This is a genomic window from Fictibacillus phosphorivorans, from assembly GCF_007673525.1.
In the GTDB taxonomy this organism is placed as follows: Bacteria; Bacillota; Bacilli; order Bacillales; family Fictibacillaceae; genus Fictibacillus; species Fictibacillus phosphorivorans_C.
Window position 1 is genome coordinate 3,061,245 of sequence record NZ_VDZU01000001.1, and the last position, 57,671, is coordinate 3,118,915.

General features: G+C 38.1%; 61 protein-coding genes (2 of these 61 cut by a window edge). 24 read left to right on the forward strand and 37 right to left on the reverse strand.

Going from position 1 to position 57,671, the window contains the following annotated elements; all coding sequences use genetic code 11:
• On the reverse strand, nt 1–425 hold the 5' end (the start) of the coding sequence (locus FS458_RS15360) for a GGDEF domain-containing response regulator (protein ID WP_144702121.1). It extends 1,192 nt beyond the left edge of the window; only the first 425 of its 1,617 coding nucleotides appear in the window; the start codon lies at nt 423–425; its stop codon lies beyond the left edge, outside the window.
• 392 nt (nt 426–817) lie between these two features.
• Here FS458_RS15360 and FS458_RS15365 point away from each other — a divergent pair, with 392 nt between their 5' ends.
• Nucleotides 818–2,098, forward strand: a complete 1,281-nt coding sequence (locus FS458_RS15365; RefSeq protein WP_144702126.1) for a serine dehydratase subunit alpha family protein — start codon at nt 818–820, stop codon at nt 2,096–2,098.
• 57 nt (nt 2,099–2,155) lie between these two features.
• On the opposite strand, the gene FS458_RS15370 is transcribed toward FS458_RS15365, so the two are convergent.
• Nucleotides 2,156–3,757, reverse strand: a complete 1,602-nt coding sequence (locus FS458_RS15370) for an MDR family MFS transporter (protein ID WP_144702128.1) — start codon at nt 3,755–3,757, stop codon at nt 2,156–2,158.
• A gap of 336 nt (nt 3,758–4,093) precedes the next feature.
• On the opposite strand from FS458_RS15370, the gene FS458_RS15375 reads away from it, so the two are divergent.
• The 5 genes from FS458_RS15375 to FS458_RS15395 are packed head-to-tail and all read left to right on the forward strand — an operon-like array spanning nt 4,094 to nt 6,809.
• On the forward strand, nt 4,094–4,900 hold the full coding sequence (locus tag FS458_RS15375; protein ID WP_144702131.1) for a phosphotransferase family protein: 807 nt from the start codon (nt 4,094–4,096) through the stop codon (nt 4,898–4,900).
• Nucleotides 4,901–4,905: 5 nt separating this feature from the next.
• On the forward strand, nt 4,906–5,331 hold the full coding sequence (locus tag FS458_RS15380; protein ID WP_144702134.1) for a hypothetical protein: 426 nt from the start codon (nt 4,906–4,908) through the stop codon (nt 5,329–5,331).
• Between the two features lie 13 nt (nt 5,332–5,344).
• Nucleotides 5,345–5,734 (forward strand): VOC family protein, encoded by a 390-nt coding sequence (locus FS458_RS15385; RefSeq protein ID WP_144702137.1) that lies wholly within the window; start codon nt 5,345–5,347, stop codon nt 5,732–5,734.
• Nucleotides 5,735–5,736: 2 nt separating this feature from the next.
• On the forward strand, nt 5,737–6,201 hold the full coding sequence (locus tag FS458_RS15390) for a hypothetical protein (RefSeq protein WP_144702140.1): 465 nt from the start codon (nt 5,737–5,739) through the stop codon (nt 6,199–6,201).
• A 17-nt stretch (nt 6,202–6,218) separates the two neighbouring features.
• Complete coding sequence (locus FS458_RS15395) at nt 6,219–6,809, forward strand: hypothetical protein (protein ID WP_144702143.1); 591 nt, start codon at nt 6,219–6,221, stop codon at nt 6,807–6,809.
• A gap of 22 nt (nt 6,810–6,831) precedes the next feature.
• On the opposite strand, the gene FS458_RS15400 is transcribed toward FS458_RS15395, so the two are convergent.
• Nucleotides 6,832–7,404, reverse strand: coding sequence for a nucleotidyltransferase family protein (locus FS458_RS15400; RefSeq protein ID WP_144702146.1), 573 nt, complete (start codon nt 7,402–7,404; stop codon nt 6,832–6,834).
• Nucleotides 7,405–7,772: 368 nt separating this feature from the next.
• On the opposite strand from FS458_RS15400, the gene FS458_RS15405 reads away from it, so the two are divergent.
• Nucleotides 7,773–8,549, forward strand: coding sequence for a TerC family protein (locus FS458_RS15405; RefSeq protein ID WP_144702149.1), 777 nt, complete (start codon nt 7,773–7,775; stop codon nt 8,547–8,549).
• A 43-nt stretch (nt 8,550–8,592) separates the two neighbouring features.
• Here the strand turns inward: FS458_RS15405 and FS458_RS15410 are convergent, their stop codons facing one another.
• Together FS458_RS15410 and FS458_RS15415 are read right to left on the reverse strand one after the other, a co-directional pair.
• The gene (locus FS458_RS15410; RefSeq protein ID WP_144702152.1) at nt 8,593–9,561 is read right to left on the reverse strand and encodes a LacI family DNA-binding transcriptional regulator; all 969 of its coding nucleotides are present in this window, start codon (nt 9,559–9,561) and stop codon (nt 8,593–8,595) included.
• A 55-nt stretch (nt 9,562–9,616) separates the two neighbouring features.
• Nucleotides 9,617–12,961, reverse strand: a complete 3,345-nt coding sequence (locus FS458_RS15415) for a GH36-type glycosyl hydrolase domain-containing protein (RefSeq protein WP_144702155.1) — start codon at nt 12,959–12,961, stop codon at nt 9,617–9,619.
• 381 nt (nt 12,962–13,342) lie between these two features.
• On the opposite strand from FS458_RS15415, the gene FS458_RS15420 reads away from it, so the two are divergent.
• From FS458_RS15420 to FS458_RS15430, 3 genes are all read left to right on the forward strand, one after another.
• Entirely contained in the window at nt 13,343–14,593 is a 1,251-nt protein-coding gene (locus FS458_RS15420) for a sugar ABC transporter substrate-binding protein (RefSeq protein WP_144702159.1), read from the forward strand.
• An 88-nt stretch (nt 14,594–14,681) separates the two neighbouring features.
• On the forward strand, nt 14,682–15,566 hold the full coding sequence (locus FS458_RS15425) for a carbohydrate ABC transporter permease (protein WP_066392036.1): 885 nt from the start codon (nt 14,682–14,684) through the stop codon (nt 15,564–15,566).
• Nucleotides 15,567–15,582: 16 nt separating this feature from the next.
• Entirely contained in the window at nt 15,583–16,425 is an 843-nt protein-coding gene (locus FS458_RS15430; RefSeq protein ID WP_144702162.1) for a carbohydrate ABC transporter permease, read from the forward strand.
• Nucleotides 16,426–16,482: 57 nt separating this feature from the next.
• On the opposite strand, the gene FS458_RS15435 is transcribed toward FS458_RS15430, so the two are convergent.
• The 3 genes from FS458_RS15435 to FS458_RS15445 form a co-directional block, all read right to left on the reverse strand.
• Nucleotides 16,483–16,680, reverse strand: a complete 198-nt coding sequence (locus FS458_RS15435; protein WP_186320577.1) for a hypothetical protein — start codon at nt 16,678–16,680, stop codon at nt 16,483–16,485.
• Between the two features lie 208 nt (nt 16,681–16,888).
• Nucleotides 16,889–17,866: a hypothetical protein gene (locus tag FS458_RS15440; RefSeq protein ID WP_144702168.1), complete on the reverse strand. Its 978-nt coding sequence runs from the start codon at nt 17,864–17,866 to the stop codon at nt 16,889–16,891.
• 147 nt (nt 17,867–18,013) lie between these two features.
• Complete coding sequence (locus FS458_RS15445; RefSeq protein ID WP_144702171.1) at nt 18,014–19,366, reverse strand: glucoamylase family protein; 1,353 nt, start codon at nt 19,364–19,366, stop codon at nt 18,014–18,016.
• Nucleotides 19,367–19,629: 263 nt separating this feature from the next.
• On the opposite strand from FS458_RS15445, the gene FS458_RS15450 reads away from it, so the two are divergent.
• From FS458_RS15450 to FS458_RS15470, 5 genes are all read left to right on the forward strand, one after another.
• Nucleotides 19,630–20,307: an alpha/beta family hydrolase gene (locus FS458_RS15450; protein ID WP_144702174.1), complete on the forward strand. Its 678-nt coding sequence runs from the start codon at nt 19,630–19,632 to the stop codon at nt 20,305–20,307.
• A complete protein-coding gene (locus FS458_RS15455) occupies nt 20,297–20,812 on the forward strand; it encodes a DinB family protein (RefSeq protein WP_144702177.1) in 516 nt (171 codons plus the stop codon). The genes FS458_RS15450 and FS458_RS15455 overlap by 11 nt, the downstream gene beginning before the upstream one ends.
• 120 nt (nt 20,813–20,932) lie before the next feature.
• The gene (locus tag FS458_RS15460) at nt 20,933–21,886 is read left to right on the forward strand and encodes an ABC transporter permease subunit (RefSeq protein ID WP_144702180.1); all 954 of its coding nucleotides are present in this window, start codon (nt 20,933–20,935) and stop codon (nt 21,884–21,886) included.
• A 1-nt stretch (nt 21,887) separates the two neighbouring features.
• Entirely contained in the window at nt 21,888–22,916 is a 1,029-nt protein-coding gene (locus tag FS458_RS15465) for an ABC transporter permease subunit (RefSeq protein WP_186320578.1), read from the forward strand.
• A 110-nt stretch (nt 22,917–23,026) separates the two neighbouring features.
• Nucleotides 23,027–23,356 (forward strand): hypothetical protein, encoded by a 330-nt coding sequence (locus FS458_RS15470; RefSeq protein WP_144702186.1) that lies wholly within the window; start codon nt 23,027–23,029, stop codon nt 23,354–23,356.
• A 38-nt stretch (nt 23,357–23,394) separates the two neighbouring features.
• Here the strand turns inward: FS458_RS15470 and hmpA are convergent, their stop codons facing one another.
• The 3 genes from hmpA to FS458_RS15485 all read right to left on the reverse strand — a co-directional run bounded on the left by hmpA (nt 23,395) and on the right by FS458_RS15485 (nt 25,683).
• Nucleotides 23,395–24,606, reverse strand: a complete 1,212-nt coding sequence (gene hmpA / locus FS458_RS15475; RefSeq protein WP_144702189.1) for an NO-inducible flavohemoprotein — start codon at nt 24,604–24,606, stop codon at nt 23,395–23,397.
• 109 nt (nt 24,607–24,715) lie between these two features.
• The gene (locus tag FS458_RS15480; protein WP_144702192.1) at nt 24,716–25,219 is read right to left on the reverse strand and encodes a hypothetical protein; all 504 of its coding nucleotides are present in this window, start codon (nt 25,217–25,219) and stop codon (nt 24,716–24,718) included.
• Between the two features lie 17 nt (nt 25,220–25,236).
• Nucleotides 25,237–25,683 carry a hypothetical protein gene (locus FS458_RS15485; RefSeq protein WP_144702195.1) on the reverse strand — a complete coding sequence of 149 codons (447 nt, stop codon included), beginning with the start codon at nt 25,681–25,683 and terminating at the stop codon, nt 25,237–25,239.
• Nucleotides 25,684–25,861: 178 nt separating this feature from the next.
• On the opposite strand from FS458_RS15485, the gene FS458_RS15490 reads away from it, so the two are divergent.
• Both FS458_RS15490 and FS458_RS15495 read left to right on the forward strand, forming a co-directional pair.
• Nucleotides 25,862–26,713, forward strand: a complete 852-nt coding sequence (locus FS458_RS15490; protein WP_260858693.1) for an alpha/beta fold hydrolase — start codon at nt 25,862–25,864, stop codon at nt 26,711–26,713.
• Nucleotides 26,710–27,087 carry a DUF1428 family protein gene (locus tag FS458_RS15495; protein ID WP_144702201.1) on the forward strand — a complete coding sequence of 126 codons (378 nt, stop codon included), beginning with the start codon at nt 26,710–26,712 and terminating at the stop codon, nt 27,085–27,087. The genes FS458_RS15490 and FS458_RS15495 overlap by 4 nt, the downstream gene beginning before the upstream one ends.
• A gap of 72 nt (nt 27,088–27,159) precedes the next feature.
• Here FS458_RS15495 and FS458_RS15500 read toward each other — a convergent pair whose 3' ends face one another.
• Nucleotides 27,160–27,606 (reverse strand): DUF4385 domain-containing protein, encoded by a 447-nt coding sequence (locus FS458_RS15500; protein ID WP_144702204.1) that lies wholly within the window; start codon nt 27,604–27,606, stop codon nt 27,160–27,162.
• On the opposite strand from FS458_RS15500, the gene FS458_RS15505 reads away from it, so the two are divergent.
• Nucleotides 27,600–27,812, forward strand: coding sequence for a hypothetical protein (locus FS458_RS15505; RefSeq protein ID WP_144702207.1), 213 nt, complete (start codon nt 27,600–27,602; stop codon nt 27,810–27,812). The genes FS458_RS15500 and FS458_RS15505 overlap by 7 nt on opposite strands.
• A gap of 120 nt (nt 27,813–27,932) precedes the next feature.
• On the opposite strand, the gene helD is transcribed toward FS458_RS15505, so the two are convergent.
• From helD to FS458_RS15520, 3 genes are all read right to left on the reverse strand, one after another.
• Nucleotides 27,933–30,248, reverse strand: coding sequence for an RNA polymerase recycling motor HelD (helD, locus tag FS458_RS15510; RefSeq protein WP_144702210.1), 2,316 nt, complete (start codon nt 30,246–30,248; stop codon nt 27,933–27,935).
• A gap of 202 nt (nt 30,249–30,450) precedes the next feature.
• Nucleotides 30,451–30,924: a DinB family protein gene (locus FS458_RS15515; RefSeq protein WP_144702213.1), complete on the reverse strand. Its 474-nt coding sequence runs from the start codon at nt 30,922–30,924 to the stop codon at nt 30,451–30,453.
• An 87-nt stretch (nt 30,925–31,011) separates the two neighbouring features.
• On the reverse strand, nt 31,012–31,575 hold the full coding sequence (locus FS458_RS15520; protein ID WP_144702216.1) for a cysteine hydrolase family protein: 564 nt from the start codon (nt 31,573–31,575) through the stop codon (nt 31,012–31,014).
• 190 nt (nt 31,576–31,765) lie between these two features.
• Here FS458_RS15520 and FS458_RS15525 point away from each other — a divergent pair, with 190 nt between their 5' ends.
• Nucleotides 31,766–32,944: a NupC/NupG family nucleoside CNT transporter gene (locus FS458_RS15525; protein ID WP_144702219.1), complete on the forward strand. Its 1,179-nt coding sequence runs from the start codon at nt 31,766–31,768 to the stop codon at nt 32,942–32,944.
• A 97-nt stretch (nt 32,945–33,041) separates the two neighbouring features.
• Here FS458_RS15525 and FS458_RS15530 read toward each other — a convergent pair whose 3' ends face one another.
• The 5 genes from FS458_RS15530 to FS458_RS15550 all read right to left on the reverse strand — a co-directional run bounded on the left by FS458_RS15530 (nt 33,042) and on the right by FS458_RS15550 (nt 37,101).
• Nucleotides 33,042–33,578, reverse strand: coding sequence for a hypothetical protein (locus FS458_RS15530; RefSeq protein WP_144702222.1), 537 nt, complete (start codon nt 33,576–33,578; stop codon nt 33,042–33,044).
• Nucleotides 33,579–33,770: 192 nt separating this feature from the next.
• Nucleotides 33,771–34,259, reverse strand: coding sequence for a methylated-DNA--[protein]-cysteine S-methyltransferase (locus FS458_RS15535; RefSeq protein ID WP_144702225.1), 489 nt, complete (start codon nt 34,257–34,259; stop codon nt 33,771–33,773).
• Complete coding sequence (locus FS458_RS15540) at nt 34,252–35,145, reverse strand: DNA-3-methyladenine glycosylase family protein (RefSeq protein WP_144702229.1); 894 nt, start codon at nt 35,143–35,145, stop codon at nt 34,252–34,254. The genes FS458_RS15535 and FS458_RS15540 overlap by 8 nt, the downstream gene beginning before the upstream one ends.
• Complete coding sequence (locus FS458_RS15545; protein WP_144703705.1) at nt 35,142–35,687, reverse strand: bifunctional transcriptional activator/DNA repair enzyme AdaA; 546 nt, start codon at nt 35,685–35,687, stop codon at nt 35,142–35,144. The genes FS458_RS15540 and FS458_RS15545 overlap by 4 nt, the downstream gene beginning before the upstream one ends.
• 196 nt (nt 35,688–35,883) lie before the next feature.
• Nucleotides 35,884–37,101, reverse strand: a complete 1,218-nt coding sequence (locus tag FS458_RS15550; RefSeq protein ID WP_144702232.1) for an MFS transporter — start codon at nt 37,099–37,101, stop codon at nt 35,884–35,886.
• Between the two features lie 190 nt (nt 37,102–37,291).
• On the opposite strand from FS458_RS15550, the gene FS458_RS15555 reads away from it, so the two are divergent.
• Nucleotides 37,292–39,388: a DNA topoisomerase III gene (locus FS458_RS15555; protein WP_144702235.1), complete on the forward strand. Its 2,097-nt coding sequence runs from the start codon at nt 37,292–37,294 to the stop codon at nt 39,386–39,388.
• Between the two features lie 100 nt (nt 39,389–39,488).
• Here FS458_RS15555 and FS458_RS20795 read toward each other — a convergent pair whose 3' ends face one another.
• The 3 genes from FS458_RS20795 to FS458_RS15565 form a co-directional block, all read right to left on the reverse strand.
• Entirely contained in the window at nt 39,489–39,662 is a 174-nt protein-coding gene (locus FS458_RS20795) for a hypothetical protein (RefSeq protein ID WP_186320579.1), read from the reverse strand.
• Between the two features lie 21 nt (nt 39,663–39,683).
• Nucleotides 39,684–41,369, reverse strand: coding sequence for a metallophosphoesterase family protein (locus FS458_RS15560; protein ID WP_144702238.1), 1,686 nt, complete (start codon nt 41,367–41,369; stop codon nt 39,684–39,686).
• Nucleotides 41,370–41,585: 216 nt separating this feature from the next.
• Nucleotides 41,586–43,334 carry an alkaline phosphatase D family protein gene (locus tag FS458_RS15565; protein WP_144702241.1) on the reverse strand — a complete coding sequence of 583 codons (1,749 nt, stop codon included), beginning with the start codon at nt 43,332–43,334 and terminating at the stop codon, nt 41,586–41,588.
• Between the two features lie 298 nt (nt 43,335–43,632).
• On the opposite strand from FS458_RS15565, the gene FS458_RS20800 reads away from it, so the two are divergent.
• Nucleotides 43,633–43,788: a hypothetical protein gene (locus tag FS458_RS20800; protein WP_186320580.1), complete on the forward strand. Its 156-nt coding sequence runs from the start codon at nt 43,633–43,635 to the stop codon at nt 43,786–43,788.
• 59 nt (nt 43,789–43,847) lie between these two features.
• On the opposite strand, the gene FS458_RS15570 is transcribed toward FS458_RS20800, so the two are convergent.
• From FS458_RS15570 to FS458_RS15590, 5 genes are all read right to left on the reverse strand, one after another.
• On the reverse strand, nt 43,848–45,668 hold the full coding sequence (locus FS458_RS15570; protein ID WP_144702243.1) for a PAS domain S-box protein: 1,821 nt from the start codon (nt 45,666–45,668) through the stop codon (nt 43,848–43,850).
• Between the two features lie 135 nt (nt 45,669–45,803).
• Nucleotides 45,804–46,049, reverse strand: coding sequence for a hypothetical protein (locus tag FS458_RS15575; protein WP_144702246.1), 246 nt, complete (start codon nt 46,047–46,049; stop codon nt 45,804–45,806).
• 165 nt (nt 46,050–46,214) lie between these two features.
• On the reverse strand, nt 46,215–46,439 hold the full coding sequence (locus FS458_RS15580) for a hypothetical protein (RefSeq protein WP_144702249.1): 225 nt from the start codon (nt 46,437–46,439) through the stop codon (nt 46,215–46,217).
• 92 nt (nt 46,440–46,531) lie between these two features.
• Nucleotides 46,532–47,884, reverse strand: a complete 1,353-nt coding sequence (locus tag FS458_RS15585; protein ID WP_144703708.1) for a hemolysin family protein — start codon at nt 47,882–47,884, stop codon at nt 46,532–46,534.
• Between the two features lie 175 nt (nt 47,885–48,059).
• Nucleotides 48,060–48,377, reverse strand: coding sequence for a hypothetical protein (locus FS458_RS15590; RefSeq protein ID WP_144702252.1), 318 nt, complete (start codon nt 48,375–48,377; stop codon nt 48,060–48,062).
• A gap of 156 nt (nt 48,378–48,533) precedes the next feature.
• On the opposite strand from FS458_RS15590, the gene FS458_RS15595 reads away from it, so the two are divergent.
• Nucleotides 48,534–49,184, forward strand: coding sequence for a hypothetical protein (locus FS458_RS15595; RefSeq protein ID WP_144702255.1), 651 nt, complete (start codon nt 48,534–48,536; stop codon nt 49,182–49,184).
• A gap of 38 nt (nt 49,185–49,222) precedes the next feature.
• On the opposite strand, the gene FS458_RS15600 is transcribed toward FS458_RS15595, so the two are convergent.
• From FS458_RS15600 to FS458_RS15610, 3 genes are all read right to left on the reverse strand, one after another.
• A complete protein-coding gene (locus FS458_RS15600; protein WP_144702257.1) occupies nt 49,223–50,743 on the reverse strand; it encodes an MDR family MFS transporter in 1,521 nt (506 codons plus the stop codon).
• 232 nt (nt 50,744–50,975) lie between these two features.
• Complete coding sequence (locus FS458_RS15605) at nt 50,976–52,304, reverse strand: hypothetical protein (protein ID WP_144702260.1); 1,329 nt, start codon at nt 52,302–52,304, stop codon at nt 50,976–50,978.
• 51 nt (nt 52,305–52,355) lie between these two features.
• Complete coding sequence (locus tag FS458_RS15610) at nt 52,356–53,405, reverse strand: hypothetical protein (RefSeq protein WP_144702263.1); 1,050 nt, start codon at nt 53,403–53,405, stop codon at nt 52,356–52,358.
• 171 nt (nt 53,406–53,576) lie between these two features.
• On the opposite strand from FS458_RS15610, the gene FS458_RS15615 reads away from it, so the two are divergent.
• Nucleotides 53,577–54,023, forward strand: coding sequence for an OsmC family protein (locus FS458_RS15615; RefSeq protein ID WP_144702266.1), 447 nt, complete (start codon nt 53,577–53,579; stop codon nt 54,021–54,023).
• A 134-nt stretch (nt 54,024–54,157) separates the two neighbouring features.
• Nucleotides 54,158–54,385, forward strand: a complete 228-nt coding sequence (locus tag FS458_RS15620) for a DUF1797 family protein (RefSeq protein ID WP_144702269.1) — start codon at nt 54,158–54,160, stop codon at nt 54,383–54,385.
• A 65-nt stretch (nt 54,386–54,450) separates the two neighbouring features.
• Here FS458_RS15620 and FS458_RS15625 read toward each other — a convergent pair whose 3' ends face one another.
• From FS458_RS15625 to FS458_RS15650, 6 genes are all read right to left on the reverse strand, one after another.
• Nucleotides 54,451–54,837, reverse strand: coding sequence for a gamma-glutamylcyclotransferase family protein (locus FS458_RS15625; RefSeq protein ID WP_186320581.1), 387 nt, complete (start codon nt 54,835–54,837; stop codon nt 54,451–54,453).
• A 26-nt stretch (nt 54,838–54,863) separates the two neighbouring features.
• A complete protein-coding gene (locus FS458_RS15630) occupies nt 54,864–55,124 on the reverse strand; it encodes a hypothetical protein (RefSeq protein WP_144702274.1) in 261 nt (86 codons plus the stop codon).
• Between the two features lie 126 nt (nt 55,125–55,250).
• Nucleotides 55,251–55,583 (reverse strand): hypothetical protein, encoded by a 333-nt coding sequence (locus FS458_RS15635; protein WP_144702277.1) that lies wholly within the window; start codon nt 55,581–55,583, stop codon nt 55,251–55,253.
• 121 nt (nt 55,584–55,704) lie between these two features.
• Nucleotides 55,705–56,457 carry a gamma-glutamyl-gamma-aminobutyrate hydrolase family protein gene (locus FS458_RS15640; protein ID WP_144702280.1) on the reverse strand — a complete coding sequence of 251 codons (753 nt, stop codon included), beginning with the start codon at nt 56,455–56,457 and terminating at the stop codon, nt 55,705–55,707.
• Between the two features lie 188 nt (nt 56,458–56,645).
• Nucleotides 56,646–56,831 (reverse strand): hypothetical protein, encoded by a 186-nt coding sequence (locus FS458_RS15645; protein WP_144702283.1) that lies wholly within the window; start codon nt 56,829–56,831, stop codon nt 56,646–56,648.
• Between the two features lie 370 nt (nt 56,832–57,201).
• Nucleotides 57,202–57,671: the final stretch of a M3 family metallopeptidase gene (locus FS458_RS15650; RefSeq protein ID WP_144702285.1), read on the reverse strand. It continues 577 nt past the right edge of the window; only the last 470 of its 1,047 coding nucleotides appear in the window; its start codon lies off the right edge, out of view; the stop codon is at nt 57,202–57,204.

A 57,671-nucleotide genomic window follows, 5' to 3' on the forward strand; every position in this document is an offset into this window, starting at 1 on the left:
GATACGACTACAGCATAGCCGTGGTTCTCTAATTTTTCTTTACTGTATATGAGATAAGGTACATCTTGATCTACAATTAGAAGAAGGGGCTTATCACATTGATCTGTGCTTGAAGGAAATTCAGAAGATAATTTCACGGTAAGGGTCTTTTGATTAGCAGCAATTAAATTTGTCACTGGAGATAAATAATGTGCAGCTTCTATGGAACTCCAGCTTTTTTGTTCGTGATTCAACTGGTTCATTAGGTCTGTTGCGGCTTTCGAAATTTCTTGGAGCGATATCGTACCTGCTGTACCTGTGATCGTATGCAAGAATTGATAAAGCTCTTGATGAGAGATTGGAAATTCAGTATTCTTCCAATCCTGAATTTGTTTTGTTATCTTTTTTTCGAGCATGATTTGATATTTTGTCAATTTGGAATCCATTATAAAAAACTCCCTACAAAGGTGTTAGATCTTACTCATTTATAATAATTATTATTTATGACAGTGCCTAGTGATTTTGAACAGAATCTCAAAAAAGTTCCTTTTCACCCACTTTACTTTTAAATAAAAAGTGTTTTCTCTCTAAATTATGGCAGATACTTAAACGAATGCTGTTCTTTAGGCTCATATATCATTGCTTTTTGATATTATTTAGGAAATAAGCATGGTGTTCTTCCTTCACTCTTTATATCGACTTCATGCTAAAGACCTGCATATTTTTTTAACACCTTTTTAATGAACGCTTTAATAATTGATAAGACTTTCCTCTTCTTTTTGTTTAAATTAACCGTTATTGTTAAGGAAGAGAAACTTTAAGGGAAGAGGTTAAACCTATGATCAACGAAAACATTTGTAGACTTCTTGAAAAAGAACTCGTTGTGGCACTCGGGTGCACTGAACCTGTTGCGATTGCTCTCGCTTCTGCTACTGCCAAAAAATATATAAGCGAACCGGTAACGTCGATCTCTGTTAAAGCGAGCGGCAATGTTATCAAGAACGCTTTATCTGTAGGGATTCCCGGCATGAATCATACAGGTATCGATTTTACAGCCGCTCTCGGTATGATTGCAGGAGATCCTGAAAAAGGTCTTCAAGTACTAGAAGGCGTTACGGTTAATGAGGAAGAAATAGCGGTTCGTTTCGTTCAAAGCGGAATGGTTTCGGTTGCAACCGCAGATGGTCCTGAAAAGTTATTCATAGAAGTCGGAGTAAAAACTTCATCAGAGGAAGCGATCGTTGTGATCTCGGGAGACCATACGAACATAAGCTTTATCTCTCAAAACGGAAGAGTGTTAGTAGATGAATCAAGACCTGATTCATCCTCTAACTCTAATAAAACTGAAAATACTGAGTTAACCATTGAAGACCTTTATACGTTCATTACCGAAGTTCCACTTCATCGATTGAATCTTGTTAAACGAAGTGTCGAGTTGAATTCTGCGATCTGCAAAGAAGGTCTTTCGAATGATTATGGTTTACGAGTGGGTAAAACGTTGTATGACCAAACAAAAAAGGGCATTCTTTCAGATGATTTAGCTACGTATAGTATGGCGCTATCTGCTGCAGGGTCTGACGCACGAATGGCTGGTTCTACAATGCCGGTAATGGCGAATTCCGGCAGTGGGAATCAAGGAATCGCTGTAACGATGCCTGTTGTGGCTGCTGCAGAAAAATTAGGTGTAACAGACGAAAAGATGTTACGAGCTGTAACATTGAGTCACCTTCTTTCGATTCATATGAAATCAAAATTCGGCCGTTTGTCTGCACTATGTGGTGTGACTGTCGCCGGTGCTAGTGCATCTGCTGCGATCACCTACTTGCTGGATGACAACTTAGATAAGATGAAAGCTGCTATACAGAATACATTAGGCAATGTTAGTGGAATGGTTTGTGACGGAGCAAAAGCCGGATGCGCTATGAAAGTTGCAACATGTTCAAGTGCCGCTGTTCAATCGGCTGTTTTAGCATCGAACGGATTGTGTATCCCCTCTACAAACGGTTTTATTGAAGAAGATGTTGAAAAGACGATAGAGAATTTCTGCAGATTAGGTGCTGAAACATCAAGTACAACCGATTCTGTACTTTTAGATATGATGGTGAATAAGCAACGGTAAGTAGAAATGATTGGAATGATAATGAAAAGAGCTGATCTTAGATCAGCTCTTTGTTATTTATTCTGTAACTGCCTGATTTGATGAAATTTCCTTACGATCCGTGTTTTGGTCGACTGGTTCTTTCTTGATACGACTGTTCCCTACCGATAAAGCAACAAAAATTCCAATTCCGATAAAGATAAGTCCTGTTAAGAATACGCTAGAGAAGGAAGTTGACCAAACGTCTTTAATCGTTTCAATGACAGGTGTTTTTAACTCAGTCGGAAGTGGCAGCAAATCTGGATTGATCAAGATACCAAACATGGCATCTGTTTTCTTCCCTATCTCTTGTAGCGCTTTTCCAAGAACCGGGTTTGAAGCGCCACTTGCTGCTTCACTTATCTTATCTGTAAGTGAATGGTTCATGACTGCATTTAAGATCGTAATTCCAATGGTTCCTCCAATCGAACGAAAGAAAGTAGAAGCAGATGTTACTTCTCCGAGCTGAGATTTTGGGAACTCGTTTTGTACAGCAATCATCAGCGTTGGCATAACTAGACCCATACCAAAACCGAGAATAACCATGTAAGCATATGCCGTAAATTCATTGGAATCTACATCCATCGTACTCATTAAAAGGAACCCAATTGCTGTGATCACCATGCCAGATGTTAGTACTGTTCTGAATGTAAGCTTTAATAACAAACGGCCACCAATAATGCTTGCAGTGATGAGCGCAATCATCATAGGAGTCATCGTCGATCCTGCTTTTGTCGGACTCACACCTAAAATTCCTTGCATGTACATCGGAACGAACATAATGGCTCCAAACATTCCTAAACCAAGCAAAAACCCTAAAATATTCGTAGTTGCAAACACTCTATTCTTAAAGAGTGACAGATTTAAGATAGGTTCTACAGCACGTTTTTCAATCGTGATAAATAATGCTAACAGAACGATTACCCCACCAAACAGTAAATAGCTTGTGGAAGATAGCCATTCAAACTTATCTCCACCAAATGTAAGTCCTAATAAAAGCAATACAACGGCTGGTATCAGTGTGAAAATACCGAAGTAATCGATATTTACTTTACCTGTCGCTGCCCTGATCGATTCATTCTTCATACCCATCACGATCATTGCTGTAGAAATGATTCCAAATGGTACATTAATCAAGAAAATCCAGTGCCAGCTAATATGATCAACCATGACCCCCCCAATAAAAGGACCGATCACTGAACTTAATCCATAGATCGCACCAAATACACCTTGCCATTTTGCACGTTGTTCAGCTGTAAAGATATCACCGATGATCGTTTGGGATAGAGGCATGATCATTCCTCCACCGATTCCCTGTAACCCACGATAAATGATGAGTTCTTCCATAGAGTTTGCTGTTCCACATAGTGCAGAACCTACTATAAATATTAAATTCCCTAATAAATATAGTTTTCTTCGTCCGTAAAGATCAGAAAGTTTACCTACGATTGGTACTACAGTAGTTGATGTGATCAAATAGGCTGTGGTTACCCAAGCAAAGATAGAAAACCCGTTTAGATCAGCAATAATTGTTGGCATTGCAGTACCAACAATGGTTTGTTCCAAGGCACTAAAAAACATGCCAATAATCAAACCAGCCAATATCAATTTTGTATTTAATGGCTTTTGTGTTGTTTCCATGTTCATCTTTCTCCTTATAAGCTGGACGTAAGTCTTCACTCGCCCAAGCTTTTAAATTGGTCCTTTTCCTTCATCAACTAAATGCTTCACATAATTAAGTATTGCCCGTACTTCTACTCCAAAGACTCCTTTTTAAGGGAAGGCAGCGTGCTTCAGTTTCTTACAAGTTATAGATACTCTTATAACTCATATCATATGACCACATAGTCATAATTAACAATAGTTAGTATACTCGGGTTATGACCAGTCAGTCAAACAAAATATTCGTACATTTTATCTCTTTTTAATGTGTTAAAATTATCCATATAAAGATTTTCAGCAGAGGAGTTAAATAATTTGGAGCACAAGCAAATAATTGGTGAAGGAAGTACCGCGCAAGTCATGATTTTTTCTCCAACCGAAGTTGTAAAGCTTTTCCATGATCACGTATCTGGTGATTTTATTGAGCATGAGTATACGATCAATAAAATCATTCTTCAATCAGGGCTTTCAGTTCCCGAAGTAAGATGGAGTAAACCGATTTCTGGGAAAAGAGCCTTGATATATAGAAGGGTCGAGGGAACCACGCTAACGAGCCTATTAAGTTCTCAACCTAAAAAAACACTTCATCATTTAAAAAGGATGGCTGCTCTTCAAGTAAGTGTTCACGATAAGAAATTATCTACTCTTCCCTCTCAATTTGAAGTTTTAAAACAAAAGATTATGTCAGTAAAAGAATTGAATGAGAACGACAAGAAAAGAATTATCAAAGAATTAAAAGAACTCCCCTTTGGTAAATGTATATGTCATGGTGATTTTCATCCTGATAATATCTTAATTACAAAAGACGAAGCTGTAATTATAGATTGGTGTGATGCTACAAGTGGCAATCCTATGGCAGACTTAGCTCGTACCCTCCTCATCTTGCGTTACGGCGGGTTAAAAGACCGCACATCTTTTCTAAATTTTATAACTATTTTATATGTCCGAAAATTTTTAGCTATGTATTATAGAAAAAGTTATACTAGACATTACCAGTTCTCTTCTAAAGCTTTAAATCGCTGGATGATTCCGATAGCTGCAGCTCGTTTAAGTGAAAACCTTTCTGACATCGAAAAAAAGTTATTGTTATCATTTATCAGCAAAAGAAGTAAAGGATCTTAGTTTCCATGAAAGCTATATACTTACTACTATGTATGTTATTTATTTTGTTTCTTAGTGGTTGTGTTGATTCTTCGCCATTACGTTCACATGTTGAGGTTCAGATTAATCAAGCCTTTAAAACAAGATTTGGTTTAATTGACCATGTAATTGTCAAGGACCTTAAGAAAAATGAAACTTTAACGGTATTGAATCCTGAACTTTTTTCAAACTCCCTCGGTTCAATGAAAAGGGTCAAGATACATCTTCTCAATCCAGATTATTCTTTGAACATAAAAACATCAAAAGAGTCTAAAGAATACAGTAGAGAGCAAATGAAAGCAACACTTCTTTATGATTCTAAAAAAGAAATCATTTGTACGAAAAATAAAAAAATCTGTTATGAAACCTCTGACTCGTTAAGAACGTTTTTAATAGATAACAAAATGAAGTAAAGGAGAATTACATATGATATATGAAATGACAGTTCAAGTTCGTGTATCGAATATGGAAGATGGTCAAAGGTATTATGAAACTCTGTTGAATCGTCAGCCTGACTTCACTCCACATGAAGGATTCGCAGAATGGGAGTTACTTCCTAACTGTTGGCTGCAAGTCGCTGAGGGTGACCCAGCTGTTGGCAACGGACCTCTTCGCCTAGGTGTGGTCGATCTCGATGATGAGAAAAAACGATTGATGGACGTTTTACAAGTGGAAGACTTTGAAATTTTTGAACGTGTCGAAGTTCCTGTTAGATGGGCTACGTTTTCCGATCCTTGGGGAAACTCCTTAGGATTGTTCGAATATAAAGATTCAGAAGCCATGAACGAAAAGCTTCGACAGGTAGTTAGGAGATAGTTATGAGAGTCATCATTTCATCCGTAATATCGGTACTTTGTGGAGCAGTGTTCTTTTTTGCTATTCCAGGCGGAAATCCATTTAAGCTTGATCTACAAGGTGTGTTATTCGGTCTATTCTTTGGGATTGTTACAGCTCTACCCTTTTTTCTTTTCTGCACATTGCCAATTGCATTTATTATTGAATCTTCTAAAGATAAAATGAGGTTGAAATTTAGGTTCCATCTTCTTTTATATGTAGCATTAAGTATTGTATTTCTTTTGATATACCGCTTCACCATTTTCTACTGGGCTAAGTTTGAAGGACTGAACACGTTTGCTGTATTCGGCTATGGAATCACTTGTTCGATCGGTTTTTGTTTGAGTTATGCTTTATTCCGACCAAGAAAAAAACGCGATCCGAAAGAGCCTAAAAAGCCTTCAGGTCCATCTGACGCAAGAAGATACAGAAGTAAAAGTACTGTTTGATAGAGAGGAAAGTGGGGATGAAGAAAAAAGGTGCACTGAAGATTTTTCTTGGATTTGTCCTCTTATTCTTATTGATAAATTGGGTATTTCCTTATTCACCACTTAATATTTATAAATCAATTTCCTATGATGGGGATCAAGTACTCATTAATGATTATAGATCGGAATTAAAAGCATTCAAATTGGAGTATGAACCTCGTCTCAAACAACAAAGAGAAGAAGAATTGATTAAAGACTTGACCACGAATGATATTGAATATCTATTACAAATGTATGAACTTCCTTGGTTGGTGGACAAAGATTCTATAACCATTACACGAAAATCGTTAACTGATATGGAATTTGAAGTTAATGAAGCAAAAGATATACTCATCAACCTCGCGTTTCAAGAGGAATATTCAGAAAGTACTAAGGTTTATTTGCACAGTTTATTAACGGAAACATTAAGTCTTGAAAAAGAAATTGATGAACTGAAACACCATTCGAGTCTTCATTCACGAAGTACGATCGATCTGCAACTGCGGAATCTTCATGGTCATTTCATCTCAAATTTCAAATTGCTAGCTACTTTCTATAAGGAATATCTAAGGTCAAAACAAGAAGCTTGAGCAATAGCGCCCAAGCTTCTTGTTATTCTACCACTCTAACTTTGTACCAAACGGCTTCCCAATTCTTTTTCTTCACGCGCTCTTTATACTTGTTTTTTCTGTCTTCTGTTCTTCTGTAACTATCCGTTGGTCTTACCTCCATGCTTAGTACATCTTCTATTCCGCATGGAGCAGTAAGAATGACTTCGCCTTGTTCATTAAGCCTAACACCAAGAGCAGTTACCGTTTCAGGAAATTTAGAGATCGCATCTACCGTTGAAGTGTACGGTTCAAAATCATCGTTGACGAGATGCATTCTCGCTTCATTTTTTACAGACCACGGCAAATTTGGGATGAGTCCTAAAAGCATTTCCTCATACTTTTTTTCACTCTCTTTTTTGAGGTCTTCAGGATTGAAATAAACAACATCGATATCAGCCAGTCCCGTTCTTTCTTGAAAGCCATGAAGGGTATCCCAAACTTTAGATCGAACAAACCCTGCACATATCCACCAATCTGGTAATTCTAATATTTTGGCAGCACGTAAAACCCGCATCATCCAGTCATCATTTTTAATCAAATTTATTATGTATTGATGTTGATCCACCTTTTTCATCCACTCTTTTCCTGTATATATTTTAAAGATACTACAATAAGTCATGTCTGTTATCTCTACACTTTTCCAAACATAAAAGAATTGACAACTTTAAAGCAACCGTAATAAGATAATAGTAACTTCATAACTCCTAAAGGGGAGTAGCTTTTACAATATAGTCGTCATTTCGGAGCTTCGTGCTCTCGGCTATATTGGCAACTTCATTGTTGTTAGCAAGACCTTTACCGTTCGGTTGGTAAGGGTCTTTTTATTTGTTAGACCTTTACCTGCTATTGGTAGAGGTCTTTTTTATTTGTTATCAGGAGGTCGCTTCATGTAAATCGTTCTCGCTTCATTCATGCATCTATCATTTTAAAGGAGGAACCAAAATGGAACTATCTATCTTGTTAGAATATGGTTGGATCTTGTTAGTGCTAATCGCATTAGAAGGCTTATTAGCGGCAGACAATGCACTGGTCTTAGCCATTATGGTAAAACACTTACCAGAAGAACAAAGGAAAAAAGCGTTGTTTTACGGTTTAGTAGGTGCGTTCTTCTTCCGTTTCGCATCACTGTTTGCCATTTCATTCTTAGTCAACGTATGGCAGGTTCAAGCTATCGGAGCTGTATATCTTCTGTTCATCGCACTTAACCATATCTTCAGAAAAGTTGTGGTTAAAAAAGCAGATGATTCTACGGAAAAGTCTAAATCTGAAAAGAAGAAAGCTGGTTTTTGGACTACAGTATTAAAAGTTGAACTAGCTGATATCGCGTTTGCTGTGGATTCAATCCTAGCAGCTGTTGCATTAGCGGTGGCACTTCCCGATTCAGGTCTTCCGAACATCGGCGGTCTGGATGGTGGAAAGTTCTTAGTGATCTTTGCCGGTGGGTTGATCGGCCTCATCATCATGCGTTTTGCCGCTAACTTTTTTGTTAAGCTCTTACAATCAAAACCAGGCCTTGAAATTGCAGCCTTTCTCATCGTAGGTTGGGTTGGGGTTAAGTTGGCCGTATATACACTCGCACACCCTGACTTAGCAATCCTTTCTGAAGGTTTCGCAAAGTCACCAGAGTGGAAAATCACGTTTTATGTTGTTCTCATCTTGATCGCTGTTGGCGGTTGGTTTCTCTCTAAAGAAAAATCACCACAATCACAAGCTGAATAATTGAATACAAAAAGAGGAGCTTATCGTAGCTCCTCTTCCTTGTTTATCGTTTTCGTACGGAATCCCCTTCGATCAGGCTTACGTTGATTCTCTCATGTTCAGGACTTTGCTTCTTTTGTATTAAATTCAGCAGCAGTTCTGAAGCTAATGCGCCCCATTTATGCTTCGAATAGTTGATCGTCGCAAGTCTCGGTTGAATATATTGAGACACTTCAATATTATCAAAACCGATTATATGAACATCTTCACCAATACGAAGATTCGTTCTGCTGAAATAATTATACATACCGATCGCCATCTCATCATTCAAACAAAACACACCTACAGGCTCTGTAAAGTCTTGATGAATTTTCTTACCTGCTTCTTCACCTGAATGCTTGTTAAAATCACCATCGATTTCGATGTACTCAATATGCGAATAGCGTTGTACCGCTTTCTGTACAGCTTCTAACCGCTGCCTCGCATCAAAAGAGATATCGGGACCTTTAACAACACAGATCTTTCGATGACCTTTTTCAGCTAAATAATCGATCGCGAGTGTAGCCCCAGCTTTATTATCAAGCAGTACTTGAGAGATGTTCGGATGGTCCATTCTTCGATCCATCACGACCAGCTTATGTCCTCGTTCCGCGTGACTTAACAATTCTTTCGTTTCATATGTTGCATCTAGAATGATCGCACCATCGATCATGCGCTCAGGAAGAAAGCGATGTGATTCTTTCCCGCTGCAGACGATAAGCTCATAGCCGTTCTCGCTTAATGTCTCCATCATCCCCTGCAGAAGCTGACCATAAAAAGCACCACTATAGTTCGTTAAATAGATTCCAATGATTTTTGTTTCTCGTTTTTTCAGTGATCGAGCAGCTGCGCTTGGGATATAATTGAGTTCTTTAGCGATCGCCAATATTCGTGCTGATGTTTCCTTCGTAACTTTCGGACTTCCGTTCAAGGCATAGGAGACCGTGGAAATGGAAACACCTGCTTGTTTTGCAATGTCTTTAATACTTACCAACGAACTTCTCTCCTATCTCTCATGTTGCAAACGTTTCCTTTATTATAACGAATGGTTATGAATAAATCTCTACGGTATTCACGTCTGCTGACAATTTATTTACAAATTCAGAGCGATTCACGCTCACGCCACCATCTCGATAGATGTTCTGATACGTATTACTCTGTACTTCTTGGCCATTAACGATGAGTCGATTCGTTTCTTCACCGCGGTCTCGGAATACCATTTTGACAGGTATTCCATCGATCATATACTGCAATTCAAGGCCATTCATTTCTTCTGTTAATATTGGATCAATGATTAAGTTCTCCCCTTGTGGGCGAATACCTAAACAATTTGAGATCAACTGGTTCATGTAGATTCCAGGTCCAGAAGAATAGATTCTCCATCCACCTTTAACTTTGGCTTTTCCATCTTTTAGTTCACCAAAACGTTCTTGTGCTTCATAGCGAGTTTTAAAATCACCATCAGAACTTGAGAAATAAGCATTACTCTGACGTCGCTCTGCATTTGGAACTTTTTCTTGAATCATAACTGGATTGATCTTCTCTAATCCGCTCCACACTTCTTCTTTTTTACCTAGCTTCGCCATCGCTTCAACAAAACGAATATGAGCATGAACATATTGAAGTCCGATTTCACGTCCAAAGTTTGATGCTTGTTCAGCACGTTTGAAATGCGTACTCACACCGCCTTTGTAATGAGCAGGTTTGTCCATCAATCTTACGCCATCTGGGCAATAAAACTTATCCATGATCAGATCAAGGTGCTGTTTTGCTTGTTCAGGTGTTAACAATTCTGCAATCATACTCCGCGTCATCGGTAATAAACGATAGTTGATACCTGTCGTGTTATCACTAGGATGAAGCATCAGTTTTGGTGATTTTGGATCCTCCATGTAAACAAATCCTGGGATTACATCTGTGCCTAACATATGTTCTTGATAGTCTGCCTTAATGTTTTTAGCGAGCTCGCTCAGTTTTGCAGCTTCTTCTTCGTCCACATGCTGTAATTGCTGGGAGAACTGAGTCATGACTTGATAGGTTAACGCAACCGTCCATGAACTTACCATGTATTTCTTAAGCTGTGGATTTGCAGGTTGAAGCGTATCATCCCAATCACCGTCTCCATATGAGGAAAGGTGTGTATCATGCAAAAAGTTCTCTCTCATGTAACCGATCTGTTTTTGGATATGCTTTAATAATGTTTCCTTTTTCTCAGTAAAGTTAAAATCCCGGTTAGACGTGTAAGGAACTTCCTCACGTAAAATATCAAAATCATTCGTAGCTGCTAGGTAATCAGTCACTAACTTCAGTGGCCATACGATAATATCTCCATGTGAATCATCTTGCTGGATTTTGAAGTATTGATCAAACATGAACCATTGTGGCCAGTTACCCGTCTCGTCAAACTGATGAGAATATACAGTAAGCAAGATGTCTTTTACTGCACCATAATGCTGAGTTGCTAAGAAGTATTCAGCAGGTCCTTGGCAAACATCTCGAGTACCCCACGCTGCTCCACCATATTGCTCGAGACCATGAGGAACAGAATAGTGAATAAGCATGTTATGTGTATACCAATGTGCTAACGTGTTCATCTTCTGAAGCTCGTGTGTCTCGACTCCATCCTTCGTCAAACGGAATCCTCGGTTCGTGTTTTGTATAAATGTACGGTAACGCTCAATTTCCGTTTCAATCGTCTTACTTGTAAACGGAATCTTCTTCCCTTCGATCAATCCTTGATGAGAGATGCCCCACTCATTTGTTGGTTCAAGATCGCAAACCACAAGAGAAGCAGAACCACTATCCATATTTTCACCAAAAATTGTCTCGTCTGTTACGCTCCACTCGGTTCCCGTAATCTTCATTCTATAACTTAAATTTTCATACGTTTTCGCACTGTCTGAAGCAGCATCCGCGAAGAACGAAAGAACTCCATCTTCTTTTTCCATCTTAAATGGCACTTCATATTCTTGATTATTCAAGGATACTTGGTTCGTCACAACGAATCGGTAAGCCTTTCCGCTCATAGCCTTAACATGCAGCTCAACTTCCGGGGTATCGACTGTTGTATAGTTTGTGATGATGAACGTCTCATCTTCCGTCTTATAGAACCAGCGCGTATAGTTAAAGCCCATCTCGAACAACGAAGGCATCGTTAATAGTTTCAACTTTCCATCTGACTCAACATAGATTCGTTGACCCGATGTTTTCATAACATTCAACGCATTACGTGCATTCGTCATCATCTTATGAAAAGAAGTGTTTCCTACTACTAATTGTGAATTAAAGATTCCATACATATAAGAAGTAGTCGTGATCGTGTCCTCTTTTAATGACACGTTATCTCCCGTAACGAGAATATGTCCATGAGGTCGCTCTACGATTCTTTCTTTTTCTTTTAAAACGATATGTTCATAGGTCGGTGTAAAAAAGGATAGAAGCGTATCTCCTTCATACTCTTCTAAAATACGCTCCGGGAAAAGAGCTTCCACTTCTTCCATTTGAAGATCAACTGTTTTTAATGTTCCGTCAAACTGGTCATTACGATTAACTTTTTCAAGCGCAATCGTATCTTCAATTCTCTGAGTTTGAACTTCATTCCAAGCTAATTCAATCTCATCCTTATATTCAATAGACGTAACAGCATCCTGATGATCCTCTTTAAAACATCCATAAAAATTGATGTGATGTTTACCATTAAGTGCAAATTGCTCTGATTGAAGTGCAATATAAGCGAATTCGTATTGATACACTTCACTCGCTAAGTTCTCGTTATAAAGTGCTTGTGGTACATCTGTTTCTTTATATGAAGTACCGAAGAACTGAAAACCATCAGTTATATAACCAACAGATTTCGTTAACGATCCTTGTTGTAGGTAAGGAAAGGCTTCTCCATTAGGCTGATTTTGACGTGAACAGATCACATAACCTAGCTTCTCATCTTCAAACACACCATGGTCTACATACTGCGCGATGAATGCTTCATTTGTTCGAACAGCTCCGATATGAGCAAGTCCCACGTCTTGCCCATAAATAATATCAGCCTTCTCAGCCTTTCCTTCGAGTTCAACATCCCAAAACCATATACCACTTTCTTTTAATGAAAAAGTGACTATATAAGAGATGTCTTGAAACGTACCTTTCCAATAAACTTGATTCTCATTATACGAAACGGTGCCGTTAGATTTACTACCCAGAAGCGGAGTTACATGGATACCCTCACTGTTGAACACACGTAAATAAAGATTGTTCAAAGAACCATCGATTGGATTACTCATCCATTGATTGATCATCGTATCATGGTGGGAAGCTTTGTAGATATCACCAGTACTTAAGAACGCAAATGCAAAGTCACCAGCTTTAATCGTGATGTTCCCTTTCGTTAATGTTGTCATTGTCTATCCCTCAATTCTTTTATTATGTCTATTTTGTAATAAGGTAAATTCTGTTGATATAAACATGAAGTTTTCATCTCTTTTAACATAAATGAAAGCATTTTATCGAAACGTTTCAATTAAATTCAAGAGAGTTTCTAGGTTTTTGAGTTTCATACTGTTATCTTCTTCATTTCCTTTTGTAACAAGGAAAATAGTATATGAAACCTTATGTTTCCAACAATTTATGGAAGGAAACCTCTTTTTGAAAATTCCATGTTGTAAACGATTACAACTTGAATTATAATGTGCTTATCGAAACGTTTCAACAATAATCTCAAAGAAAATTCGGGAATAATAAAAATTGATTGCTTTCACAGGCAAATTATAGGGGGAACTCACATGAAAAAACGTTGGTTTAAAAAATCGATGGTTACGTCAATGGTTGGTGCACTTGTACTATCCGGCGTCTTAGCTGGCTGCTCTTCAGGTTCAGAAGACGGAAAAACAACAATTACGGTTTGGGGAATGGGTGAAGAAGCAAAGTCACTTCCTAAGATTGCTGAAGAATTTGAAAAAGAAAATCCAAAGATTGATGTTAAAGTACAAGCCCTTCCTTGGGATCAAGCACACGATAAGCTATTAACAGCAGTTGCATCGAAAAAAGGTCCAGATGTTGTTCAGATGGGTACAACTTGGATTCCGGAATTTGCATCAGCTGGAGCATTAAAAGATTTAACACCTCATGTTAAAGATTACCCGGAACTAGATCCAAAACATTTCTTTGAAGGTTCTGTTGAAACGACTAAGTTTGATGACAAAATGGTTGGTGTACCTTGGTACGTTGATACTCGTTTGCTCTACTATCGTACAGATTTGCTCGAGAAAGCTGGATTTAAAGAAGCTCCAAAAACGTGGGACGAGTTGAAGGAAGCCGCTGATAAGCTAGCTGACCGCGGAAAAGGCAAATATGGAATTTCGATCGATGCTAAAGAACAAAGCTTGTCATTCATGTTCGCACGCCAAAACGGCGCTGAACTATTAGGGTCAAACAATGATCCTAAATTCAATGATCCTAAATTCGTTGAAGCGGTTGAGTACTTGAACAGCTTCTATGAAAGTGGAGCAGCTCCAAAAGAAGAACTAGGAATGGACATCGTCCAAGGTTTCCGTGGAGACGGGATCCTGCCAATGTTCATCAGTGGTCCTTGGATGATTAAATTGATCAACGACCAAGCTCCTGAGCTTAAAGGTAAATGGGGTACGGCTGTTCTTCCAGCAAAAGAAAACAACATCTCTGCACTTGGTGGATCTAACCTTTCTGTATTCGAATACACGAAGCATGAAAAAGAAGCATTAAAATTCGCAGCATATATGAGTAAACCTGAAACACAATTAAAATGGATGGAGATGACAAATTCCCTTCCAGCAACACAAAAAGCATGGGAAGACGAGTCTCTTACTGGAAATGAATTTTATAAAGCGTTCGGTGAACAGATGGAAGCTTCACAACCGATGCCTGTTATTAAGCAATGGGAAGAAATCGCTCAATCTTATTTAAAGAGCTTTGAGAAGATTTACAGAGGCGGAGCAGATGTTCAGAAGGAATTGGATAACTTCGACAAAAAAGCGGAAGAGATCTTAAAGAAATAAATCCTGTTGATCCGGGGTATAACGAGCAGGTTATCCTGCTCGTTACCTTTTTATCATCAACACGGGTAACGATGAAGGATGTGAAAACATGAAAAGCTATTCAAAAACGACTCCTTACCTCTTCATTGGACCAGCACTTCTATTATTGGCTTTATTCTCTCTTTTTCCCATTGTTCTTGCATTGGTGATTAGTTTTACAGATATTGACCTAGCTGGACTTGCAGACTATTCAAATATTAGCTTTATTGGAATCGAAAACTATATCAATATCTTTAAAGACCCTATTTTTCTAAAATCGATCGGTAACACTGTCTTTTATGTCGTATTTGGTGTTCCACTCGTTATCGCATGTTCACTTGGTATCGCTCTTTTGATCAACTTTGGTACAGCGCGCATCTTCAAGGCTTTTCGTCTTGTTTTTTATATGCCTTCGATCACAAACGTTGTAGCAGTAGCTGTAGTGTGGACGTACCTATACAACCCGCAGTTCGGTCTATTCAACTATCTGCTCGGTCTTGTAGGTATTCCTGCCATACCGTGGTTACAAGACCCAACGATTGCCAAAGGGTCATTGATCGCATTAGCCGTTTGGCGCGCGATCGGTGTGAACATGATTATTTTCTTAGCAGCTTTACAAGGTATTCCGAAAACGTATTATGAGGCAGCTCAATTAGACGGTGCGAACAACTGGAAACAGCTTACGAAGATTACGATTCCTCTTCTTCGTTATGCCATTTTCTTCGTGTCGATCACAACGATGATCGGATGGATTCAGTTCTTCGAAGAACCATTCGTTATGACGAACGGTGGACCGCTTGATAGCACCACTTCTGTTGCTCTCTTCATCTATCGCAATGGATTCCAACTCAGCAACTTCGGTTATGCCGCTGCAGGTTCATTCGTCCTGTTTGTAACCATTATCATCATCACGATGATTCAGTTTCGATTGCAAAAGAAAGATACCGATATTTAAGACGTGAGGTGAGAACATGAAAACAAAAGTATCTGATGCGAAGAAAGCATACAAAATTCAGCAATGGATCGCAGGAATCGTCTTAACGCTTGGAGGCCTTTTAGTAGCCATCCCATTTATTTGGATGATTCTCTCTGCTTTCAAACCTGAAAGTGAAGTCCTTCAGCTCACACCGACTCTGTGGCCTGAAACCTTTACAACGGAGAACTTCGTCTACCTGTTTGAGAACATGAACTTTGGTGTTTATTTGCGAAATACGATCATCATCGTCCTCTGTTCTTTTGTCGGACTTTTCTTTAATGCGATGGCTGGATACGCATTTGCGAAGTACAAGTTTAAAGGAAGAGAAAAGCTTTTCTACCTTGTACTAGCAACAATGATGATTCCTGGACAAGTAACGATGATCCCTGTTTATTTAATCTTAAACCAGATGGGCTTGACGAACACGATGGCTGGTGTTGTTCTGCCAGGATTAGTTGGTGCATTCAGCATCTTCTTGTTCCGCCAGTTCATGTCTACTATCCCAGACGAATTGCTTGAAGCTGCTCGTCTAGATGGAGCAAGTGAGTTCCGCGTGTTCATGCAGCTCGTTCTACCTATTTCCAAACCAATCATGGCCGTTCAAGGAATTCTAACGTTTATCGCTGGTTGGAACAGCTTCTTATGGCCGTTGATCATCGCGAACGATGAAAGCTTGTATACATTATCTGTTGGGTTAAGTCTTCTAAAAGGACAGTATGGAGGCAACTTCGCATTGCAGATGGCCGGATCAACGTTCATGGTTGTTCCGATCGTCATCATCTTCATCATCTTCCAAAAGCACATTATCGAAGGCTATACCATTTCAGGGATGAAATAGAAGGTTGGAGTTGAAGAACCCTCGATTCGAATATGTAATCGGGGGTTCTTTTTGTTTTTATTTGTCTACTTTTTGGAGCTTGGTTTTCTTTCTATAATGAAGATGGATGAGGATTGCAAATATGAACCCTGAAGCATAAACAATACCATTTAGGATGCTGTTGAAATGATACATTTTTGAAAAGATAGAGTACAGAAACAGGATTCCAGTTAATATTAAAAAAGCGTTTAATCTTTTCTCCGATGTTTTCTTCATATGTACCTCCACTACCCTCATGTAAGAAGATGAACCTTTGTCGCAAAGCCTATAAATTATTCTGAAGACCTATAAATTATTCTGAAGACCTATAAAATTATTTGAAGGACTATAAAATTATTTGAAGGACTATAAATCAAGAACTACGGCTATAAACCAAAATGGATTGCCTACCATACTTCAAAATACCGCTCTTAATTGAGTACTCTTATAACCAACCCTCAAGCTCTGACAATAAAACTCCTTTTTTCTTTACCAAAAAACCTAGATCACGCTCAAAGCCCCTCTCTGTTGTTATCAACAGATCTGAGAAAGAAAACCTATAGATTCTATTGAAATCTCTTTTAAGAGAAAAATAGATGTTCTCTTCTTCTGGACTAAATAACATAGATAGCTGTGTAGGAAAGTCCCCTTCTCTTTGAGCGGTTTGCTTCAGGATGGATAGTCCTTGTTCAACGGAAAAGTCACCTCTTCTGTTTACCAATCCACCATATGCTAGCTGATAACGATCACTTCCTGGTCCTTGCAATGTCATATCTTCCTGTTCCATTGCATCTCGAACTGAAAAATTTGTAAGAACCATAAAGTTATCCTCCAGCTGATCTGTGTCTATATATTTTCTTCCAGGCTCCACAAGGAACGACTTCTTGTTAGGACCAACTATTAAACTTTGAACACTATAATCAGGAACATTCACGATTTCTTTTTCTTGAAGATAGGTAGGCAGCACTGATGTTTTTACTTTTTCAGACAACACTTCATCAAATAACCTCATCATATGTATACTGTTTTTGTTCCTTTTATATTTGCCCTCTTCATTCGGGTTCACCATATGAAGATTCATAAAGATTCCGTTTTTATTAAAGCCAATGGCTGGTAGGAAACGGCCGCCTTCTTTTTGCAAAATAAGGAGCTGATTATCACCTGATAGAGCCATTTTAATCGGCCGCTCAGACAGATCAAAGTTCATTCCAATATACGTCTCATCTTCATGCAAAACAAAACTCGTGCACATCTCTTCTTCACTTCCATTTTTAAATTTCCAGCTGAATAAATGATAGGTACAGCTGTCAGTAAAAATAGATTCTACATAAAAATCCTGTACCCTTTTATCGTCATTTACGGTACGTGTTTTTATTTTTCTTACACGTTCACCGCTAAATGGTATCTTTTCACCTCTAAACATCACGTTTTCACTGATAAACTCACACTCACCACCTACGAATCACTCCTGACCACCGCTAACCTCTACACTTCCACCTGAAAGCACACAAAACAAGCTTGATCAAACAAAAAACACCCTCATCCATTTAGAATCGGGTGCAGCATTCAATTATTGAATAGAGAACTTTTCTTTTCTCAACAGATCCTCAGGTTTCTTACCAATCGGATCTTGGTGGAAGTAATCGCGAATCACACCATCTTTTAGATAGTTAGCGATTGAAACCATGATCATTCCTTGATCGAGCGCGAGATATGCTTTGGCGATTTCGCCTGTTTCCACGTTTACAGAATCATAGAATCCATACTTGCTATAAGTATCCAGCTCTTTTAATGCTTTAATGTTTTTTCTAACAGCTTTTGGATCATAATCTAATGCTAAGAATGATGCATGAGCCGTTACGGTCGCACCATCTTTGTATCCTGAAGTTCCTAGTGGTGTAGCTGCGAACTCACTGTAACCATCTGGTGTTGCAGATGGAGAGAAGCCCCATGCTTTATACCCTTTTTCTTCTGCAAAAGCTTGCTGTAATTCAACATGACGCTTGTTGTTCAGCCCAAGCGCATTCTTGCCAAGTTCAACCTCATTTAATACGATTCCAGGCATAAGACTTTCAAACATGCTTCCGCCCCAGCTCGGAACGAATTTTACACCTTTGTATTCATAATGGCCTTCAAATACAGAAACGCCATCATATTCATGAGTTTCACCTTCTGGAATTTGTGCTTGCCAATCCCATTCTTTTGGCATCGTACGATACATCTTCCACCAGTGATCGCTTGGCACATCACCTTTACCGATCGAGATATAACTTGCTACACGTGGTTCTGTGTTGAATAACCCATAGTGATGATCGGTTAACTTCCCTTGTGCAACATCATATCCACCACGGAATTGTCCCACTTCCGGATCATATAGAGTCGTATAATTCATGTCTTCAACGAGCTTACTCGTTTGTGGATTCAACTCTTCATAAGCTTGTCCAACTACGATTAATCCTGCAGATAGCCAGCCGTTATCCACTTGAGAGATGAACTGTCCCCAATCCTTTTTAACCGAACCATCTTTTGTGTTGTACCAGTTGTAATATAAGCCATTCCACTTTTCTAAACCTTCAAGTGTATTCAACGTGACTTGTATACGTTTAACCGCTTCCTTTTTAGAGATGATTCCTAACTCTTGAGCAGAGATCGTGCTCATAATATACATCCCAATGTTTGTAGGAGACGTGTGTGTTGCATCTTTTTTGCCCTCTGCTGTATATCGAGTCTCATCATAGGTCAAACCTGTTTTAGGATCAGTATGATCTTGATAAAACTTGTATGTCTTCTTAGCAATTGATTTTAACTCCATTTGAAATGCATGATCTTTTCCTCTGTCAGTTGCGGACGCAGATGATGTTACAAAAACATTCGCAAACAAACTGAACATCAATACAAAGCTAATAATTTTACTTGTTTTCATAGACGCATTGCTCCTCTCCATACTTATATTAACGGTCAATCGAAACGTTTCACCAATAGTTTAGCACGTTTGATCGAATTAAATAAGGAGCACGGAAGCTTTTGCGTCAATGGTTGTATGCGTTTTCATAACAAACAGTAGAATGGTCGGAGAAAACTGATAATAACAGGAAATATTGTGATTTTATTAGGAAAATAAAGGATAACGAAATAGAGAGGAGAAAAATATATAAAATTGTATCTATTAAAGTTAGGGGTTGAAAAATGAAGAATAGATCTAACTATGTCATTGGCTATAAAAACCTGAAAATTCCTTACGTAATACAAACCAAAACAGATCAGCCAAAAGGGCTCGCCATCATGCTTCCGGGTATAGGGTATACAGTTAAATCACCATTGTTCCATTTTTCTTCTGGAGCATTTTTAAACAAAGGATATGATGTATTACATGTAAACTATCCTTATTCTTCAACAGATTACGAAGATTTCAGCTTGGAAGAAATCACATCAACCCTTATTAACGATGTTTCCAAAGTTTTAAATGAAGTGGTTGATCACACAATCTATAAATCTTATTACGTGATAGGAAAATCCTTTGGCACTATGGCTATGCCCACTGCACTAGACATGTTGCCCAGCCAAAGCACGAAGGCAATCTGGTTAACACCTCGTTTAATTGGTGAACAGGTTTTTCAAACACTAAGAACGTGTACTCAAGACAGCCTTTGTGTAATTGGTGATAAAGATCCCTTTTATGACATAGATAAAATGAATCACATCATTCGTAACCCATCTATAGAGTGTATGATGCCTCATGGTGCAAATCATGCACTTGAAGTAGACAACGATATTCTAACATCTATTGATATGGTTAAAAGTGTTATGAAAAGAATAGATGATTTTATCTCTTTAAAGAACGGAGTATTAAACCATGAACTTTAAACAAAGTGAAGCTCTCGAAATTCTAGAGCGTACACCTGCCGTTTTGACAAACTTGTTATCAAGACTCTCAAATGAGTGGTTAAAATGCAATGAGGGTGGAGATTCATGGAATTCTCTTGAAGTCGTCGCTCACTTGATCGACTGCGAAAAGAGCAACTGGATACCAAGGATTAATAGCATTCTTTCAAGTTATGAGGATGCTCCTCTTCCACCCTTTGATCGATTCTCTCATCTTGGAAAAGAAACAGGGGTGGAAGAGCTGCTGCGTGAATTTTCGCAAAGTCGGCAGCAAAGCTTATATCAATTAGGTACTTTAAAAATAAGTTCCCTTGATCTAAATAAGACTGGATTACATCCAGAGTTTGGATCTATTACCCTACAACAATTATTATCCACGTGGGCCGTTCATGACCTTACACACATCAATCAGATTAGTAGAGTTCTGGCTAAACGTTATGATTTCGATGTTGGTCCGTGGAAAACATACTTAAGCATACTCAAATAACGTTCCCCCCGTGGGAGCTTTTTTTATATTTACCATGGAGGAAAATAATGGATTATGTCGAATGATTATAGTTAACTTTATTAGATAAAAAGAGAGAGAGAGATTTAGGGGGAAAATTTTATGTATTTACTTGTCCTTCGGCGCATTGTTTATTTTTTGATGCCGATCGTAGGTGTTTTTTTCATTGGTGCACTTCCTTACCTTTTCTTCAGCAATGTTCAAGGTATCGAAGCTGTTGCTCGTTTACTGGATTCTGGCGCACTCGAGAATGCACTCTTTTTAAACCAGGATTTGGGATTATTTTTCGAGCCTTATCTTGATAAGATATGGGATTTGTTCATAAACCTCATAACGTTTTCAAATGTGACTTTTTATGAATATCAACAGGAGAAGTTACTGTTCCCAACCATTTTAAAACCTTATTTTTATTCTATAAAACTAGTATTGGGTGCATTCTTTCTAGCTATAGCTTCATCAATCATACTGGCTTTGATTATCAAGATATTACCTGACCGCATTCAAAAAGGAATTCGCTTCTTATTTTTTTCACTCGAGTCCTTACCCGATATCTTTATCGTTGTTATCATTCAATATAGCATGATTCTGTATGTTAGAAATACGGGAAATCTCTTGTTCCCGATCGTACATAGCGATCAAAATCCTAGCTATTTCTTACCGATTTTTTGCTTGAGCATCTTGCCAACTCTTTTCTTAATAAGAACGTTGCTGTTTTTACTCGATGATGAAGATTCAAAAACGTATGTAGAATTTGCCCGCGCAAAAGGAATACGATATGCGCTGATCCTTTATATTCACATGCTAAGAAATTCACTTTTAAGTCTGTACTATTATTCAAAGAACGTGTATTGGTTACTAATCTCTACACTCTTTATGGTAGAAACCATTATGGCGATTCCCGGTATCACTGATTTTATGCTAGATAACGGTCCTACGACACCGGATGTCATTACAGTTAGCGTTTTGCTCATGTTCGTTCCGTTTTATCTATTATTTACACTTTCCTCTTATGTTCTAGAGCATAAGCTGGGACGCACTAATGAGGAGGTGGCGTAAGATGTCTGTATGGAGAAGTCCGTTATTTTTAAGTGGTTTTCTAATTATTGTTACCTTGTTTTTCGGAAGCATCATCTATTCACATTTTGTACCGAATGAAAAACAGCCAGTGATGCAAATTCGATTTGACGAACAAAAACAGCCTGTTGATTCAGCACCAATCGCTCCTTTTAAAGAAATGCCATTTGGTACAGATCGATTTGGTGTCAGCATTTTACACAAGGTGATCGATGGAGCAAAGTATACATTAGGATTTGCATTCTTAGTCGCGTTCGCTCGTCTTTTCTTCGGAACATTATTGGGATTAATCTTGAGTCAGCTCCCAAAATCTATACTTCGGGCTTCAAGCAAACTCTTTGAATCCTTTTATTATGCACCTGCAACCATTGTCGCCTATTTACTTATCTATCCTGTTCTCCAAATTTTCACATGGTCTGTACCGAAAGAACAACAAACCATATTTTCTTTGCTGATTCTCATATTAATCGCAGTCCCTACCGTGATGGTAACGGTAGCCAACGAAACGTCAAAGTTTTTAGAGAATGAGTTTATCTCTTCTGTTAACGTACTAGGAGGCGGAAGAATTCACAAGCTCCGGAAACACGTATTACCATATTTAAAACCGCGATTAAGCATTCTATACAGCCAACAGCTAATCGCAACGCTACTACTGGCAGCACATCTTGGCATTTTACAAGTTTTTATCGGTGGAACTGACTTCATCACTCTCGATCCACTAGAAAATAATACTGTGCCTGTTGCTATGATCAACGAATGGTCGAGCATGATCGGTGCCAACTATTATCAAATTCGCGGTGATCGCTGGATCGTATTTGCTCCACTCGCTGGATTTGCCGTAACCATTCTTGCGTTGAACTTTATGGTTGAAGCGATGAAACGTCAATACCTTGCAAAAGGTGCTTACACGAAAAGAACACGAAGAGTAAGAAAGACAAAAACTCCTGTGCCAGTTAAGAAATTGTCTCAAGAGCAGTTTGATAGGATTATGAAAACAGGAACGGACAATTAATTAATGAATAAGAATGACTCGGTGAGGAAAAGATTTACCTTATCGAGTCTTTATCATTTGGTATGTTTTTCGTTCGTTTTGAATAAAGAAAATAAAAAGGAGTGAACTCTTTGAGCGAAGCAGACCTTAACGTCATTTTCTATACCTTGTTCCTTCTACTCGGGTTACCGATCAGCTATAAATACGCCAAGTTTACTGTCACACATACGGGTATGGTGCTTCCTCACTTCTTTGTCAGTATGATGCTTAACTTATGTATAGGTTCAATTGGCATTGTAGGGTGGATCTTTTTTTCTGTAAGAATCTCTAGAGCATTCACTATCGGTGGCATTTATTTAGGTGCTTGGATCATTTCAATAAGTTTAGTCACCTTGTTAGTCCTTCTCATGTGTAAACGTAAATCAATGATACAGAGCTTTCACTATCACTCGTCAAAATAGCAAAACACCTTCCATGTTCAGGAAGGTGTTTTGCTTCTTTATGCCTTGATACTTTCCTTCTCGAGATCTGATGCCGGGCCAAAGAACTCAAAATGAATGTTCTCTTTTGATACATTCAACGCTAGAAGAGCTCTATTTATTACCTGCATAAATGGGATTGGGCCACAGAAATAATATTCTGCATCATCTTTTAAAGGTAAGATCTCCTTTAACCAAGCTTGATCGATGTAACCCCTCTTCGTGTAACCTAAATCTTCATCTAATGGACTTTCATACACAAAATGTGTAGTGATATGATCTGAAGCTTTTGCTATATCTCTAACCTCATCCTTTAAAGCGTGTGATTGACCGTTGATTGCAGCATGAACGAATGTAACCTCTCGTTCTGGCTGTTCACTTGCTACAGTTTTCAGCATGCTTACCATAGGAGTAAGCCCCACACCACCGCTAATCAGGACAACGTGCTTTTCACTATCTGTATTTAAATAAAAGTCACCAGCTGGAGCGCTTAAATGAAGAATGTCTCCTTCTTTAACACGCTCATGCAAATAAACGGAAACCATTCCGTCGACTGCATCCGTACCGCTTTCTTTTTTAACAGAGATGCGATAACTGCTCTGTCCTGGAGCGTCAGACAAGCTGTATTGTCTGATATGTGTGTTTACCTGACCAGGTATATCCATTTTGATACTCACATATTGGCCGGGCTTAAATTTTGCAAGTGCTATTTTATCTTCCGGCTCTAAATAAAAGGACGTGATTACAGAGCTCTCTTCTATTTTACGTGTTACGACAAAAGGTCTGAAGCCTTCCCATCCCGCATTTTCATACATTTTACGTTCAATCCCAATAAAGACATCCGCAATCACACCATACGCTTCTGCCCAAGCATTGATGATCTCATCTGTTGCAGCATCACCAAGAACATCTTTAATAGCAAGAAGCAGGTTTTCACCGACAACAGGATAATGCTCTGGCTTTACACCAAGGCTTCGATGTTTATATGCGATTCCTTTTACGACGGGAATGATCGTCTCAAGCTTATCGATATTAGCTGCTGCTGCGTATACGGCGTTTGCTAATGCAGCTTGCTGACGTCCTTTTTTCTGGTTTGCATGATTAAAGATATTTAAAAGCTCTGGATGTTTCTGAAACAGCATTTCATAAAAACGGGAAGTAATCGCTTCTCCGTGTACTTGTAAAACAGGTACGGTTGACTTAATTATTTCAATGGTTCTTTGCTGTAGCATGTCAATTCCCCCTTATTTTCTTCTTACAACTCTATCGTAAAAGAAGGATAAAAGAGAATGTGTGATTTGAATCACTTTTCCTTAGGACGTTTTGTGAACATAAATAGTGCTATTTTCTCAGCCACATTTCTGCTTTTTGATTCATTTTCTTCTGAAGTCCCGCAGAATTCTTCGAGTCTTCTAAAGCTTCTCCTGCGTATTGTCTTGGAAAGATCTTATACAATGATCGTTTAAAGTCAGCTCCATCCTGCGGTTCTTTATAATGTGAAATCACATACTTTCCATCTTTACTCCTAAGTTTGATTACGGCTGGAACGGAATGGCCGGACTGCCCTTCTGCCTTTGTTGATTTGTTAAATCCCTGAAAAAATGAGTAAAGATAGATCGATGTCACCTCCCCTGTTTCTTTCGCTCCATAGATTTTATGAACTTCAAACTGTTTATCCGATTCAGGATATACGTCATCATAATGTTGGATGATGTAATCCGAGATTAACTCATTCATTTCAGAAGTTACTTTTAATTCATTAGAGGAGTGGAATGAAGTACACCCCATTAATAAGAAAAGCATGCTCCAAGTGATCAACGTCATTCTCATTATATAAGGTAACATTCATTTCCCCGCTTTCTTTATGTTAAATCTTGCCCCCATAACGATTGTAAAAGAATCATGTATAGAGTAAGCAGCACAGAAACGATCATAAAGATAACTGAAATGAATCGGTAGTCATCCACTTTAGCAAGCGCAATTCCATAAACAGTCATCGCTAGTATCGTTGTTGCATAATACACAAAAAACATAGGGTAAAAATACAATGGACCTAAAAACAAACCTAAAGAAGCAAACTGTATAGAAAAAGCTAAGATTGAAAGTAAAACCCACTTCTCTTTTCCTTTTACTATCACTGCACCAAATAAAGAAAACAATACAGCTCCTAATACTAACATGACTAATGCCCATTCATAGAGAAAGAACAAACTTTCATGAAATACGGCGAAATAATAACCCACGATCATGACAGGAAAGATGGCAAGCAGGAAAAACGAACTTCTCTTTACATATTGATCGCTACCCAATTAACACTCCCCCTTTTTAAATAGCTTTCCCCTACCATATTACCATTTTATGGTTCGCTTTTAATCAATTCTTTTCAAACTATTCAAACGATTTTATAATAATATGATACTATTGAAAGATACAAAACTTCACAAAGTGAATAAACAGAACTTTTATTTATCAGGAGTTGGCAAAGAGTTGAGAAGATCGTTGATCACCTATAAAGAAAAAACTGTCCACCTTACTGAATGGGGTGAAGCCCATAACCCAACCATTGTTTGCTTACATGGCTTAGGAAGTACAAGTCTTAGCTTTCTAGAAGTAGCTGAGGAATTACAGAAGAATTTTATAATCATTGCCTTTGATGCTCCTGGACACGGGAAGTCTGAGCCCTTTGACACAGCTGTAGATTATGAGATGCCTAGACTCGTTGATTGGCTTCATGGTTTGTTAGTACACTTAAATGTAATCGATTTCTATCTCTTGTCCCACTCATGGGGAAGCTTTCTGGCTCTTCACTATTTGGTTCGTTTTCCTGAGCATGTTTTGGATACGATATTAATCGATGGCGGCTATCAAACAAAGCGTATCTGGTCTTCCTCTCTAGAAGAAGAAATGGATCATTATGAAAAAGATTTTGATGAGTACGTGTTCGATTCTTGGAATGACTTTTTTCTAGCTGAAAAAGAAAGCTATTTGATGTGGTCACCGTTAAAAAATATCGCAGTTCAAGATCTAGGTATCGAAAGAGACGGTAAAGTTTGCTGGCATGCTAAAGGCGAAACTGCCCGTCATATCATTCGCGGTATGCATCTTAACGAAACAGAAGATATCTATCATCTTCTTCCACCAGGTATCACTTTACTTGTCGCCACCGTACCTGAGCGATTGTCTGATATGAGATTGCAGACCGCTGAAACCTTTAGAATTAACGCAAACGGTGAACTACATATAGTGCCAAACACGACACATTTGTTGCACTGGGACAGACCCCGCATAGTAATCGATGTAGTTTTATCAAAATGGCTAAAAAAATTGGAGGTTAAATGATGGCATACCTACTCGTATATTTTTATAAATTAAAACCTGAAGTGAAAGAAAAGTTTCTTGAAATATCATCGAGATCGAATAAAAAGTTTCAAGAATACGGAGGTGTGACAGAACAGATTTTCAAATTGTCCACATCACCAAAAAATTATGGATTCTCCTCTATTTCTGAAAAACTGCAAGTTGATGAAGGTGAAGAACTCTGGATCGGCCTTCTTCGTTTCCAATCTGAAGAACATGCACGCATGACGATGGAGGACTTTGATCAAGATCCAGAGATGAAAGCACGATTAGACGAATTTGTCACACATGTAGCACCACTTGAAAAGTTAGTTTTTGGTGAGTTTGTTTCTGAAACTGAGGTAGTGACCGTATAGTAGAACGTCTAGAAAGCATAAAGCATTCATAAGATGAATAAAAAAATGCATCTCCTTGCTAAAAGGAGATGCTTAACCAAACTCTTTTTGATGTGCTTTTTTCATCTTCAAATATTCTTCATCTGTTCGCGCTAATTTCCACTTCTCCTCAAAGATTGCGGCTGACTTTGCTTTCACGGGATCAATCTTCCTTTTATTAACCTCACCCTCCTCATTGTATTTCCTTCCGCCTTTATAGTTCGTATACCGTCTTGCACGAGTATACCCCATCTGAAGAAACTTTCTAGCCATATCAGCTCCCACAAAGTCTTTATTTTTCTTATAGTCTAAAAACTGTTCGTAGATTTTTTCTGATGACTTTTCAGCTTCTTCAGGGGTCTTAAAGCGCCAATGCGGCAAGATCTCACTCTTATAAGGTTCCACTAATAATACTCCTTGTTCACCACGGCCTACACGATACTTTTCAGGATGTTTTCGAAAATCGATATTATCAAAGTCAAGGTCATAATCAAATGCCATTTCCTATTCCTCCTTTTTGTTATCGTTACCCTAAAAGAAAGAAATCAAAAATAAAGAGTGTTTTCGTAATCGGTGTTGCTTTTGAAAGTTTGTTGGTTTCCGCTGCAGATCGCATGGGGCGTAAGGTGAGACACTTAGAAGTGAAACGTACGAATGTGGCTCACCGCCTGTCCCATGGAAAGCGAGCAGCCTGGAACGGAAATTAACACTTCCAAAAGCATCAAGGTATACGAGGACAGACTTTAGATAACAAAAAAATAATAAAGAATTTGGTATAAGAAAAAGATCCGCTGCTTCTTTAAAAGAAACAACGGATCCATTACTTTTTACTGAACAACTTCATACAAACTCTTCGATGCGCCTTCAACAAATGGACATGGTTTTCCTGAGTAAAAAACGGTTAACTCATGCATCGCTCGAGTACAAACTGTATAAAACAATTTACGTTCTCGCTCCAGTTGATAACCTGATGCATCAAATATCGTTACTGCGTCAAACTCGATTCCCTTGGCTAAATAGGATGGGATGACGATTACTCCTTTTTGAAAAGAAGCATCCTCATCAATCATAAGCCTCACATCTAGATTATCTTTCAGTTTCTCATAAACCGCTTTGCTCTCTTTAGCCGAACGGCAGATCACCGCTATCGTTTCATGGCCTTTATTCAACCAATTCCCTACAAGCTTCTTCACCTGATCAAGATGATCTTCCTCACGTTCTACTGCTGCAATAACGGGTTTTTCACCTGAACGATTAAACGGAATAATCTCGCTTCCGTCTTTCAGTAGACTTTTCGTAAACTCTACAATTTCTTTTGTAGAGCGATAACTTCTTTGCAGAGTAATCGTTTCAGGATTCTTCTTGTTTAATAAGTTTCTGAGCATACTGAACGTTTCATCTGACGAATGTGCATAAATCGATTGGTTTAAGTCACCTAAAATTGTTAAGTTTGCTCTTGGGAAAATACGCTGAATAAAAGCAAACTGAAACGGTGAGAAATCTTGTGCTTCATCAATAAAAACATGGCGAACTGCTGCATTCGATTGAAAACCTACTAATAATTCTTTTACATATAACAGCGGAGTAGCATCTTCATTCGCTAAATGGTTTTGTTTCAGATTAAACAATGTTTGATTGCAGATTTCGTTCCAAGTATCCACGTCCTCCATCAATCGTTTATTCTTCTGAAACAACTTAGCATATAAGCTCTTTATATCAATAAACGAAAACTGTTCGATGCTCTCTCTAAGTGATTTAAAGGCGATTCGCGTCACATAAGCAGATAGCACTTTTTGTTCACTCGAAAGATCGTTGAATGAGTCAGCTCCGTATTTATTGCGTTCCTCTAACTTCTCATATAGCCTTGTATAAACATTTCTATCAAGAAGCTGTATCTCTTTTTCAACCCATGGTTTCTTGCGTTCTCTTCGTTCTATTTTCTTCAGCTCTTCTAAGATCCAAGCCACCGTCTTTTTCATTCGATAGGGAACGGTTTCTTTCTGGTCTAGAGAATAGAAGTATTCACTGATCTGTTTAGAACGAATCACAATACGGTCTCGAAATCTCACATTTAAAAATTGTATGCCAGATGTACTTAACTGCTTAGCATAGCGATGAATCGCTTCTAGGAATTCAACAGAGGCTTTAAACTGTATTGCTTCTACACGCTGTGATTCTTCTTGTTCAGATAAAAGCTCTTCCATCTGCTCAAAAGGCGTCTCGATTGAGTAGTCTCCTCCTAAGTGGTGATCCACATAAGCGTGAAACGTGGTTTGTTCCATGTTTTCCTCGCCCAGTTCTGGCAATACGTTTGCTACATAACTATTGAACATGTTGTTTGGTGAAAATAAAACAACATGGTGCGACTGAATCGTTTCTCGATCTCTGTACAACAGAAAGGCTACACGCTGAAGAGCTGCTGATGTCTTCCCGCATCCAGCTGCACCTTGAACAACAAGTAAATCACTTGCAGTATTTCGTATGATTGCATTTTGCTCTTTTTGAATCGTCGCGACTATGCTTTTCATTTGTGTATTCGCTTGGTTGCCTAATACGTGCTGTAACAATTCGTCACCGATCGCTTCTCCCGTATCAAACATTCCTGTTATAAGAGCATTCTTAATCATAAATTGACGTTTAAGTTCGAGCTCTCCTTCAATGGTACCACTCGGTGCCCGAAAATCAGCTTCACCTAGAGAGTGGTCATAGTATAGACTCGAAATTGGCGCACGCCAATCATGGACAAGAAACGTGCTTGAAGGTTCATCGTAATAAGATGCTATTCCGATATAGACTTGTTCTATGTCCTCTTCTCCATCTTCTTTAAAATCGATTCGACCAAAGTAAGGGGAGCTTTTTAATTTTTCATATGTTTTAAGTCGAGCCTCTGCAGAGGTATGACTGCGTTCGATCTCAGATAATAATTCCGACTGCTGTTTAATGCTAGCGGCCGTTTCAATTGCATCGTCGGCATCTTCTAAGTTCACTGTAACATCAGACCAAAAATTCTTTCGGATTTGAACAACATCAGCCTTCTTTCCTCCGAGATGATCCAGAAGTTTATCTGTTGCATCAGAAAGTTTATGAATAACTTGATCTACACGCTTTTGTTCATTTTGTTGCTCCTGATCCCATGTTGTCATCCGATTTCCCCCTACAAAAAAATTTATTAGTTAATCGTTGACACACGTTCCCATTTTATCGTATAATAAAATTAGGAACATTTATAAATTAAAATAAGAAGTTAGTGCGTCTTTTCTATAATAGCATATTTCTTTATATAAAGTACATATATAAAAACAGTGAACTCCTAAAAGGTTTTCACTGTTTTTTTTGTTCAAAAAATTATGCTTGTTTAGCGGTTTGATTTTCGATGATTCTTTTTATCGCATGCATTTGTCCAAGGTGATTAGTTTCGTGAAAAACAGTAAAATTTACAAGCTCACCAAAAGTATTTAAATTAAATACTGGTTTTTCCAGTTTTTCAAACAAGCGTTCTTCTGGCATCTCTTTTACTCGTGCTAACTGCTCTTCTAACTGCTGTTTGAGTTCTTTAAGTGTAGGAACTTCACCTTTCCAATCTGCAGGACTTGTTCCTCTATTAAATAGCTCAACATAGCGCGTTGGTAGATTAGCAGAATGTTTCGGGAATCCAAACATGAAGTATTCCGCAGTCGTGAGGACGTGTCCAATGTGCCAGCGGATATTATTATTGAACCCATGGGGTTGAATATCTGCTGCAGCCTCATCCATTCCATCCAATTGCTTTAGAAAGATACTTCTCGCTAGTTCAAAGTTTTGAATTGTTAATTGATTCATAATAAACCTCCTCAGAGTTTGCTCTTTCATCATTCATCTTACGTGTACAATCGTTTCAAGACAAACGTTATGCTGACGCGCAAAAATCTATTCTGATCGATAGTTATCGTGAATGGGTGTAAATAGATCTTCATCCGTCTTGCGCACAACAGAAAAATGATCGACATTATAATGACCATGCAAAACTTTATTGTGATGACTTACGATCTGTTCTGCTTTTAACACTTCTGAATCTGAAGTAGAGTGACCATCTTCAACAAGGGTGACATCGAAGCCAGAGACAGTTGCGAATCGTACAGCAGTATCTATGCAATGTTCTGTTTTGCAACCCATAATAACGAGATGACCAATTTTCTCCTCTTCTAGATAACTTAATAAAGATGTATTATAAAAGGCATTCGTCGCCTGCTTATCAAAAACTTGAGCATCCTCTGGAACATTAATCGCAGAGTGAACCTCAAAACCTGCTCCCTCTCCCTCAGAAACATCTACGTCTCTAACAAAAACAAGGGCAGCCTTTGCTTGCTTCGCTTTTTCAATAACAACATTTATGTTTTGAATCAAACCTTCTTTGTTATAAACCGCCCGCTCACTCGCATTCCCCTCAATCAGTTCTTGCTGTGCATCAATAACCAATAAAGCATGTTTCAAATTACCCGCTCCTTTTTCCTTTATCACTTTAATACTTCTTTTAAAAGTATAAAAATCCTTGCCACTCAAATATTTATTTCAATAACTGGTTATTACTAACAAAGAAGGAATTTTTTATAGTTGCGAAAAACATGAAATTATCTAATAATAGTAAGGTTCAACAAGTGAGTTATTTAGGAGGAAAAGAAAAATGAAGTACATCATCTTTCTGGCTGGAGTGGCAGCGGTTTTCTTGTTAGCCTTTCTTGTCAGTAATGATCGCAAAAAGATCAAATACAAGCCGATCCTAGTTATGCTTGGATTACAGCTTATCCTTACATACTTTCTATTAAATACAGGCGTTGGCCTTGTCATTATAAAAGGTATCTCTAAACTGTTCGAGAAGTTGTTAAGCTACGCAGGGGCTGGGGTTGAATTCGTGTTCGGCGGTCTGGCGAACGAAGCTGCAATGCCCTTCTTCTTAACTGTTTTATTACCGATCGTGTTTATTTCTGTATTGATCGGGATCGCACAGCACTTCAGAATCCTTCCATTCATCATCAAATGGATTGGTTTTGCGCTAAGTAAGGTAAACGGCTTAGGAAGACTTGAGTCTTACAATGCAGTCGCTTCTGCTGTTTTTGGACAATCAGAAGTATTTATTTCAGTAAAAAAATTATTGGGTCACCTACCAAAGCACCGCTTATATACGCTTTGTACATCTGCTATGTCAACTGTTTCTGCTTCAATTCTTGGAGCATACATGGCCATGATCGATCCAAAGTATGTAGTAACTGCACTCGTGCTTAACTTATTCGGTGGATTTATCATCGCCAACATCATTAATCCCTATGAAGTTACGGAAGATGATGACATCATTGAAATTGAGGAAGAAAAACAAACCTTTTTTGAAATGCTTGGTGAGTACATCATGGACGGCTTTAAAGTTGCTGTGATCGTCGGTGCCATGCTTCTTGGATTTGTAGCGTTAATCGCATTAATCAACGATGTGTTTGATATGATTTTCGGGATTACGTTCCAAACGATGCTCGGATATGTATTTGCTCCAGTTGCATTCTTAGTTGGTATCCCTTGGGCAGAAGCTGTCTCTGCAGGTACAATCATGGCAACCAAACTTGTTTCGAATGAATTCGTAGCTATGATCGATTTAGCAAAATACGCGAAAGACATGTCTGATCGAACGATTGGAATCGTTTCTGTCTTCCTTGTTTCATTCGCTAACTTCTCTTCAATCGGTATCATTACTGGTGCTGTTAAAGGTCTACACGAAGAACAAGGTAATACGGTTGCTCGTTTTGGATTAAAGCTTTTATATGGTGCTACATTAGTAAGTATCTTATCAGCTGCAATTGCTGGTCTGTTTCTATAAGGAAATCAAAAAAAGAAGCCAAGAAAGAAGCCTCGGCTTCTTTTTTGTATCCACATATAAAAAAAGCTGTCTCTTTAAGAGACAGCTATTGTAACTATTATTGAACTTCTTTAGCAAATTGACCAGGGATCAACTTTAATTTTTCGTGAACGGAATTTAACTTTTCTTCAAAGCCTGTGAATAACTCATCAGCTTCAGTTGCTTTTGCTTCATCTTCTAAGCCAGCTACACGAGCTTCATAAGATTTTTTAAGCTCTTCAAGAGAACCTTTTACAGCTTCTTGGTTTTCTTTTGAAAGTTCTGATGGTACTTCAATGGATGGAATCTCTGCAACGGCTTTTTCACCGCTTGCTTTTGCATCTGCTTTTAATTTATCAAGCTCAGCTTGCGGAAGTGCTTCTTCGCCTTCTTTTTCAAGACCTGCAGCATATGCGTTGAATGGAGCGTGATATCCACGAAGCTGGTTCATAAGATCACCTTCAAAGTTAAGAAGTGTGATTTTTTCAGCATTTCCATCTTCTTTCTTTTCTGCAGCCGCTGGTTTAGCCTCTTCTTTTGGTTTCTCTTCTTCCTTGCTGCAACCTACGCTAAGCGCAAGAACAGCAGCCGCTGTTACCGCTAAAAACTTTTTCATCGAGAAAGCCCCCTATATATTTCTATTTTTTGGAACTTTCTCATTTTAATACTTTTTCTTACTATTGTAAATTAAAATGTATCCGTTTTCTTATAAAGAGTTAAAAATAATGCTGAAGGCTTAATATGATTGAATTATCTAACTATTCTAGTAATTCCTATAATTTTTTCTTTCAATATAAAAGTTATCTCTCTATACTAATCGTGTTTGCTTAACCTTTTTCTCATGATGTAATAGCCATTCTTTTCTCCATAAACCTCCCGCATAGCCTGTTAAGCTCCCGCTTGAACCTATAATTCTATGACAAGGAACCACAATACTTAACTTGTTCTTTCCATTGGCATTCCCTACCGCCCGAACCGCTTTTTCTTTTTGAAGCGTGATGGCAATATCTCGATAAGAGGCGGTTTCTGCGAACGGAATATCAACCAGTGAATTCCAGACTGTGTGTTGAAAAGGAGTACCGCTATATTGGAATGGAACCGTAAAAATTTGCCTTACACCTTGAAAGTATTCTATAAGTTGGTCCCGGCAGGCTAGAAGAACAGCAGGTATCTCGTCTTGATTCTCAAGCGCTTCCTCTTTTTCTAAGAAAAGAATGGACTGAACAACGTCTTCGGTTCCTAAAATCTCGATCACGCCTATAGGAGATTCTAACTCTACTCTATACTGTTTACTCATATAACGACCTCCATAAATAAAAAGTTGCGTATGCTTCCCATCCACTCCAATTTTGCGCTTGGTTCTTTAATTCTTTTATTGTTGGCTTTTGCTGCCATTTCAACTGTTTCATCACGGCATTCTGCAGCCCTACATCAGCTACTGGAAATGCATCGGTCTTTAGTAAACATTTCATCAACACATAATCCGCTGTCCAAGGCCCGATTCCTCTGAGCGAAATAAGGTGCTTAGCAGGATCTTCAGAAGATCTCAATATTTCCTTCGACAGTCGACCTTCCACTATTTCTTTTGCTATACCAATCACATATTCCGCTTTTCGCGTGGTAAATTGAAGATTTCTTAAATCATCAACCTGAAGATTTGCGATGATTTCAGGAGATGGATATGCCCAGTATTCATTCTGATGAAGGACTAACTTCTTACCAAAGTTCTCAACCAACCTCTTCTTCAGAGTATAGGCAAATGTTAAGTTGATCTGCTGTCCCATGATTGCCCAAGTCAACGCTTCAAAAAGATCTGGAATCCCGATCATACGTAAACCATAATATCGTTCTACGAGCGGCTGTAATAGACTATCTTCTGAAACAGCTCCATAAAATGATGAAAGATTTTGATTCAGGTCAAACCAATTCCCTAAAAATTCAACGACCGTTTCCATGTTAAGTGGTTCCTTATCTGGAAACTCGATTATGAGCACGTGATCTTTGTAGCTGATCTTGATCAAGATCAGCTCAGCATTCGCCATGATTACTTTGTAGATGTTGTTCTCATGTATGTGATGAAGAATTTCTAAGGGTGATCTCTCAAGAAAAACCAAACATTCTCTATAGGAGAATTCTAGCGGTAACTCTATCATTAATTTCCCATCAAATACATTCCATCTCATAATTCGTTTCCTGTTGTTTCTTTTGATTTTCGGTAGTCACTTGGTGAACAATCTTTATACGTACGAAACGTTTTATAAAAGTTAGAGGGGCTTCGAAATCCTGATTCAAAGCATATCTCAAGACATGTTTTTGAAGTATTCTTTAACAGGTATGCCGCTTTATCGATACGAATATTCTCCACATATTCTCGAGGCGTAACATTCATTTCTTCTTTAAATAATCGTTCGAGATAGAATGGGCTCACCCCAGAGTAGTTCGCTACATCTTGTAAAAGAATTTTTTTATGATGGTTATTTACTAAATAACTAGTTGCTTTTCTAATCAGATTGATTTGTGGACAATGTTCGATCTCTGGCTGACATCTTTTACACGCTCGATAGCCTGCTTCTTCACATTGAGAAATGGAGTCATAAAATGCTACGTTTTGCTTTTTAGGTTTTCGCGAACGACAAGATGGACGGCAATAAATCTTTGTTGTTTTTACAGCTGTATAAAAAAGGCCATCATATGACCTGTTACACTCCATAATCTTATCCCACATCTCATCAAACGACATCTGTATGGTACTCACTGACCCACACCTCCATAAATCATCTTTCCATCATTTTAACAATTTCAACCTAATAAATCGTCCTCATTCTTGCTGTTATGGTCTTTTTCATTCAGCGTTCAATAAATATCCTAAAACAACGGTATACAAAAAGAGTGACGATCCGCCACTCTCATTTACCCTGTATTTACTTGATCGATGCTAGTCTTCCCTTCTTTTTTGACCCGCTCTTAGTCTTATATTGATAATAGATGACTGTTGCGATGAAGAAAGATGTAATACCAAACCCTATGACCATTTTATGAAATCCAATCGTATCTAGGAACAATCCTGTTAACAGCATCAGAACTTGAAAGATAATATTATCAACCATCCCTTTTATAGAGAAGAACCTGCCGTGATAGTCTGACGGGACATCCGTTTGGAAAATGGTAGTTACGACAGGAAACAGCGTTCCAGCAGCAAGACCAAATAATCCAAAAGAAAGAACTGACATGGTTGGATGATCTGCTAAGAACAGAGATGTGTGTGCAGCAGCGATAATGAATGTAATAGCGAACATATAGCTTAACTTCGGATTATCTCTAAAGAATTTCTTTGATAAAAACGTTCCAATGAATACACAAACGCCCTCAGTCGTATAAAGAATTCCTTTAATACCGGCATTATCCTGCAACTCACTAATCTCAATCACCATTAAGTTGAATCCAGATAAAAATAGGTAAGCTGGAATCAATAAAAAGATACCATACACAACTTTACGTTCGTTCTTTATAATGGGATACAATTCTTTAAGCGTTCTAAAGAAGTTATCCTTTTTGCCTGATGGATCTAATTTCTTTGGCTGTTCATCCACATCTAAAAAGAAAGTAGAAATAAGAAGGATCACATACGAAATAAGTGTGACCGTGTACAAAGAAAATAGCGACATGCCAACTAGCATCACTCCGCCGAGTGCAGTGCCTACGATTCGAGATGCAGTAAAGATGTTCATATTCACACCATTAGCATCTAAAAGTTCTTCTTTTTTAACGATCAACGGCAACATGGTTTGCATGGCAGGCTGAGAGAACGTACCAGAAATACCGATAACAAGTGTATAGACCACCATCCACCAAACATTGTTATATGCGATCGCCAAATACATAAAGAAGATAGCTGCACATCGAGCAAACCCAGCATAGATCAATATCTTTTTCTTATTGCTGCGATCAATGATTCGACCCGCCATCGGCGCAAGAAAGATTCCTACTAGGAACCCAGCTAAAATGATTAAAGCCTGCAAAAAAGAGGACTCAACATTCATCTGCAAAAATTCAAGATTCCCAATAATACCTACCCATAGACCTGTACTAGATACAGCCAGTCCAAACATTAAAATTAAAAAATTCCGGTTTCTCCACATGTTCCCCTTCTCCCCTCAGTCATACCGAAATCATTATAATGATAAACAAAATATATATTTCACAAAATAAAATAGACTCACTATTCAGTATACATCATTTAAAAATGTTTCAGAAAAATAATCAGTCATTTTCAGCTTATTTTTTCTCTCTGTTATAATGACAAGAGTAGAAGTTTGAAAGGGGTACACTATGAAACAATTAATCCTTGCTGAAAAGCCAAGCGTGGCGCGCGATCTTGCCCGTGTTCTAGGCTGCAAGCAACAGAATAAAAGTTATATTGAAGGACCAAAACACATCGTTACTTGGGCACTCGGACACTTAGTTGAGCTAAAGATGCCAGAAGACTATGACAAGCAATATAAACAATGGCGCTTGGAAGACCTTCCGATTATTCCAAACCATATGGGACTAAAAGTTATCCGACAAGTTAGCCACCAGTTTCGTGCGGTTGAACAACTTTCTAAACGAAAAGACATTAGTGAGCTTGTAATCGCAACGGATGCTGGACGTGAAGGTGAACTTGTCGCTCGCTGGATCATGGAAAAAGTAAGATGGCAAAAACCAGTAAAACGTTTATGGATTTCTTCTCAAACAGACAAAGCCATTCGAGATGGGTTCAATCAGCTCAAACCTGCTAAACAATATGACAATCTTTATCAATCTGCCGTTTGCCGTTCTGAGGCAGACTGGTTGATCGGACTGAACGTTACAAGAGCGTTAACAACAAAGTATAATGATCCGCTATCTGCTGGTCGTGTTCAGACGCCGACACTTGCGATGATCCTAGATCGCGAGCAAGAGATTAACGCTTTCCAGCCGAAAGATTATTGGACGATTGATGCGACAATCGGTATGTTAAGGGCATCATGGGAACATAACGGAGAGAAGCGTCTATTTGATGAGAAGAAAGCAACAGATATCGTTGCAAAAGTAAAAGAGCAGCAAGCCACAGTGGCTTCACTTCAGAAGAAAGAAAAAACAGAGGCGCATCCGATGCCTTACGATCTTACTGAACTGCAACGTGACGCGAACCGTCGTTTCGGTTTCTCTGCTAAGAAGACCTCTTCAGTACTGCAAAAACTTTATGAACAATACAAGCTTGTTACGTATCCAAGAACAGATTCCCGCTACTTAACAAAAGATATGGAAAATACGATGTATGACCGCCTTCAAGGAATGTCTTCTGGATACCGTGAAGAAGTGCAGCCCTTGTTAAAACAAAAAGGAAATGTGGTCGCAAAGAAAGTATTTAACGATTCAAAAGTGACGGACCACCATGCGATCATTCCGACTGATGAACCGTTACACTTAGGTGATCTTGATAACGATGAGCGTAAACTTTATGATTTAATCGCACGCCGATTCCTTGCTCTATTTTACCCTGCGTATCGATCGGAAACGTTGACCGCTACATTAAACGTTGCGGGTGAAACATTTATGGCCCGTGAAACGCTAGTGCTTGATCCAGGATTTAAAGTGCTGTCTGGTAAAGAAGAAGATAGCCCGCGTGCACTAGCTCATTTAAAAGAAGGGCAATCCCTTTCTGTTAAAGAAGTAAATGCGGAGAAAAAGCTCACTGAGCCGCCTTCCCGTTTTACTGAAGCTGACCTTTTATCTCGTATGGAAAAATACAGTCTAGGTACACCTGCAACACGGGCTGATATCATTGAAAGACTGCTAGGATCTGAAGTGCTTGATCGTAAAAACAATAAGCTGCATCCTACTCCAAAAGGAAAACAGTTGATCGATCTTGTGAATGATGAGCTGAAGTCACCTGAACTCACGGCTAAATGGGAGCAAGACCTTGAAGCCATCGCACGTGGAAAAGGAAATCCAAAACAATTTCTAGAGAACATCCGTAAACAAACAAAACAGCTTGTAATGGAAATCAAGACGAGTTCGCAGGAATATAGAGCACACAATCTAACGGGTTCCAAGTGTCCAGAGTGCGGAAAACTTTTAAAAGAAGTAAAAGGCCGTGACGGCAAAGTGCTTGTCTGCTCGGATCGCGAGTGTTCGTACCGTCGACGTAAAGACCCTAAGCTATCAAACCGACGCTGTCCTCAGTGTCATAAGAAGATGGAGCTTCACAACGGAAAAGCAGGCACTTATTTTCAGTGTAAACCATGTAATGTAGTGGAAAAAGCAGACGATAAGAAAAAGAAGGTTACAAAGCGAGAAGAACGCCAGCTGCTCAAAAAATACAGCACAAACAACAAAGAGGACGAAGGCTTTGGAAACAGTTTGGCTGATGCATTAAAAGCAGCGATGAAAGATAAAAAATAGATGAAAAGCTAACTTCCGAGACTCAAAACTAGCATGTCATTGCTGTTTTGACTCATGAAGTTAGCTTTCTTTAATTTAGGGTAATTTGAATTTGTACGCTTCAAACGTTGATCTGTCCGATTGCATAACGAATCTGTCTGATTAGAGTGTTAATCTGTCCGATTGAACGAGTAATCTGTCCAATTCGAGCATTTATCTGTCCAATTGAACGAGTAATCTGTCTAATTCGAGCATTTATCTGTCCGATTGAACAGTTAATCTGTCCAATTCCCAAGTACGCTCTTCTTACTCAATCTTACTCTATCCTGAATGATGCAGAAGCTACTGCATCATAACCGCTTCCATAGAAATAAACCATTTTATATGTGGATCCTTGTTTGTAACGTGCTGCATTTACATTGTTTTTCGGATTGTACGTAAATTTGCATGTTCCTCCACTAACCTCGGTGTACTGCCACCAAATCGATTCCACCTCACCAGGATTTTCGTTTACTTCATACAAACCAACCCAGTCACTCTTAGGAGCTCTAACCCCTTCCACAACCACATCTAATGTTTCCTCTATACCGCTCACTTTCTCTTTTGATAATGTGATTCTTATTGGCTCACCTTTCTTTGTTCTGCCTATGGCCTTGATTGAATTCGTACTGATATTTCCATATGCATCGAGTGCAAACACTTCTATATCATACGTTGTAGATGGAGCTAACCCTTCAAGGTTCAGCATAAGAGGATTAGGAACAGGATCTTTATAGAACTCCGAAAAGCCTAAATATTCTTTCGCCACCTCTTTAGTCTCTATATTTGTAACGATAACTTTATAATCATGAACGAGTAGATTGTCTTTTGCTTGTGTAAACATAATTGAAAGACTAGTAGCTGATGTCATGTCGTTCGCAATAGAAAGCATCGCATCGTTTGTAAAAAATGGTGGTTTCTTATCTTTTCTAGCATCCGTATATTTAAAACTATTCTTATTGGCAGGAACACTAATTTCAAACGGTTCACCTGTCCAATCATTATTATGGATATCACGGCGGTTAATTAACACCTTATTCTCATACACTTCGACGATTAAAGCTTGGTTTAGAATATCTGCTCCTTCAGGAACTTCTCCTTGTATACGTCCAGCGTCCAGCCATAGATACGCGCCAGTTGAAGTACCGATCGTTGTAAAATCTTTTTGGTGAATAATTCTAGGATCATCTAATGGATAGTGTGTGTGGCCTGAGAATGTAATGACTTGCGGATATTTTTTCAACGTATCGTAGAATAAATCTCTATTTGCCGTAAAGCCCCACTCACTTCCGTACATGGTATCTTTGATCGGCTGGTGATGGAAAACAAAGATGGGTTTCTTCGGATCATCGGTATGTGCTTGCTTTAACTTTTCAGACATCCATTTGATTTGTTTAACAGAGAACGTACCCTCTGTCACCCCATCCTCAGTCCCAAGCACAATAAAATGATACCCTTTGATAATCTTGTGATAGTAGATTGCCGGCATTTTAGTTACTTCTAAAAAACGTTTTTGTGCATCAACCTCTGGTAAACCGTTCCAATAATCATGGTTTCCAATTGCAATCAGCGAAGCAGCTTTTGATTGTTTATTTGTTTCATAGGCCGTTTTAAACTTCTCAAATTCCTGTACTAGACCATTGTCTGTTAAGTCACCTACTACAGCAAATGCATCTTGCTTAGGAACGAGTTGGTTTAATTGTTTGAGAGTCTCTTTAAATTTATTGAAGGTTTGATTGGACGTTTCATTCATATGTACATCACTGACAACTGGAAAAACAAGTATTGGCTTCTTGCGACTCACTTTTTTACCACTATCAGCTAGCACGTCGAGTGAAGCCATTGGATTTATAAAAGTTAACCCTAGGGAAAGTCCAGCTACCTTTGTTGTGCGTTCAATAAACGTTCTACGCGTAATCTTAGATTTTTGGTCTAGGTGCTGTTCATCAAAGGAATTCGTCATTTTATTCTCTCTCCTATCAAGATGTTAATCCTACATGAAAAGTATATTGATAAAATATAAACCCTTGATTACAGATAAGTTAATCATTGTTAAGATCACGCTGTGAATGCAAGCACGTTAGATAAAAATTCATTCATTTACATTCAATCATTACACATATACCAACCAAACAAAAAGAAGGATGGATTATAACTTTCCATCCATCCTCTCCTAATTTTATTGAGTAGCTTCTACACCGGATTTCTTCATCTGCTTCTCATGCGCTTTACCATGAGCACGGTTTCGATCTTCTTCTACTTCGCGAGATACCTTAACTCCTTCTGCAACCTTCGCTGCGCCCACCTGTTGGAGACCATTCTGATCTTTTTGATAGACAAATGAAGCACGCGTTGAGATAGCAGCACCTGGTGACGTTACGAACGGGACGACTCGATAATCAGTTCGCCACTCTTCAGGAGTAACCGTACATCGAACATAGCCTCGATAATCGTTGAAGAATTTAATATGAGGATTCAATCCTAATATCTTATCTGTATCAGAACGTTTATCAGCACCATTCCCACCAGATGTAATGGATGTTCCAACAAATTCAGCTCCAATTACATTAGAGGATGAATTATTGTAATCCGCTTTTAGGTCACAAGCCCAGCTTGCATGTACATCCCCTGTTAATACAATTACATTATTTAAATTCTTTGATTGTACAAAATTTGTGATACGTTCACGAGATGCCGTATACCCGTCCCATGCATCCATACTCAACCGAGGTGCATCAGCTGTACCATAATTTCTTTGTGCAAAGAATACTTGCTGAGCTAGAACATTCCAATGCGCTTTAGAGTTCCCTAGGTTTTGAAGCAACCAGCGTTCCTGTTCACTTCCAGTTAACGTTCGATTCGGATCTTGAGATTCTGGAGTTGGCGGTTTACTTCCGTCTCCGTTCGCTTGATCGTCACGATATTGTCTTGTATCCATTACATTGAACATCGCTAAGTTTCCATATGTGAAATCTCGATAGAGCATCATATCCGCTCCGTGCGGCAGGGATGAACGACGAAGTGGCATGTGTTCATAATACGCTTGATAACCGGCAGCACGACGTTTGACAAATGCTTCAACAGACTGTCCTTTTTCAGGAATCATATTTGCATAGTTGTTCTCCACTTCATGATCATCCCACGTTACCACCCAAGGAAATGCTGCGTGAGCTGCTTTTAAATTGCCATCAGAACGATACTGAGCATGTCTGTTTCGATAGTCTTGGAGTGTCATAATCTCAGGACCGCTATGTGTACGAACATTGCCAGATGGTGATATATATTCATTAGGTCCGTACTCATATATGTAGTCGCCAAGATGAACAACAAAATCCAAATCTTCTTCTGACATATGCTGATATGCAGTAAAAAAACCATGTTCATATTGCTGACAAGATGCAAATGCAAAAGTCATGCTCTTCACATTCGCACCTTTTCTAGGGAGTGTCTTTGTTCTTCCTACAGGACTGAACTCATATCCACTTTTAAACCGATAAAAGTATACATGGTTGGGTTTAAGTCCATCTACTTCAACATGAACAGAGTGCGCTAAATTAGGACGTGCTAGTTCTGTTCCCTTCTGTACAACCTTTTTGAATCGTTCATCTTCTGCGATCTCCCATTTTACAGGTACAGCTTGATTTGGCATCCCTCCGCCATTCAATGGATCTGGTGCTAACCTTGTCCATAAAACAACGCTGTCTGATAAAGGATCACCTGAGGCTACACCTAACGTAAACGGATAATTTCTAAATGTTGGTGCTGCGTTCACTTCGTAACTGCCTAGCGACTGAGCAATTGTGAGACCCAGTGAAATTCCTGCAATTTTCCCGGCACCTGAAAGAAATGTTCTCCGGTTCAGTTTGTTTTTTTTTAAGCTGTCTTCCGTGAGCTTCTTAATCCATTCATCCATCGGTCTTTCATCCATACTTGATGCAACCCCTTTTAAATGAATTTAGTACAGGTTTCATTATAGGATGGAAATATTAAGAAACTATTTTTTCATGTAAACGTATATAAACTTACTCATAGGAACAACTTACTAATCTTACAATTCAAAAAAAAAATGACGAACTGTTGCGCTAGTTTTTCATCAATTTCGCATAAGAATCTTATGCATCAAATGTACTGTTCTTCTTTATAAAATCTTTACAACATACATATAATTCATAGTCAAAGATAAAAGTTGTTTGTATTTATCTATTAAAGGAAAAGGTGATGGCTCAATGGCACTTCGACGAAAAAAGAAAAAAAAGTCCAACAATGAAACATACACATGGCTAGACTCTATGATTGATCTTCTATTAGTTATTCCAGAACTGATCATATGGCTGGTCCGACTTCTTGGAAGAAGTGTTTTTAGGCTGTTTGACGGAATTTAAAAGAGACTGAACTCTCACTTGGAGTTCAGTCTCTTCCATTCACAACTTTAATCTCTAAGTTATTCTGTTTTTCGTAATGTAACAGAAACGGTTGTTCCTTTACCAGGGTAACTTTCTACTTTCAGGTCCCCCTTATGGTCCGTAATAATTTTATTGCTAACCGTAAGCCCTAGTCCTATTCCCTTTTCCTTATTAGTGAAGAATGGGACGCCGATGCTCTTTAGTCGCTCTTCTTCTATTCCAATTCCATTATCTACAAAAATCAGTTTTACTTTTTGATCAGCTGTTTCTTCAATCGCTATCGTTAGGATTCCTCCATCATTCATAGCTTCAATCGCATTTTTTATAATATTAATAAATACTTGTTTAATCTGGTTCTTTTCACAAGAGACAAAAAGATCTTTCTCTTTAAACAACAAACGAATCTCAACATTATACAAATTAGCTTCCGATGTTAGTAACATTACCGTGTCTTGCAGAAGCTGAATAATGTTAACGTTCTTCATATACTGTGTAGCATCTGGTTTCGCTAACGCCATAAACTCATTAACAATTGATTCAATTCGGTTAAGTTCATCACAGATTACTTCATTGTATAAAAAGAGTTTGCTTTGATCTATCTCACTATTCTTCATTAAAGAGAACAGTCCTTTAATGGATGTGAGTGGATTTCTGATTTCATGAGCAACACCTGCGGCTAGTTCACCTAACACTGCAAGTTTCTCACTATTTCGTATATATTCCTCCGTTTTTTTCTTTTCTGTAATATCGCGAGAGATAAAAACGATACCCTCGATGTCCCCTTCATCAGATACCATAGGCATACCTTTACCTTCTAATAAAACGGGATGACCTGAAGCATGCATCTTTCGATAAATAAGAGGAAGAGGGTTTTCTAGTGCTGCAACTAATTTAATATATTCCCCTACACTCTCGTGATCCTCCATGTGAACACAGTTCATAGCGTTTGTGCCTATTAAAGAATTAGGTTCTATTCCTAAGATGGTTTTATAAGAAAGTGAAGCGTATAAATAAGTTCCATCAGGGTCAATTGAACAGATTAAATCATTGCTGTGATCAAGAATAATACGATGTTTAAACTCATTCTTTCGTAAAGCAGCTTCTGCTTCTTTTCTTTTCGTAATGTCTCGAGACGCAACTATTGCAGAAAGGTTATTTTTATCACTGATAGGCGTCCCTTTCGACTCCAACCAAATATAAACGCCATCTTTCTTCAAGTATCTGTATTCAATCGTAAGAGGTACATGTTCTAAAATCATTCGAGTAAATTCTTGTATCACTCTATCTCTATCTTCAGGATGAACAAGATCAAATGGAGTGGTTCCTATCGCTTCACTTTGACAATAACCAGTTACCCAAAAATACGACGGTGTTAAATAGGTAAAGATACCTTCACGACTAACAATTCCTATAATATCTATCATATTTTCTGTTATTAGTTTTAAATGATCAAGTGTCTCTTTCTTCTCAAGATGCTGCTGAGTTAAATTGCGAATGATAATTTGAGTGGCGTGTGAAGAGAACAAAAGGGGAAATCCAATAACCTCTAATCGAATATGGTTACCCTTTTGAGTGATCCAAGTTTGTTCACTAGGCTTAGGGGCAATACCCTTGTCACAAGTTTGAATCCTCTCTTCTACTAAGGGATGTAACTCGTTAGGAAGGTTGTTCCATATAGGCTGACCAATTATATCTTCTTCTGCTTCTAGTATCTTTCTAGCAGCAGGATTTACATAGACCCAAGTTCGATCCTTCTGGATAAGAAAAGGTGTTTCAGAATGTTCAAATTGATTGGCATATGTTTTCATTTGATTAATGAAAAGGCTGTCTCTTAATACTTGACCATCTGAAGTTTCCATACCCACCCTCCATTAAAGACGTTAATCAAAACGTTTCGTTCATAATTACCTAAATTATAAACATATGTCCTTTTGCAAATAAAGATATTTTTTTAAAAACATTCTAACTATTTAAAGATAAGTCCTTCAATGACATTAGTTCATAACTGAAAGGTGTTTTTGATCATAGATGAATTTAGTTTTGTAAAAAGAATGAAAGGCATGTTTTAGAGCTGTTTTTCGATCTGGAGCTGTCTGAGAGGACATGATAATATGTTCATGTTTGTAATAAAGCATACTAACCACTACAGTTGTTTTGTCAGTGAAGAGAAAGATATCAACATCTAATATTTCACTCCCTGTTATTAAGCGAATAAAACGGTATTGCGGCGTACTTACCATCTCCCTCAGCCTCCTTTTAATCTTTCAGCTCCTTTACTTTTGTGTTAAAAGTTTAGTTATTTAAATAGTAAATAATCACTATAAATTTGTCAATATATTCTGTCAATTTAAGTCGATTTCCTGGGAAATTAGAAGTATAAAATAAAAAAGACGGGAAACCCCGTCTTAATTTTTATTAGGTGGTACTTCATTATCAGGAGAAGTTTGTCCACCTGCTCCTGTAGAGTCTTTATCTTTTAACACATTAACTCCTTCATGGCTAGAAGATGAGGATATGGAAACCATTTTAAAATCTGTTTCAGAAAGTTGTTCTTTCAACTTTCTTTCAATATTTTGCGAAGAATGAAAGATTCTTTCATCGTATTCTAATTGAATAGTAATGGATTTCAAATTAATCTCCTCCTTTACATTCTATTTGTTCCCTGCCTCTAAAAAAATAAACAAATAAAGAGACCGATCTGTTAGGAAAGGTCTCTTCTTACTTACGCTTCTTTTTCAACTAAGTTATGTTCTATTTCTTGGGATGAAGAAGAGCTTACTTCATCCTGATTAAGTCTTTTCGTGATTTCAATTTTCTTAACTTGGTGACCATCTATTTCAATCACTTTGAAATCGTACTCATCATACGATATGACCTGATCTTCCTGTATTTCTGAGTTTTGAGACAAAACCCATCCACCAATCGTATCAAGTTCACTATCATCGATTTGTAATCCATAAATATCGTTCACTTCTGCGATTAACACCTTACCGTCAAAGTGCTTCACGTTTGGACTAACTGCGTGAATCATTGGTGATTCATCTTCGTCGAATTCATCACGTATTTCACCAACAAGCTCTTCCAAAATATCTTCGATGGTTACTATACCAGCTGTTCCACCGTATTCATCAACTAATACAGCCATATGAAAACCTTTTTTCTGGAGCTTTAATAGGGTTTCTTTGATCGGCGTATTTTCAAAGACACTCAAAGTCGGTCGAATATAATGTTCAAGAGGGTATTCTTTCCCTTTAATTAAGTCAAAAAATACTTCTTTCGCATTTACCATACCAAGGACATTATCTTTATCTTCCCCTACAACAGGGTAACGTGTATATTTTTCTTCTGCAATTATATTAATATTTTCTGCAACAGTGTTGTCTTCATAAAGACAAACCATTTCAGTACGAGGGACCATGATCTCTTTTGCAGTTCTGTCATCGAATTCGAATACCTTTTCTACATAACTGAACTCAGATTTGTTGATTTCACCACTTTTGTAGCTCTCACTTAAGATTAGACGAAGTTCCTCTTCAGTATGTGCCATATCATGTTCTGAAGCTGGTTTTAGACCAAACATTCTTACTAGAAGCTGAGCACTTCCGTTTAAGAACCAAATGAATGGATACATGACTCTATAGAATCCGATCAATGCAGGTGATAACAATAAGCTGATCGTTTCAGCTTTTTGAATAGCTACTGTTTTTGGTGCAAGCTCACCAAGAACAACGTGTAAAAAAGTAATGGATGCAAAAGCAATTGCAAATGATAATGTGTGAACAATTGCCGGGCTTAAATCCATTTTTTCAAATACTGGACCGAGAATTGCTTCTACCGTAGGCTCACCTAACCAACCTAATCCTAAAGCTGTGATTGTAATTCCTAACTGACAGGCTGAGAGTGATCCATCAAGGTTAGAAATAACCTTTTGTGCTGCAATCGCTCGTTTGTTACCTTCTTCAGCTAATTGATCAATTCTTGATTTACGAATCTTAACAATCGCAAATTCTGCTGCTACGAAAAAAGCGGTTAGTAGAATAAGTACGGCTACTGCAAGTAATTTCAATAAGGTCAAACTGTCCAAAAAGACTCCTTATACCCCAAGTTACTGGAATATAAGTTGTCACCTCCTAAGTGTTATAAATTTTTATAATTAAGAAAAAGTATATCATATAATTGAAGAACTTACTTAATAAAACAACTTACTTGTATTTTACATTTAGTATTCTAACACTCCCATTACTTTTAGATTATTCCGAAATCTCAACTGTATCTAGGTCTTCCTCTTTTTTTAACACAAGTTTATTCTCTTTTTCATCGTAATAATAAATTCTCATTCCATGCTCCGAATCAGTTTCTTCAAAGTTGGAGTATAATCCAAAATACCCATTACCTAATGGAACGAGATTATTTTCTAAATTAGTTGTAATAGTAGAATAATCTTCATTCTCCTCGCTATCTTCGCTTCCACCATTATTAATTGATCCGATTACAAACAATAACAAGATTCCTAAAACAATCAATGTCCTACGAATGCTGCGTAATTCAGAAGCTGTATCTGAATACATAAAATCACTCCATTTTTTTATTCTCTTCTTGTTAATTATTGCATAATAACAAAGAAAATTGATACTAAATATGGGAGACTTACCCATTTTTAAGTGGTATTCTAAAATTGGTAAAACACTGTTGTACAATGCAGCAAAGAAAGGATGAACATCAACATGGATTTTGTACTGGATCATAAATGGGTATTTCTCATTCTAGCCGAGACCGTATTTTGGGTTTCTACCCTATCTTTTTTAGTAGTTCGATATTGGTTCAACCTTAAGAGATTAAGCATTGCATTCTTCATTCTTTTTCTTTTAAATGACCTATGGATTGCCGCGATGGGATATTTTGATTATTTAAGAACAGGAGAATTCTCCGCCTATCAAATTATTATTCTTGTCGTGATCGCTTATGCATTTTTGTATGGAAAGAGTGATTTCCAGAAATTAGATCGCTTTATACAGCGGAAGGTCGCCAAAATGCGTGGATTACCAGAACCCGATCTACCTGATTCAAAACCACTGTATGGGATGCAGCATGCAAAGCAAGAAAGGAAAAATCTTTATAAACACGTTCTCTTATTTATCACGGCACAAGGGGTTTTCTGGTTGTTATTCGGACTGTCCGATGCTGTTTCATCCATACAATTAGACACTCTCTTAAAAGATTGGTATGACACAACAGATACAGATCTGTTCTACAAAAACGATGTCGCTAATAATGTCACACGTATTTGGGCGCTGATACTCGCCATTGATATCGTTGTATCTTTGTCTTATACGATTGCTCCAAAAAAAGAAAAGAAAGCAGCTTCTGCAGCATAAAAAAAGAGTTTGGGATATTCTCTTCCCAAACTCTTCTTTTATTTAGCTTTTGTATTTTGTTTTGATGTTTCTACCCGTTCATTCCCCATAAATAATATGACTACAGCTGAAATTACGATTGGAATCAATGCATAAGTGAAAACAGTCGTAATAGACGCAGACATTGAAGCTGTTATTCCATCTAAAACTTCAGGAGGTATCTTAGATCGTTCTCCTGTCTGAAATATTTTTTGTGGATCAATCTCTTTAAATGCCGCAGCACCTTGCCCTGCAAAGCCTTTTAGGTTCTCACTTATCTTCTCGTAAAAAATCCGATTTTGAAGTGCTCCAAAAATGGTTACACCAAGCGTCATACCTAATGACCTTAAAAAGGCATTTGTAGAGTTGGCTGAACCTCTATAACGAAACTCCATCTTATTGATCGTTGCTGCCGGTAATAATGAGAACGAGAACCCCATACCGAATCCGACGATCACCATAAACAATGTAAGCATCATTCTAGACGTATCTGGTGTCATTCCACTCAGCATATACATGCCCGTAAAATAAGAAATGACGGATACGATCATAAGGTTACGGAAACTTGTTTTTGTTTGAAAGATACCACCAATCATACTTCCAGCAACAGAACCTAACATCATTGGTGTAAGAATTAATCCTGCACTTGTTGCAGAACCACCGTATACCGCTTGGACAAAAATAGGAATAAACACAGCGAGTATAATGAATGTTCCACCGTATAGAAAACCTAGAATCTGTGAAGTAGCAAAAAGCCTCTTCTTAAACATCCAAAATGAAATAATCGGTTCGGATGCTTTTTGTTCTACTGCAAAGAACACGATAAAAAAGACCGTGAATATCGTAAACAATGCTACAATTTGCGTTGAATCCCATGCATACGTCTTGCCACCAAGTTCAAGGGCAAACATCAGACTAACAACGGCAATCACAAGTGTGATGGCACCCCACCAGTCGATCTTTTGCTCGCGGTGTTCAAGCGTTTCTTTATAATAACGAAAAATCAAGTAAAATGATGCTGCACCAATTGGAACGTTAATATAGAACACCCAATGCCAGCTGATCGCATCTGTAATGAATGCTCCAAGTAAAGGTCCGAGAACACTCGAAGTTCCGAAAACCGCCCCAAGAAGCCCTGTCATCTTTCCTCTCTTTTCTGGAGGAAAAATATCAAAAACAATCGTAAAGGCGATCGGCATCAATGCCCCACCACCGATACCTTGAATTGCTCTAAACGCTATCAGTTGCTCCATATTTTGAGCAAGACCACAAAGCGCAGAACCGATTAGAAAAACGACAAGACCGAAAATGAAGAATCGTTTTCTGCCATACATATCGGACAACTTACCGTAAATAGGCATCCCGGCCATTACGGCGACCATGTATGAGCCCGTAACCCAAACGAATTTATCAAACCCTCCAAGGTCCGCAACAATCGTACCCATCGCAGTTGCTACAATGGTATTATCCATCGCGGCCATTAGAATACCTAGCAACAAACCGGCTACGACTAACTTTAGATTTGTTTCTTTATGTACCATAGCGCCATCTCCTAATCTAACACCCTCATGTATACTTAATAAACTTAAGTATACATGAGGGACTGTCCCCCAACAATTTATTTCCTTCGCTAATTCTCTCCATTTACTCAGGGTGTTTTCTACATAATAACCTATAAAAATGGTTGGTTTACGTTTTTGAGAGATTACCCCATTCATCTTTATTTCCAAAGAAAAAGAGACAGCACGTCTGCTGTCTCTTTTTGTTATTCTATTAAAGTTCTAAGATAGAATCTTCACTATCTTGACCTTCATACATTGCACCAAGCATCAAGCCTGTCCAAAGGTCTAAATTTAACTCACGATCGTCGTCATTGCCTTCAAGTCCAAGTTCAAGGCCAGTGTCTAATGAAGAAAATAGAGAAGAACGATCTTCATCTTCATCAAATGAGCTCATTAGATCTGCCATGATAGAAGTATTTAACTTAAGAGAAGTATTTTCAAGCTCATCTTCAGAAGACAAAGAAAGTGCTGCATCCGTGTTAAGCATTGTGCTTAAAGAAGAAAGATCTTCTTCATCTTCAGACATAACCATCGCCATCACATCTGTACCTAAATCTACTTTTGCACTTGACTCTTCATCTTCTTCAGTTGCTTCTACTCCTGCCCATAGACCAGCGTCAGCCATTAGAGAAGAGTTATTCTCTTCCTCTTCAGAAGTTACGTTCGCCATCACATCTGTACCTAGATCTACTTTTGCACTTGCACTTGACTCTTCATCTCCTTCAGTTGCTTCTACTCCTGCCCATAGACCAGCGTCAGCCATCAATGAAGAGTTATTCTCTTCGTCTTCAGAAGTTACGTTCGCCATCACATCTGTACCTAAATCTACTTTTGCACTTGACTCTTCGTCTTCAGATGACACGTTCGCCATTACATCTGTGCCTAGATCTACTTTTGCACTTGAAGATTCGTCTTCTTCAGTTGCTTCTACTCCTGCAGTTACACCTGCATTCGCAACAACCTCTGTATTTGATTCTTTTTCATCTTGTGCTTCAACAGCTGCTTGAACATCTGCTCCAGCATTTAGAGAACTAGAATCTTTGTTGTCTTCTTCATTAGAACGAACTTCAGCTTCAACCTTTGTATCTGCGTTTACAGACGCTTTGTCTTCATCATCAGAAGAAGAACTCTTAACTGTAGCATCCGTTCCGACAGCCACATTTGCTTTTGAATCGTCGCTTTGATCTTCAGTTTTCGATTCGGCTTCAACTCCTGCATTTACAGCCGTACCCACTTGAGATTTTTCATCTTCATCACTGGAAGCTTCTGCATTTACATTTGCACCAACGTTTGTTTTTACGCTATTGTGGTTCGAATCATCATCTGAACTCTCTAATTCGATGCCTGTTACAGCACCTAGATCAAGGTTAAGATTAAACTCTTCATCTTTCTCAGAAAGCTGAATGTTACTGATCAACCCTGTTCCGATTTTAAGACTCGATGACCCTTCATCTGCAAATGTTTCACTTCCTCCAAAAAATAACCCAGCAGCCGCAGCACCTGTAATCGCAAATGTTCTAATAAAGTTTGATCTTTTCATTGTCATTTCTCTCCTTCTTCTTCTTAATTTTTTTGTTGTACCAAATTTGAATTAGAAGAAGAAAGATTGTGGTGGTTGCCCAGGTGGAGCATTTAGCCATTGATCATAATAGTGTCGAACTCCCTCACCAAGTACACTTCCTGTTTCAAGCTGAGTATCATTTTGGCCACCATCTAGAATAGCCAAGAACGTAACAGTGCTTGAAGAAGTCATCATTCCATTGGAAGAACCTGAAGGAGATTGTCCACCTTGTGATGATGGAGTTAGCATTTGTGTTTGAGTTACCTTTTGAGTTACCGGATAATCCGGACTTGTTTTTTGCCGTACAGGTTTATCAGTTTCTTTTTGATCCCTGCTCTTTTTAAGTACTTCTCCACTCGTACTTGCACTAACGGGATTCTCTATGTCTTTTTCAAAAATTTCTTTTGTCGTCATAACAACTGGCTTTTTAGTTATTGCACCTTTCGTTTCATTAATCGTTTCACTAGTATTCGGTTTGTTCTCCACAACAGGTTCAGTGACTGGTGTTGAGCTAGGAACTGGTTCTGGTTTTGCTTTGACCACTTCCTCAACTTCCGGCTTAGTAGTAACAATCTCTGAAACGACTGGAAGCTTCACCTCTACTTGAGGTTTTTCCGGTGTAACAGGGACCGTAACGTTCACCTCCTGATCTAACACATCGACTTTTATCGATGGTTTTTCAGAAAGGTTAACATCCACGATAGGTTTAGAACTTTTTAGCTTTTCTGTCGGTACTGTTTCTTTTACCGTATCGACTGTATTCGTTACCGTTTTGATCGCATCATCTACTGGCTTTACGGTCTCCGTAACTTTGTTAACCGTTTGATCCACCCTGTCGACAGCACGAGTTGTGTCTTTAACAATATTTGTAACTGTGTTAAGAGTAGGTCTCACAACCTCATCGGAAACTGAATGATCTTTCGCAGAAATGTTCACTTTGTCTTGAACACTTTCAACAATCTCAGTTGTTTCCTTTGTTAGGTCTGTTACTGGAGAAAGAATCCCTCCGCTATCAGCCGATACGATCGCGGGAATACTCATGCCGGCTGCGAATACAACCAATTGTACAAATCGTTTCACCTGGTTATCACCTCCTTCTGTAAGTGTTTTCAAATAGCTAACGAAAACAAATTTGATTTGGATCACTAAAAAAAACAAAAAAAAAACATTTTGTACACTTTAAACAGGATATGTGACGTAAAGGCTCACTTGCTTTACACTTAAAGGAGTAAGAAGTTGAGGTGATTTAAAATGGCACAACATGTTTTTCATCTAAATGCCCATTGGCCAGGTGGAAGAAATGCTACTGGAACGATAGAAACACAGAATTTAAAAACACAGGTATCCATTCCACCTGAGATGGATGGACCTGGGATCGGCACTAATCCTGATGAGATGCTGCTTGGAGCAGCAGCAACTTGTTATATCATCACACTCGCTGCCATGATGGAACGAAGTAGGGTAGAGAAGATAGATTTAACGATGGAATCTGAAGGATATGTTGATGTTACAAACGGAGTGATTACATATCAGAAAATCATTCATCGACCGGTCGTCACGATCAAACATGACCCGTCAAAAGATATTTCGACACTGCTTCAAAAACTCGCCATTAAAGCTGAGCATTCGTGTATGATTTCACGAGCATTGAAAGGTAATGTCGAAATAGATGCGATTTTGACGATAAAAAAAGGATAAAATTAGACGAACAGGTCTTTCGTTATCTGTACTTAAAAAATTACTTATGTTAGCATAAATGTTAAGGAAGGAAAATAATTTTATTATTTGGGTTCCTAACAAGTTCCCCCATAATAGAAAGGGGACGATGTATCATGAACCAACAAGAAGTGAAAAACATACTCTTGAATCTGCAGAACAAACAGTATATCGAATCAGATATTACACACACCTTTAGTGAGAACAACTCGGCTGTTTTTTCTGTTAAGTATTTAAAGAACGATCAATCGTTCGAAGTGATCCAGATTGAAACAAACTCCCTTCAACGGTTTGATAACGTCGACTCAGCTGTTCATTGTATTAACAACTTAATCGCTAAATAGAGAAGATATTTCCTTACTATAATGAAAGAGGTCTACCAGTTGATGGTGACCTCTTTTTTGTTTAATTATTTATTGAGATATTTCAGCCAATCATTCTCAACGATCGACACGTAGTGACTTTTTTTGATTCTCATCACATACACGAAAGCTTCTTCTATAATATTTGTAGTGTTAACCTTAACACGGACACGATCATATAAATTATCTGCTCTGTTTTCCACAAAATCTTCAAGTTCGTCTAATTGTTCAAGTTCGCGTGTTGATACTTCATATAACTCACCTGTTACCCATTTATCTTTCTCTGGAACTAATGCTGGGTAACCTAAACCTGTATCATACAGCTGTCCCTCTGTGTAACATCCATGTTCTATGCATTTTGCATTCTGCAAAAAATGAGCATTACTTCCACCTTTTCGAAGCGTGCCATAAACAAACACAAGATGTTTTTTCATAAACTCACCTTCTTCGACATACAGTGTTATCCTTTTGAGAAAAAGACAGCCCATACTAATAAACTTAAAAATAGAATTCCCGCTATAAAAGAAAGAATCATTGCTATTAATATCGTCCAACCTAATGCTTTTCGTTTTGTTGAAATAAGAAAAATACTTAACGTGAAGAGACCAAAAACAAAGCCTAGTATGGACCAGAGCCACCGATCTTTATTATATAGCGGAGCTTGAACATACAAATAATAAGCGATAGCAATCTGTGTTATCGGAAAGAGTATAATTTCCAATCTTTCATCCCCTCATAATATTGTCTAAAAATTACATTCTTCCATCAAACGTAACCCGTTTTCTCTTACAAAAAGCTTTCAACCACTGTTTTGGCTGAAAGCTTTTCAGTACGACATTAAAGCTTATTAATAACCTTTTCTTACATCGATAACATGCTCGTTCTTCCTTTTTTTGCTCCCTCTTGCAGCATCAAAGAATAATACTAGTGCTGTCACGATATGCATGATCATTCCAATAACAGGCAAATAGCCGACTATAGAAGTAATCAGACCTAATACACTTCCTGTAAATCTTTCTTTTTGAACGATACAAATAATGAGTGTGATTAAATGAAAAACAAACATGAATTGAAGTGGTCCCCAAGCTGAAGCAAGAATGATGGCTCCTCCTAAAAAAGGAATGCCAAGGAAAGCCTCAATACCGCCTGTTATTATTTTTAAAAGTCTCGATAAATTCATGAGACAGCCTCCTCAATAATTTCTATTATATACTACGGGGTTACCTTAAAAAAAGTTTCCTTTTCTAAACATTCCCTTTCCAAACAAACAAAGAAACCTCCTGTTGTGGAGGTTTCAATCTCTATTCCTTATTTTTCTTCGCTTCTTTAATAAATGTTGTAATAATCGCCATCATATTCTCATTTTCATGTCTCAATTCTTCTGGATGCCACTGTGTTCCAAGCAAGAATGTTTTATTCTGATCTTCTAATTCTAATGCCTCGATTACACCGTCAGATGCTCGTGCTGCTACTCGGAGTCCTTTACCTACTTTTCCTATTGCTTGGTGATGAAAGCTGTTTACGGCAACTTCCTTTTCCCCAACAATCTTATACAGTTTACTATCTTCTTCAATGCGAACGGTGTGAGAAGGTTCTGTTCGTGTTGCAGAAGATTGGAAGTGATTAATACTATCTGAAAACTCACTCTCCACATCCTGTATGATTGTACCTCCATAACTAACATTTAATAAATGATAGCCTCGACACATAGCTAGAATGGCTTTTTCGTTCTCACGTGCTTTTTTCACTAATTCAATCTCAAAGTCATCACGGTGTTTGTTCACCTTTTTCACCTTTGGGTGAGGTTCTTCATTATAAGTGATGGAGCTAATGTCTTCTCCACCTGTAAAGATTAATCCATCACACAATTCTGCATAATATTCAGCTTCTTCAGGCTTACCCATTGGAATGACAATAGGTATTCCTCCTGCATCTCTAACGGTTTCTGCAAATTTATTATAAACAACGATCGTATCAACGTTTTCATTATGAGTTTCAATCGTATTGATTGACATGATCGTACTTGTTAATCCAATTAATGGCTTTTGAGTCATATATAACTTCCTCTCCAATATGCTGTTCACTCATCTTTTACCTTAATAACCTATTCATAAACACCCATAATTTATCATTCCTATTACTATTAACCATTTATTCATACCTATTACATTTTTCATTCAAAAATAGAAACGAAAAACAGCTCACTAAACATGTGAGCTGTTCCTACTATTTATATCGCATGCTATTGTATCGGTGGTCTCGGCTTTCTTACAGAATAAACAAGTTCAATATCACCATTCTCTTTTACACGTTTCACAGTGTAAGTTTTCTCAACACCTTGCTCGGTATTGTGAAAGGTGATTCTATCTCCTTCTTCGAAATCTGATGTGCCTGTGTCCCATAATTTCTCGTCATCGGGTTTTCTCATACCTCTCACCCCTCGTATTCCGATTAATTGCCATTAACAATATGCCATTTAACTTTATTTTCCCCTACTTAGGAAAATGAATCCTAAATCGTATGTTAAAACATGCATATTTTACTCTCGTTATTGAGAATCCAGCATACAATCTCCTTTGTTCACTGGGAATAGAGTCCGGCTCAATATCGGAATTGGTATGTCAGCAGTTCAATTAGCTACTCTCTCACCAACCGGTTATGACAAGAATTTATGGACACCTCTTTATTGGTTAATTTTATAATCCACAATATTTATATAAAGTGCGCCTTATCCTAATATTTCTACTAATAGAGCTTAATCCCTTTAAATTATTTAAATTCTTTAATTATTTGTTTTATTATTTACTGACGGATAGTAGATCTAATTCTTTTGCAACAAACTCCATAAGTTCAGCAATTTTATTAGATGAAAAATCCAATTCGATACCTGCTGTTTTATAAACTTCTGGAAGTGACTTAGAGCTTCCAAGTTTCAGTGCTTCTTTATATTTGTTGATTGTTCCCTCTGGATCTTCTTTATAATTTTTGTACAATTGAATAGCACCAAGTTGCGAAATCGCATACTCAACAAAATAAAAAGGAACTTCATATATATGAAGGGTATAGAACCACCCTTTTACTTTCCATTCTTCATACCCTTTCCAATCTACGATTGAAGCATCATAGCGATCTTTCAATTCTCCAAACTTCTTCGTCCGTTCTTCCCACGTATGATTAGGATGTTGGTACAACCAGTGCTGAAATTGATCAATGACCATAATATATGGAAGACTCATCAAAGCCCCTTTTAGCTGATCTTTCTTCGCTC

What these genes read in the sequence shown, in the direction of transcription:
- FS458_RS15450 (WP_144702174.1), top strand. Translation starts at nt 19,630, where the DNA reads ATGAAGAATAGATCTAACTATGTCATTGGCTATAAAAACCTGAAAATT.
- FS458_RS15390 (WP_144702140.1), top strand. Translation starts at nt 5,737, where the DNA reads ATGAGAGTCATCATTTCATCCGTAATATCGGTACTTTGTGGAGCAGTG.
- FS458_RS15525 (WP_144702219.1), top strand. Translation starts at nt 31,766, where the DNA reads ATGAAGTACATCATCTTTCTGGCTGGAGTGGCAGCGGTTTTCTTGTTA.
- FS458_RS15600 (WP_144702257.1), bottom strand. Translation starts at nt 50,743, where the DNA reads ATGGTACATAAAGAAACAAATCTAAAGTTAGTCGTAGCCGGTTTGTTG.
- FS458_RS15385 (WP_144702137.1), top strand. Translation starts at nt 5,345, where the DNA reads ATGATATATGAAATGACAGTTCAAGTTCGTGTATCGAATATGGAAGAT.
- FS458_RS15455 (WP_144702177.1), top strand. Translation starts at nt 20,297, where the DNA reads ATGAACTTTAAACAAAGTGAAGCTCTCGAAATTCTAGAGCGTACACCT.
- FS458_RS15535 (WP_144702225.1), bottom strand. Translation starts at nt 34,259, where the DNA reads ATGAGTAAACAGTATAGAGTAGAGTTAGAATCTCCTATAGGCGTGATC.
- FS458_RS20800 (WP_186320580.1), top strand. Translation starts at nt 43,633, where the DNA reads ATGGCACTTCGACGAAAAAAGAAAAAAAAGTCCAACAATGAAACATAC.
- helD (WP_144702210.1), bottom strand. Translation starts at nt 30,248, where the DNA reads ATGACAACATGGGATCAGGAGCAACAAAATGAACAAAAGCGTGTAGAT.
- FS458_RS15635 (WP_144702277.1), bottom strand. Translation starts at nt 55,583, where the DNA reads ATGAATTTATCGAGACTTTTAAAAATAATAACAGGCGGTATTGAGGCT.
- FS458_RS15460 (WP_144702180.1), top strand. Translation starts at nt 20,933, where the DNA reads ATGTATTTACTTGTCCTTCGGCGCATTGTTTATTTTTTGATGCCGATC.
- FS458_RS15575 (WP_144702246.1), bottom strand. Translation starts at nt 46,049, where the DNA reads ATGGTAAGTACGCCGCAATACCGTTTTATTCGCTTAATAACAGGGAGT.
- FS458_RS15505 (WP_144702207.1), top strand. Translation starts at nt 27,600, where the DNA reads ATGCCATTTCCTATTCCTCCTTTTTGTTATCGTTACCCTAAAAGAAAG.
- FS458_RS15370 (WP_144702128.1), bottom strand. Translation starts at nt 3,757, where the DNA reads ATGGAAACAACACAAAAGCCATTAAATACAAAATTGATATTGGCTGGT.
- FS458_RS15625 (WP_186320581.1), bottom strand. Translation starts at nt 54,837, where the DNA reads ATGAAAAAACATCTTGTGTTTGTTTATGGCACGCTTCGAAAAGGTGGA.
- FS458_RS15425 (WP_066392036.1), top strand. Translation starts at nt 14,682, where the DNA reads ATGAAAAGCTATTCAAAAACGACTCCTTACCTCTTCATTGGACCAGCA.
- FS458_RS15555 (WP_144702235.1), top strand. Translation starts at nt 37,292, where the DNA reads ATGAAACAATTAATCCTTGCTGAAAAGCCAAGCGTGGCGCGCGATCTT.
- FS458_RS15530 (WP_144702222.1), bottom strand. Translation starts at nt 33,578, where the DNA reads ATGAAAAAGTTTTTAGCGGTAACAGCGGCTGCTGTTCTTGCGCTTAGC.
- FS458_RS15435 (WP_186320577.1), bottom strand. Translation starts at nt 16,680, where the DNA reads ATGAAGAAAACATCGGAGAAAAGATTAAACGCTTTTTTAATATTAACT.
- FS458_RS15500 (WP_144702204.1), bottom strand. Translation starts at nt 27,606, where the DNA reads ATGGCATTTGATTATGACCTTGACTTTGATAATATCGATTTTCGAAAA.
- FS458_RS15595 (WP_144702255.1), top strand. Translation starts at nt 48,534, where the DNA reads ATGGATTTTGTACTGGATCATAAATGGGTATTTCTCATTCTAGCCGAG.
- FS458_RS15605 (WP_144702260.1), bottom strand. Translation starts at nt 52,304, where the DNA reads ATGAAAAGATCAAACTTTATTAGAACATTTGCGATTACAGGTGCTGCG.
- FS458_RS15545 (WP_144703705.1), bottom strand. Translation starts at nt 35,687, where the DNA reads ATGTGGGATAAGATTATGGAGTGTAACAGGTCATATGATGGCCTTTTT.
- FS458_RS15420 (WP_144702159.1), top strand. Translation starts at nt 13,343, where the DNA reads ATGAAAAAACGTTGGTTTAAAAAATCGATGGTTACGTCAATGGTTGGT.
- FS458_RS15560 (WP_144702238.1), bottom strand. Translation starts at nt 41,369, where the DNA reads ATGACGAATTCCTTTGATGAACAGCACCTAGACCAAAAATCTAAGATT.
- FS458_RS15640 (WP_144702280.1), bottom strand. Translation starts at nt 56,457, where the DNA reads ATGACTCAAAAGCCATTAATTGGATTAACAAGTACGATCATGTCAATC.
- FS458_RS15430 (WP_144702162.1), top strand. Translation starts at nt 15,583, where the DNA reads ATGAAAACAAAAGTATCTGATGCGAAGAAAGCATACAAAATTCAGCAA.
- FS458_RS15615 (WP_144702266.1), top strand. Translation starts at nt 53,577, where the DNA reads ATGGCACAACATGTTTTTCATCTAAATGCCCATTGGCCAGGTGGAAGA.
- FS458_RS15445 (WP_144702171.1), bottom strand. Translation starts at nt 19,366, where the DNA reads ATGAAAACAAGTAAAATTATTAGCTTTGTATTGATGTTCAGTTTGTTT.
- FS458_RS15540 (WP_144702229.1), bottom strand. Translation starts at nt 35,145, where the DNA reads ATGAGATGGAATGTATTTGATGGGAAATTAATGATAGAGTTACCGCTA.
- FS458_RS15495 (WP_144702201.1), top strand. Translation starts at nt 26,710, where the DNA reads ATGATGGCATACCTACTCGTATATTTTTATAAATTAAAACCTGAAGTG.
- FS458_RS15440 (WP_144702168.1), bottom strand. Translation starts at nt 17,866, where the DNA reads ATGTTTAGAGGTGAAAAGATACCATTTAGCGGTGAACGTGTAAGAAAA.
- FS458_RS15570 (WP_144702243.1), bottom strand. Translation starts at nt 45,668, where the DNA reads ATGGAAACTTCAGATGGTCAAGTATTAAGAGACAGCCTTTTCATTAAT.
- FS458_RS15550 (WP_144702232.1), bottom strand. Translation starts at nt 37,101, where the DNA reads ATGTGGAGAAACCGGAATTTTTTAATTTTAATGTTTGGACTGGCTGTA.
- FS458_RS15465 (WP_186320578.1), top strand. Translation starts at nt 21,888, where the DNA reads ATGTCTGTATGGAGAAGTCCGTTATTTTTAAGTGGTTTTCTAATTATT.
- FS458_RS15415 (WP_144702155.1), bottom strand. Translation starts at nt 12,961, where the DNA reads ATGACAACATTAACGAAAGGGAACATCACGATTAAAGCTGGTGACTTT.
- FS458_RS15645 (WP_144702283.1), bottom strand. Translation starts at nt 56,831, where the DNA reads ATGAGAAAACCCGATGACGAGAAATTATGGGACACAGGCACATCAGAT.
- hmpA (WP_144702189.1), bottom strand. Translation starts at nt 24,606, where the DNA reads ATGCTACAGCAAAGAACCATTGAAATAATTAAGTCAACCGTACCTGTT.
- FS458_RS15405 (WP_144702149.1), top strand. Translation starts at nt 7,773, where the DNA reads ATGGAACTATCTATCTTGTTAGAATATGGTTGGATCTTGTTAGTGCTA.
- FS458_RS15395 (WP_144702143.1), top strand. Translation starts at nt 6,219, where the DNA reads ATGAAGAAAAAAGGTGCACTGAAGATTTTTCTTGGATTTGTCCTCTTA.
- FS458_RS15590 (WP_144702252.1), bottom strand. Translation starts at nt 48,377, where the DNA reads ATGTATTCAGATACAGCTTCTGAATTACGCAGCATTCGTAGGACATTG.
- FS458_RS15400 (WP_144702146.1), bottom strand. Translation starts at nt 7,404, where the DNA reads ATGAAAAAGGTGGATCAACATCAATACATAATAAATTTGATTAAAAAT.
- FS458_RS15515 (WP_144702213.1), bottom strand. Translation starts at nt 30,924, where the DNA reads ATGAATCAATTAACAATTCAAAACTTTGAACTAGCGAGAAGTATCTTT.
- FS458_RS15365 (WP_144702126.1), top strand. Translation starts at nt 818, where the DNA reads ATGATCAACGAAAACATTTGTAGACTTCTTGAAAAAGAACTCGTTGTG.
- FS458_RS15565 (WP_144702241.1), bottom strand. Translation starts at nt 43,334, where the DNA reads ATGGATGAAAGACCGATGGATGAATGGATTAAGAAGCTCACGGAAGAC.
- FS458_RS15380 (WP_144702134.1), top strand. Translation starts at nt 4,906, where the DNA reads ATGAAAGCTATATACTTACTACTATGTATGTTATTTATTTTGTTTCTT.
- FS458_RS15620 (WP_144702269.1), top strand. Translation starts at nt 54,158, where the DNA reads ATGAACCAACAAGAAGTGAAAAACATACTCTTGAATCTGCAGAACAAA.
- FS458_RS15480 (WP_144702192.1), bottom strand. Translation starts at nt 25,219, where the DNA reads ATGTTACCTTATATAATGAGAATGACGTTGATCACTTGGAGCATGCTT.